Consider the following 57,671-nt stretch of genomic DNA (forward strand, 5'->3'; position numbering starts at 1 on the left):
AAAAGGAGTTTTTTTTCATACTCACCGCTTAAGCTAATCTGAACACACTTGCATAGCAAGTGGTTTTCTAAATACAAAAAAGATTGTTACAAACATATTTGTTTTGTAACAATCTTTAAAACTTCTATTCGTATAGTAAATCCTTTATATCATCGTCATCCATGTTGTCTTTATTATACCATTTAGATCCAGTATCTGTATCAGAAACTGTTTCTCCCTTATATGCTTTATATGCAAGAGCAACAGCATCATAACCAATTTGGTATGGATCTTGTGTAACTGATCCTAAGAACCAACCATTTCTAACAGCTGTAATTTGACCTTTACCTGAATCAAATCCAACGGCAACTATATCTTTATATTTTCCAGTTTCTTTATCGAAATCTTTACCATCATTAGACGCAGCTAATATACCATCAACTCCACCTTGATTAGAACCATATACTGCAATTAAATTATTTGTTGATAATACAGATTGAGCTGCATTTTGAACATCTGTAGCAGAAGTTGTTGGGGGAACATTTACAACGATTTTAACTATTTCATCTCCTGTAGCTGCTACATTATATGTTTCATGTCCTGAAACACTTACATTTCCTTCTCCTACTATCTCTTCACATTTAGCTTTCATTTCATCTATAAATCCTTGAGTTCTATCAATTAATGATGCACTTGTAGCATCTTGAGAAACTACCCCTATGGCAACCGGATTATCCTTAGTTGCAGCCTTTATCTTACCTAGTATATCTTCATCTTCAATTAACTTTTGAGCTGGAATTTGTGCTGCCTTATAGTTATCTGTTGATGCAGTAGCCGCAACTTGTCCATCTGGAGCTCCTGGAATACCTGAGTCAAATCCTATTACAGGAATACCTTGACTTTGAGCATCTGATAACTGTGATGATAATGATTTAGTATCAAGTGCTGCTATAGCTAAAGCTTGTGGTTTTTTTGCAAGTGCTGCATTAACCATATTTACTTGATCATTAATATCACTTTCAGATGCTGGACCTTCAAAAGTAATATCAACATTAAATTCCTTAGCTGCATCTTCTGCACCTTTTTTAACTACTTGCCAAAATTGATGTTGAAATCCCTTAGATATAACAGCTATATACGGTTTAGAACTTGTATCAGTTGTTTCTTCCGTTGTTGTATTATTAGTGTCTGACGTATCACTTGTGTCTTTTGAGTTTGATGAGCTACAACCAGCAATACTAGCTACTAAAGCAAGAGATGCCGCTAAGCAAACCATTTTTTTAATTTTTTTCATTGTAAAATCCCCCTTAAATTTTAATTTTATTACTAAGCAGTTTACTGCTCTAAAACTTTATTAACACTTTTACTAGCACTACTTTCAGTCTTATTATCTAATTTAATTTCATTTGATTTTTTATTTCTATAAATATCTAATAATACAGCGCAAATAACAACTATTCCTGTAAAAAATGTTTGCCATTGTCCTTGAAGATTCATTGACATTAATCCATTTTTTAATACACTCATAATATAAACACCTATCATAGTACCTACTACTGAACCAACTCCACCAGATAATGAAGTTCCTCCAATAACAACTCCTGCAATAGCTAATAATTCCAACCCATTTCCAGTACCTGGTATTATAGTTGTATACGCAGCTGCATAAACTATACCTGCAAGCCCAGCAAAAAATCCACTAATAACATAAACCATCATTTCCCATCTATCTACTCTTACACCTGAAAGCCTAACAGCCTCTTTATTACTTCCTATTGCAAAAGTATATCTACCTATACGAGTTTTATTTAAAATAACATATGCAAGCATAAAAAATATTAATAAGAATATTATTCCTGTTGGAAATCCATTTTCTGTCTTAAAAAATACAGATTTAAACCATCCAGCTTCTTCATAAGCTGTTGGAAAACGTTGTGTTTGAACTTTTGCAATAATTGCACCTAGACCTTGAGAAACTAACATTGTACCTAATGTTGCTATGAATGGAGGTAATTTTAACTTTGCTATTAAAATACCATTAATAAGACCAAATATTGTTGCGATAACTACTATTAATAATAAAGCTAGTCCAATTGGCCATCCCCATGAATTATGAGCAAGTCCACCAATAAGCGTAGCACACATCATTACTGTTCCTATTGAAAGATCAATCCCACCTGTAATTACTACAAAGGTAACACCAATTGCCATAAATCCAATATAATATGATGAATCTAGTATATTTATAAATGTAGCTTTACTAAAAAAGTTCTGTCCTAATAGTGAAAATGCTAATATTAATATTACTAATGCAGCTAACGAAAAAAACTTTTGTAATCCTTTTCCTTTGATATTTTCTTTTATCTTCCCCATTTAATATCCCTCCTACTTTCTATCTGTAGCATATTTCATAATTACTTCTTGATTAGCATCTTCAATATTAAGTATCTTTGTGAGTCTACCTTCACACATAACTACTACTCTATCACTCATACGTAATATTTCTGGCAACTCTGAAGATATCATTATTATCGATTTTCCTTCAGCAACAAGTTCATTCATTAAATTATAAATTTCACTTTTTGCACCAATATCAATTCCACGTGTTGGCTCATCGAATATTAATATATCAGCATTTCTAATTAGCCATTTCGCTATTACAACTTTTTGTTGATTTCCTCCCGATAAATTTTTAATTAATTGATTAATTGTTGGAGTTTTAACTTTAATTTTATCAACATATTTTAAGGTTTCTATTTCAACTTTTTTATCATCAATCAGTAGTCCTGATTGAAAATCTTCAAGGTGAGCTAAAACTGAATTTTCAGATACAGAAAGTCCAGTTGCTAAACCAAATCTTTTTCTATCCTCTGAAAGATATCCTATTCCTGCATTAACAGCATCACTAGTATTCTTAACATCAATCTTATTTCCCCTAACAAATATTTCTCCTGATATTTTAGGATCTGCTCCAAATAAAAGCCTAGCTGCTTCAGTTCTCCCTGCTCCCATTAATCCAGCAAAACCTAAAATCTCTCCTTTTTTAAGATCAAAGGATATATCCTTAACTACATGAGATTTAAGGTTTTTAACCTCTAATATTGTTTCTGCATCTTTTTTTACATTACTTTTTTCCTTTTTTTCTGTTGAAACATTTCTTCCTACCATAAGTTTAATTATTTCATTTAAATTTGTATCTTTAGTTTTTACTTCTTTTATAAATTCACCATCTCTCATTACAGTTATTCTATCTGTAATCTTAAATATTTCATCCATTCTATGAGATATATAAATCATCCCAACGCCCTTTGTTTTTAGTTCATTCATAATCCTAAATAACTCTTTTGTTTCTGATTCTGTTAATGCAGCTGTTGGTTCATCTAAAATAAGAATATTTGACTTAAATGAAATAGCTTTTGCAATTTCTATCATTTGTTGTTTTCCAACAGAAAGATTACCTACTATTTCTGTTGGTTTTATATTTAGTTTTAATTCCTTGAATAATTCAGCGGTCTTTTTATTTATAATTTTATCATTCAAAAAAAATCCATCTGATTCTCTTCCAATGAAGATGTTTTGTGCTGCTGTAAGATGATTCATTAAATTTAATTCTTGGTGAACAATAGCAATACCAGCTTCTTGAGCTTCCCTTGGATTCTTAAATACCACACTGTTGCCATTGTATGTAATCTCACCTTCATCTCTTTGATAAATTCCTGTAAGTATCTTCATCAAAGTAGATTTACCAGCTCCATTTTCTCCTGCTAAAGCATTAACTTCACCTTTTCTAAGGCTTAATGAACACCTCTTTAATGCATGCACCCCTGGAAATCTTTTATCAATTCCTTTCATTTCTAATACTACAGTTTCGTTCATGCAATCACTCCCTCCACCCATTTTTTATTTGTTTTTGTTGTTTTATTTTGTTTTTGTTTTTGTTTACGATTTCATTATACACAGATAATTTGGTTTATTCAAGTAATTCTTCCATATTCTTGATATATTTGGTTAATTATGTTAAACTTTAATAAAATCTACTTCATAAAGGAGATGTTATTTATGTTGAAAGGTATACCTCCAATTTTATCACCTGATTTATTAAAAATACTTATGGAAATGGGACACGGAGATAAGTTAGTTATAGCAGATGGTAATTTCCCATCTACTAGATGTGCTCAACGACTAATAAGACTTGATGGACATGCTGTACCAGAAATTTTAGAGGATATTTTAAAGTTATTTCCTTTGGATACTTACTCTAAAAAACCTGTTTCTCTAATGAGTATAGTCCCTGGTGATACTGTTGTTCCGACAATTTGGGAAACCTATGAAACTATTATCAAATCAAGCTTTAACACCTTTGATTCATTTGGTTTTCTTGAAAGATTTGATTTTTATGAAGAAGCGAAATCTTCATATGCAATTATAGCTACTTCTGAAAAATCTCTTTATGCTAACATAATTTTAACAAAGGGAGTTATTTAACTCTTATAAAATAAACATTTTAATAAAATCAACTTATTAAAGTCAAAAAAGTGACAATATAAAATTAGGATAATTTATATAATTATCCCCATTTTAAACTATCACTTTTTTACTTTAAATTTTAGCTTTCTAAAAACTTTTATTTTAAATTTTTACTAATATTTCATTTATATCTTCGCTAACCTTAATTCTTTCATTATAAACCCACTCAGCATCAAATTTTAAATTAAATATTTTAGAGAATGAATAGTACATATTAATTTTTTGATAATAAATTTCTAAGTCATCAAGATTTCCTGTAAAACAACTAGGTTTTGTTAATTCTTTAAGTTTAGCAATAAATACCTCATCAACATACTCTAAGAATTTATCCATTAATTCTTCATTTGAAACATCAAAAGGAACCTTTAGTAAATCCCACTGATCTTCTTCCTTTAATTTATATCTTTTTATTTTATCTAATATTAAAAGATATTCACTTATATCCATCTTTCTATAATAATCAATTTTTTCTTCTCTAGTTTTCCAAAGTACTAATTTTTCATTTAAAGGTAAACTCTTAATAGTAAGTATAGCTTCTGATGGACCTATAACTGCCTGCTTTATTACTTCATCTTTTTCTTCAAGCTTTCTACTTATTATATTATGTGTATCAGAAACTCCTGCAACATATCCAATATCATATATACCTTTTCTACCTGCTCTACCTGCAACTTGTTTAATTTCTTGAGATGTTAATTCCCTGACCTCTTCCCCATCAAACTTTCTTATGGACATGAATATTATTCTTCTAATTGGCAAATTAACTCCCATGCCTATTGCATCTGTTGTTACTAAAACCTTATTTTCTTTATTTATAAATTGTTCATATTGCATTTTTCTAACTTCCGGTGGTAAGTCACCATAAATAATACTTGTCTTAACATTATTATTAGAATAACTTTGAGCTATTTCCAACACTCTCTTTTTAGAGAAAACTACTATAGCATCGCCTTCTTGAACATCATTATAACTAAAGTTTTTAGTTTCAACTTCTAAAGGAATATTTCTATGATATTCTTTAATCTCATAGTCATCTTCGCAATCATCTAACATTTTAATTAATAATTCTTTAGCATTCATTGCTCCACAAATATGAATTTCATTACATCTAAGACCAAGTACAGCTCTACTCCAAGCAATACCTCTTTGATTATCATTAATCATTTGAATTTCATCAATAACTGCAATATCATAATTTTGCTTTAAGTTTACCTTTTCTATTGTACAAGATATATGCGTAGCATTTTCCTTAATAATCTCTTCTTCACCTGTCATTAAATCACAAACTACACCTTCATTATTTAGCTTTTCATAATTTTCTAATGCAAGTATTCTAAGTGGCGACAAATAAACTCCTTTTTTAGCAGTTTTAAGCCTTTCTACTGCATTATAAGTCTTACCTGTATTAGTATCACCTAAATGAATATAAATCTTTCTTTTCATTCTTCTAGTTATCATATATTCATCTTTAGGATTATCAGGAAATGCTTCTTCAAAAGCCTCTCCAATTAATTTAGGTATATGTTGCTTTGTAAGCACCGTCATAAAACCTGAATTTAAAAATGTATTATAATTCCCTCTAACTACTTCATAAAAATCAAAATCTGTGTTGTTTTTCTTATTATAATCTTCAAGCATTCTCTTAGAAACATCTTCTAATAGCTCCTCATATCTTTCACACACAAATTCATATTCCTTGAATCCCTCTTTCTCCATTTCCTTTAATAGTCTAATTTTTTTTCTTATTGATGTTTCCTGTTCTATAAGTGCCCCTACTTTTGAATGATGTACTATTTCTTCTATTTGATTTATTTGACTCTTCAGCTTTTTAAATTCTCTAAGTGCTGCATTCTTTTTCATATATTACCTCCCATTAGTTCACTATTGATTTTGCCCATTTTGATACTTTTTCCAAACACTCTTCTTTATTACTATTAATAGCTCAAAAAAATCTATTTCACCTATAAATTTATTATTTGGAATTTTTTCTTTTATATTATTGTAAAATTTCAAAGCACCTCCACCACCATGACATGCAAATAGAGCTATTTTTTTATTCTGTATTTTATATTTTTCTAAAAAAGTATTATATGCTGGTGCGTATGTTCCTACCCATATAGGAGTTCCAATAAAAATATTTTCATAACTATTTATATTTTTATCTATTTCTTCAAGTTGTGGTTTTACCTTAAATAAAACGTCTTTACCACCAAAAAAATACTTTCTAAATCCTTTATCATAGTATTTCTTTTTAGTCCTTACCTCTAATATGTCTGCATTTATAGTTTTTGCTATCGTATTAGCTATTAATCTTGTATTTCCTTCTAAGGAATAGAATATAACCAAATTTTTCATAAATTCTCCTCCAAATTTAATTGCACTTTAATTTATTTTCCTTATAATACTAATACATTTTAATCTTTTATACATTCTACTATAACCTTATTATAAGTCACTTTACATTATTACCCAAAGCTTTTATTACAGATATCTATTTAAAATTTTAATTATCAATTGTAACAAAATTGACAAATTACTATAGTATACTATTACTTGTAGATAGATAAAAAATAATTTTCCTCTTAAAATAAAAGTTCCGAGAATACTACCTTCCCCCGGTAATATTCTTGGAACTTTTATTTTTACTTATTAATTGAAATAATTAAATTTCTGCTTATAAAAAATAAGGTCGGCTTACACCAACCTTATTTAAATGTTTAGTTATCAATTTTAATTAAAAGCTTGTCTTTTTCTATTCTATGCTTTATTTTGACAACCACAAACTTGTATTTTTTCTTTTACAAACTTCTTAACTTCTTCAAGCCCAGCTTTATTGTACTTTTTAGGATCTATTTCATTAGGATTACTCTTTAAATATTCATTAACCCCATGTGTAAATGCTATTCTAAGTTCTGTAGCATAATTCACTTTACATATTCCTCTATTTATAGCTTCTTGTACCTTTGAATCTGGAATTCCTGATCCACCATGTAATACAAGTGGAACTGATACTACTTCTCTTATTTCTGATAATCTTTCTAAATCTAATTTAGGTTCTCCCTTATACATACCATGAGCTGTACCTATAGCTATAGCTAATGAGTCAACGCCTGTTCTTTCAACGAATTCTCTAGCTTCTTGTGGATCTGTATATGCATCTCCTTCTCCACCATCTAAATCATCTTCTTTTCCTCCAACTTTTCCAAGTTCAGCTTCAACTGCAACTCCTGAAGGTTTACACATATCTACCACTGCTTTAGATACAGCTATATTATCTTCAAAACTTTCATGAGAACCATCTATCATAATTGAAGTATATCCTGCTCTTAATGCTTGTGCTGCTAAATCAAAGCTTGACCCATGATCTAAATGCATAACTACTGGTACACTTGCTCTACTTGCTGCAACCTTTACATTTGCTAAGAAATAATCTAATCCTGCATATTTTACTGTAGATGGAGTAGTTTGCATTATTACAGGTGCATTCATTTCTTCTGCTGCACTTATAACTGCCATTACCATTTCCATGTTTTCAACATTAAAAGCACCTATTGCATAATGTCCTTCTTGAGCCTTTTTTAATATGTTTTTTGTTGTAATTAGTTCCATAATAATTCTCCTTTTCCCATTAAATTTATCTTAAATAAAAATGTTTTTTATTTATTTTTCATTTTACTAAAAGCCACACCATTAATTATTGCTGAATAAATTCCATATATAGCCACTATGATACTTAAAGTCATAAATATCATATTATAATTTTGTTGTATAGCATTTATAACTATAAGTATGCTTAAAAGTACATAAGCACACAATTTCATCATAGTTTTCTCTTTTGCCTTACTATTAATAATAATCTCTAATTTTGAAAGCTTTCTTTCCCTTTTAAAATCTTTTATAGATTTTAATTTTTTCAGAAATATTACTCTAAAATATAATTCTGCTATAACCGTAGCTGCAACACCAACTAAAAGTGTGCTTTGAAATGTTTTAAAATAATCTCCTAATAAAATTAGAGCTATTATGATAATAGAATACCTATAATAAATTACTCTAAATTTTTGTTCAACTTGTGGAGATATAATATATCCTTTTTTATCAAATGCGTTATAATAAACTGTATCTCCATACATATCTAGATAAATATTTTTGCCTGCTAAAGCTACAGTATTTTTATTCATTTACAACATCGCCTTCCCTAAACAATAAGTTTGATGAACTGAGTAATCATCATTAAGTACTACTAAATCACTATCATATCCAACACCTATTCTACCTTTACGATTATCAATCCCTAAACATTTTGCTGGATTAATAGTACATGCATTTATAGCATAATTAAACGGTACCATAGCTTTTTCAACTAATATTCTAAGACCTTCATTCATTCTTAATGTTGAACCTGCTAATCCTTTTGTGCTAACTAAATGAGCACTACCATCTTCATATATTTCAATTTCATTTCCACCAAAAATGAATCTTGAACCTGGTTCAAATCCTTTTGCCATTAATGCATCAGTAACCATAATTCCATAATCAGGTCCCTTAGCATTAAAGAAATTATATAATGCTGCTGGAGTAGAATGGTTACCATCACAAATAATTTCCCCATACATTCCATTAACTCTTAAACTAAACCCAACTAGTCCATTTTGTCTATGATTAAATGGAGTCATACCATTATAAACATGAGTTTGAGATCTAGCTCCATGAGCAAAGGCAAATACTGCTTCTTCATAAGTAGAAGCTGAATGTCCTATACTTACAACTATTCCATTATCATATAAATATTCTGTTAATTCATAATCTTCATCTGCTTCAGTTGCTAAAGTAACATATTTTATTAATCCTTTTGCAGCCTTTTGATAAGTTTGAAATTCTTTAACTGTAGGTTTTGCTATAAACTGTTTTGGTTGTGCACCTTTATATTCCATATCAAGATATGGTCCTTCAAAGTGTATCCCTAATATTTCTGCACCTTCATATCCATCTTCAACAACTTTTGCTACATTAGCTACAGCATTAGTTAAAACTTCCCTACTTTGAGTTATAGTTGTTGCTAATAATGCTGTAACACCTTCATTTGGTATTTTCTTAGTCCAATTTCTAAGGCCTTCTTCATTAGCATCATTTGTATCAAATCCATATGCACCATGGCAATGAATATCTATAAATCCAGGGACAATCTTCCTATTTCCATAATCATATGCCCCATCTTTTTCATTATATTTGTAGATATTTGTTATTTTATTATCATCAATTTCAATTTGAGCTGAAATAAACTGATCTGCAATCCAAACATTCTTGCTTTGTATTAACATATTATACCTCCTTTTTCAACATTATCTTTATTATACATAAGATTATTGTTACAATATTTGCACTTTTTAACATAGATATTATATCTTTTAGTACCTACATTGTATTTGTACGAGTCTTCATTATAATTAGAATTAGTAAAGCTTTTGATAGCTATAATAAATATGGAGGGTATGAATTTATGAATATTTTTAATATCAACGAAAGTCAAATGAAAGATACTAAATCAACATTTACTTTAAATGAAATCTTTCAACAACCTAAAACATGGATAAAAACTTTAGAACAAATTAAAGCTAATAAAAGTTCTATACAAGCATTTATAAATAATGTAATAACTAAAGAGGATTATGATGTAATATTAACTGGTGCAGGTACTAGTGAATTTGTTGGTAATGCATTATATTCTCATTTAAATACATTGCTTAATTATAAAGTTAAATCTTATGGTACAACTGATATAGTTGCAACACCTGAGAATTATTTATCTAGAACTAAACCAACATTACTTATAAGTTTTGGTCGCTCTGGTAATTCTCCTGAATCAATCGGAGCCGTTGAAGCTGCTAATGTTGTTTGTGATAATATTTATCATTTATTTGTTACTTGCAATAAAAATGGTGCTCTTTCAAAAATGGCTGAAGAGTTAGATAATTGTTATGCAATAAACCTTACTGATGAAACTCATGATCAATCATTTGCAATGACATCTAGTTTTAGTAATATGTACTTAGCTACATACCTTTGCTTTAATCTTGATAACTTAGATGAAAAATCAAAAGTAATCACTAATATTTGTTCATCTACTCAAAGATTCTTAGATGAAGGTTATGACGTTGTAAATAAAATAGTTAATGAATATAACTTTGAAAGAATTGTTTATTTAGGAAGTAATACTTTAAAAGGAATATCACAAGAATCTGCATTAAAAATGCTTGAATTAACAGCTGGAAAAACAGTTGCTGTATTTGATACTCCACTTGGATTTAGACATGGTCCAAAGTCAATTATAGATGATTCTACATTAACAGTAGTATATGTAAGTAATGATGAATTCACTTATAAATATGAATTAGATTTAATAAAAGAAATAAGTTCTCAAAGAAAAGGAAATAAGCTAGCTGTTGTATCAGATAAACATTCTGATGAATTATCATCTTTAGCTGATTACTACTATGCTTATAATACTGGTAATAATTCAAATAATGTTGAATTAGGTTTAGCTTATATTACATTTGCTCAAACTTTATCAACATTAAAATCTTTATCAATGGGAATAACACCTGATAATCCTTGTCCATCCGGAGAAGTTAACCGTGTTGTTAAAGGTGTTACATTATACAACTATACTCGTAAATAAATAACTAAAATAATTTTTCAGCTTACGGAAGAGAGGATAATAATATGATAGGAATAATAATTAGTGGACATGGAAATTTTGGTACTGGCTTACAAAGCTCTTTAAAATTAATTGCTGGTGGCCCTGCAAATGTTGAATATGTTGATTTTTTAGAAACAGATTCTACAGAAAGTTTAAAAGAAAAATATAAAATTGCATTAAATAATTTAAATGGTTGTAATGATATTTTAGCTCTTACAGACTTAGCTGGTGGTTCACCATTCAAAACTTTAGTTGAATTAAATACTGAAGTTGAGCAGTCAATTCAAGTAGTAGGTGGAACAAACTTACCTATGGCACTTGAAATAACTATGACTAAAGATATTATTGATGACTTATCATCTCTAGCAGATTCAGCTTTAGAGGTTGGTAAAAGCGGAGTTGTTAAATTTGAACTTATAGCACATGAAGAAATTGAATGTGAGGATGGTATTTAATTATGATTAATTGGGAAGTTATTATTTGGACATGCATTACAATAGGAGTTCTACTTGGAATAGCCGCATTAATTTTAACATTTATATCAGCAAGAAATATTAAAAAGAAAACTTCCGAACTTAAAACTCTACATTCTGATTTAAAACCTGGAATGAAAGTTATGTTCTGTGGTGCAGTTTACGGAAAAGTAATTAAAGTTAAAGATGATATCGTAGAAGTTGAAATTGCTAAAAATGTAATAGTTTCAGTATCTAGATATGCAATTCAAAGCGTAGCTTAATTTACAATATATAGAATTTATACAATGACAAAATATAAATGGCAAATTAAAGACATATATAAGCATCTATGCTCTATTTGCCATTTATATTTAATTTATTTATTAAACATTTATATATCCTTTTGATATAGCTTCTTTAAAATTTAAAATATTACTACATATTATTTATTAATTAAATACAGTTTGCGCATATTCGCTAGGACTTATTTCATAATGTTGAGTAAATGCTCTAGAAAAATAATGTATAGAACTAAATCCTAACATAAATGCAATTTCACTAATAGTATATTTATTTTCCTTTATCAATAATTTACTCTTTGCCAATTTTAAATCATTTATATACTTCTTTGGAGTTATGTTTAAATTATTTTTAAATAACATTTGTAGTGAAGATCTAGAAACAGCAAATTTACTACAAATATCTTCTATAGCAATTGGTTCACAAATAGTTTCATCTATATATGATAGTATGTCCTCTAATAACTCATCTTGAAAATGTTGATGAGATTCTTTAGGCAATTTATCATTTTCATGTCCTAAATAATCATATTGAAATAATCTAATAATTATTTCGTGAAAATTACTTAAAATTAAGTTTTGAGAATATGGTGCTGTTGAAGATAAATTTTTCGCAAAATTCCTTACTATCTTATAGAGTTCTTTTCTACAATGAAATACCCTATTACATATAGCACTATCATCATCACATTCCATATCAAATAATACTGTTAAATATGAACAAGATGAATCACTATTTACTGTTTGAGTATGGAATTGATTTTTTCCATAAATAATTAAATCATATGAATCTAATTTATAATTAACATCATCTATTGTTGTATCTAAACTTCCATTATCTACGAACGTTAATTCATACACATTATGTTTTTCTCCCTTAAATTTATAATTTGGACTTTTAATAGTATAATAATATGCCATTATTTCTGGAATGTTTATAGTTGGTAATATTCTATTATATACATATGGAGGATTTAAAAACTCCAGTTTAATATTATAGTTACGAGAAATTATTAAATTAAATGTAACTTCTTTAGTCATTGGAATTATATTGAAATACATATTAGGCTTTATTTCTAGATTTCTATGTACTCCAAATAGCTTGAAATCTCTATCACTATGCTCACTTATCAATATATAAGCCATTCCTTCTTCAATTTCAACATATACTGGCTCTGAAAATTTATATAGGCTTGAAATTACCCTATCACTAGTAATAACTTTTTTCCTTATGAGTTCTTCACTAGATATGTCTTTTGATTCTTCATAAACTCCCCCATATTTCCCAAATTCAGCGCTAGATGTTTTATCATACATAGCAAATTCCCCCTCTTAAATAACATTTTCTTAATATTTCATTAATATTAACTTGTCCTCATATACCATCTTATAAATATAAAATATTTTATATTCACATTTATATTTTAATCTATCTAAATCATTTGTCAAACATTCAATTTAATAACATTTTTTCAGTACAATTACATTTTTATATTATATTTTAATTTTAGTTACATATATAATTAATGTAGACCTAATTATTTTTAGTCTTCGTGTAAACGTTTTGTTAAAAAACATAAAACAAATGTTAAAAATTCTAAAGATTCTATATTATGTAATATCTATAATATTATTGTAGAGTCGATTACAAAAAACATAAAAACAACTTATAAGGAGGTGAATATTATGCCAAACATTGTTTTAACAAGAATAGATAACAGATTAATTCATGGACAAGTTGCTACTCAATGGTGTGGATCTATTGGTGCAAACTTAATCCTAGTTGCAAATGATGTTGTTGCTGGTGATAAACTTAGACAAGGTCTAATGGATATGGCTGCTCCAACTTATGCTTCTACTCGTTATTGGACAATCGAAAAAACTATCAACACTATTCACAAAGCTAGCGAAAGACAACTTATATTCATAGTATGTGAAACTCCTGCTGATGTTTTAAGACTTGTTGAAGGTGGTGTGCCAATAAAAAAGGTAAACATCGGAAATATGCATATGGCTCAAGGTAAGAGACAAGTTGCTGGATCTGTTGCTGTAGACGATAAAGACGTTGAAGCGTTCAGAAAACTAAAAGATTTAGGTGTGGAGCTTGAAATTAGAAGAGTTCCTACTGAAGGTACAGAAAATATTGATAAACTTTTCAAATAATTATAATCAATAATTACAATTAAATAATTACGAAAGGAGATTTGTGATATGGATTTTAATTTTATTCAAATTCTTTTGGTTGCAGTATTTGCATTTATCGCAGGTATAGACCAATTTAGTTTCTTGGAATCATTATATCAACCAATTGTATCTGGTGCTGTTATCGGTGCAATTCTTGGTGACTTACAAACTGGACTTATCGTTGGTGGTACTTATCAATTAATGACAATCGGAAACATGCCTGTAGGAGGAGCTCAACCTCCAAATGCTGTTATCGGTGGAATAATGGCAGTTGTATTCGCTGTTTCTTCTAACTTAGAACCAGCTGCTGCTGTTGGACTAGCTGTTCCATTCGCATTAATAGGACAATATTGTGTAACTTTATTATTTACAATTATGTCTCCATTAATGTCAAAGGCTGATAAATATGCTGAAGATGCTGATACAAAAGGTATCGAAGGCCTTAACTACATGGCAATGGGTCTTCTAGGATTATTCTTTGCAATAGTAGTTGTTATAGGATTAATCGGTGGTGCTGCTGCTGGTAATTGGTTATCAGAAATGTCAGAAAAATTTGCTTGGTTCATGAGTGGACTTTCTGCTGCTGGTGGAATGATGCGTTATGTTGGATTTGCAATACTTTTACGTATCATGTTATCAAACGATTTATGGGGTATTTACTTCGCAGGTTTTGCTCTAGCTACTATCATAGGAAAGATAGATGGTCTAAGTGGTTCAGCTCTATTAATAATCGCATTTATTGGATTTGCTGTTGCTATTTACGACTTCCAAACTAATGTAAAAATGAAGAGCAGTGCTGCGTATGCACCTGTAGGAGGAGGAGATGACGAAGATGGAATTTAATTCAACTCAATATAAAGATTTAACTCCAGCTAAACAACTTGATAAGAAAACTTTAAATCAAATGGTTTGGCGTTCATTATTCTTACAAGCTTCATTTAACTACGAAAGAATGCAAGCTGCAGGATGGTTATACGGTATATTACCAGGATTAAAGAAAATTCACACTAATAAAGAAGACCTTTCTAAGTCTATGCAACACAACTTAGAATTCTTCAATACTCACCCATTCCTTGTAACTTTCGTTATGGGTATAATTCTTTCTTTAGAGCAACAAAAGGCAGATACAAACACTATCAGAGCCGTTAGAGTTGCTGCAATGGGACCTTTAGGTGGTATCGGAGATGCGATCTTCTGGTTTACACTAGTTCCAATTACTGCTGGTATAACTGCTAATATGGCTATAAATGGTTCCTTAGCTGGACCAATATTATTCTTATTAATTTTCAATGCTGTTCAATTTGCTATAAGATATTGGTTAATGCACTGGTCTTATAGTTTAGGTTCTAAAGCAATTGATATATTAACTAAGAATGCTAAAGAATTTACTCGTGCTGCTTCTATGCTAGGTGTATTCATAGTTGGTGCTTTAACTTCTAACTATGGTGCAACTAAATTAGGAATCGTAATACCAAACGGTGAAGCTCCTATCGATATTCAAAATATATTAGATGGTGTTTTACCACAAATGATTCCTCTAGCATTAACATTATTACTATTCTTCTTACTTAAGAAGAAAGGTTGGAAGCCAGTTACTTGTATACTTCTTTTACTTGTAATAGGTATCGTTGGTGCATTAATTGGTCACTTATGTGGCTTCACAATGTGGGGATAATACAAATTAATTTAAGAGGCTGGATTCTTCCAGCTTCTTTTTTTATATATTAAAATATTTATTTATATTATTCCCTAAATTATTTATTTTATTCATTAATATGTTTTAAAATATAATTATTAATATGTTGATTTTTTCTAACTACAAATTCTTCTATCTCTATTAATATATTTTCTTTAATATATATTTTTTACTTACTCTCAAAATCAAATAATATTTTTACAATCTAAACTTTATTGAAACAAAAAATGTATATCTACATTTCCTTATATAATGTAGATATACATTTAATACTATAATATTCTAAGAGATTGCATAGATATAATCATCTATATATTCACCTATCTTATCCTTTAATAATTCATATGGATCTAGCTTTAATTTATTTTCTCTTACCTTTACATATTGACTATGCATATATTGACTAAGTAATGGTAATGGTATTTCTACATTTGATAAATTATCTAGTAATTTTTGTAAAGCAAATTCTACATCTTCATCCGGCATATAATATCTGCATCTATCTGATAAACTATATTTTCTTTCAAATTTTATCTTTTCTAATGAACCAATATAATGTTTTTTCCACTGATTAGGATTTTTCATCATTACAAAATCTAAAATTTCTCTAAATCTAGATGTTTCAAACTCTGGATGATACTGTACTAACTCTTCCTCTATACTATTCAATGCAAAAGCAGCTTCTCTAAAGCCAAATGTTAATGCAGGTCCAACCTTTAATATTATATATCCATCCTCGACCATTTTTCTTAAAGACTCTTTAGTTTGGTAATCAGTAGAATGTGCTTCAAAAACTAAATTATCATGATTTTTTATAGCTGCTGATAATTCTTTTGCACTTTCTCTATCATATGACCATACACTATCTGAACCAAATTCAACACCTGGTTGAACAACTACTGCTATTACATACTCTAAAGCTTCTGAAAGATTATAGCTCATAAAAATCTCTTTAAATGATCTTACTGTATTTTCAAAATTTGAAACACTTGTAACTTGTATATGATTCTCCTCTTCTTGAGCTCCTCCTGGAATTGGAACTTCACTTCCTACTACATATACAGGATGAATTGCTAAAGGATTTTCCTTTAATAATTCAGCATATGCCTCTTCTGCTACTTTACAAAGTCTAGCAGCTCTATCAGCTATGACATTATCTCCAAAATCTCCACTTTCTTTATCTCCAAGCAATTGCATACTTGTATCTATATGAATCTTAGTAAATCCTGCTAAAACGTATTGCCTTATTAATTCCATTGAATTTTCCATAGCTTTTTCTGGTTGTAGGTTTGTCCATGTTAATGGTCCAAGATGATCTCCACCTAATATTATTCTTTCTTTAGGAAAATTGTTTTTATCACAAAGCTCATATATAAAATCTTTATAATCTTTAGGCGTCATTCCTGTATATCCACCAAATTGATCTACTTGATTAGCTGTAGCTTCTACAAGTAAATACTTGTCTCCATCTCTTAATCTATCCATAGCAGCTTCTATTACATATTTGTTTGAAGTACAAACTGAAAAGATTCCACTATTTTTTCCTGCTTTATAGTCTTTTATTATTCTCATTAATTCATGCATTTAAATTCTCTCCTCTCATTCACTTTATTGAATAAAATACCCATATTTATATTTTATTATTATAGCTTGTTAAAGAGAATACCTTTTCGCTTTTCATAATATTTTGGCCCACTTATCATACATATTCTATAAATAAAAAGATACAAGTTATGTAACTTGTATCTTCTTATTTAAATATATCACATTATATGTTATATTTATACTGTAATACAAGTATTTTGAAAGTTAGGAGGTGGATTAATTATGAAAAGTCAACCATTATATATGAATATATATGATGATATTTTATTTAAAATAAAAAATGGAATCTTTTCAGAAAACTCTCCTCTACCATCTGAAAGAGAGTTAGGCCTTAACTATAATGTTAGTAGATCAACTGTAAGAAAAGCTCTTAATACTCTTCAAAACAATGGCTTTATCTATAAAATCCAAGGACAAGGAACATTTATTAAACCACAAGTATTTGAACAACCTTTGTATAACTTCTATTCATTTACAGATGAATTAAAAAAAGATGATATAACTATTAGAAATAGTATTCTCAGTTATGAACAATTTCAACTAGACTCTTCATTATCTTCTAAACTAAATAAACCCAAAGGAGAAATTTTTCATAAAATTGTAAGATTACGTTCCGCTAAAAATTATCCTTTAATGATAGAAATAACCTATCTACCTAAAAATAGATTTTTTAATATAAGTACAGATATTTTAGAAGAAAAATCTCTCTATTCATACTTATCTTCTAAATATTCTTTATCAGTAGATAAAGCTGCTGAAACATTTAGACCGATTATTCCTAATAGTGAAGAATGCTCTTTACTAAAAATATCTTCTAAAATCCCTTGTATATTACTTGAAAGATTTAGCTACGAAGAAAATGAACTTGTTGAATATACTCAATCTATAGTTAGAGGTGATAAGTACGTATTTAAAGTTAATTTATCAACTTATTAACAATTTTTCATACTAACTAAATAATAAAAACTTATGAATTAATTTTAATAATAAAGTACAAATAGCAAATTATATTAGACTAATCTATCACTTACTATTTGTACTTTTCAATTTAAGATTTCTATTTTGATACAGTTTCTTTTACTTAGCTATACCAATATATTTATTTTATTGTTCCATAAATATCTTTAAATCATTCTCAACATTAGTTATTCCAGCTATACCAAAGTTCTCAACTAAAACCTTAGCTACATTTGTTGAAAGGAATGCTGGAAGTGTTGGCCCTAAATGAATATTTTTTACTCCAAGATATAATAATGATAATAATACTATTACAGCTTTTTGTTCATACCAAGCGATATTAAATGCTATTGGTAATTCATTAATATCTTCTAGTTCAAATACTTCCTTTAATTTTAACGCTATTAATGCTAATGAGTATGAATCATTACATTGACCAGCATCTAAAACTCTTGGAATTCCATTTATATCTCCAAGATCTAATTTATTATATTTGTACTTAGCACATCCTGCTGTTAATATTATAGTATCTTTTGGAAGTGCTTTTGCAAAATCAGTATAGTAATTTCTTGATTTAGCTCTACCATCACATCCTGCCATAACAAAGAACTTCTTAATTGCTCCAGTTTTAACTGCTTCTACAACTTGATCAGCTAATGCTAATACTTGTGCATGTGCAAATCCACCAATAATTTCTCCACTTTCTATTTCAGTTGGAGCTTTGCACTTCTTAGCTTGTTCTATAATTACTGAGAAATCTTTTACTCCATTTTTATCAGCTTCAATATGAACACATCCTTCAAATCCAGCTGCACCAGTTGTATACATTCTTGATTTATAGCTTTCATTTTTTGGTGGTACTATACAGTTTGTAGTCATAAGGATTGGACCATTAAAGCTTTCAAATTCTTCTCTTTGCTTCCACCATGCATTACCATAGTTACCTACTAAATGCTTGTACTTCTTTAAGTTAGGATAATAGTGCGCTGGTAACATTTCAGAGTGAGTATACACATCAATTCCTGTTCCTTGTGTTTGAATTAATAATTGTTCAATATCCTTTAAGTCGTGTCCAGATACTAATATACCTGGATTTTTACCTACTCCTATATTAACTTTTGTTATTTCTGGATTTCCATAAGTAGTAGTATTAGCAGTATCTAATAATGCCATGCCATCAACCCCTACTTTACCAGTTTCTAAAGTTAATGTTATTAATTCATCTACATTTAATGAATCATCTAAAAGTTTAGCTAAAGTTTCTTGCATAAATGCATCTATCTCTTCATTATCATAGCCTAATGCATTAGCATGCTTTGAATATGCTGATAAACCTTTTAATCCATATGTTATTAATTCTCTTAAAGATCTTATATCCTCATCCTTAGTTGCAAGAACACCAACTTCATCTGAATTTGATTTCTCTTTTAATATTAAATTTAAAGATTTAGCTTCCTTACTTCCAGCTACAGCATTTTTAATTTTTTCTAACAAGCCTGCTTTTTTATGCATATCTTCATTAGAATTTGCATTCCATAAAGCTGCTTCTGATAGATTTTCCTTATTGCCTAATTTATCTATTAATTCTTCTTTGATTCTTAAAGTTTCCTTTACTCGACTATAAAAAACTTCATTATCAAAATTTGCATTTGTAATAGTTGTAAAAAGATTTAAAGTAATAAAGTGATTTAACTCTTTTTCTATCTTCTTACCTTCTCTTCTTAATCTTGTAGTTACTTCTGATAATCCTTTAGTTACATATATTAATAAATCTTGCATGTTAGCAAGCTCTGGGCTTTTTCCACACACACCAAATTTAGTACATCCTGTGCATCCTGCTGTTTCTTGACATTGAAAGCAAAACATTTTATTTTCCATTATTAAAATCTCCTTCTTAAAATACTTATTTAATATTTACTAACTCTATGTGACTATTTTATCTTCTTATAAAAAAAGAATCTGTAACATATGTTACAAACTCTTTTTTAATTAAATAATTCTTCTTCTAAACTTTCAATATCAATTACACTTATACTTCTTCTACTAAAATTAATATATCCATTATCTCTTAAATAAATTAATTCTCTTGATAAGGATGGTCTTGGAATTCCTAAACTAGCCGCAATTTCTTCCTTAGTGTTTTTTAAAATTATGTTTTTATTTTTTTGCTCTCTAACTTCATCTAGTATAAAATTAATTACTCTCTGCCTTATACTTTTAAAAGATATACTTTTAATTTTAGAATTTAGTATAAAAACTTTATCGCTTAATAAAGATATAAAATTTTCTAATATTTTTTCTTCCGTAGAACATAATTTTAATACATCTTCCTTATCGATAAAAAATATACTACTTTCACTTAAAGACATAACCGTAGCTGGATATGTTTTTGCTTTTGAAAATACTAAAGCTTCTCCAAAAACATCACCTGTACTTAATCTTTTTAATACAATATATTTTCCATTTGAATATAACCTCTGTATCTCTACACTACCATCTAATACTAACGATAATGTTGTACATACATCATCTTCATTAGCTATTATTTCATTTTTACTATATCTTTTTATTGAATATTTTATTTTATTAATAACATTTTCTATTTTTTCAGCACTAAGGCCTTTAAAAAGTTCATTTTTTTGTAATTGATTAATTATAATTTCCATATTCTAAGCCCTTTTTATTAATTAATATTAAAACACTTTAACATTAATATTTAGTATTACCTAAAATTCTCTATGTACTATACTTTTTATAAATATAAAGTATTAACTAATTGGTAAAATAATAATAAATTCACTTCCCTTATTCTTTTCACTTATTACACTTATTTCACCATTATGAAGATTAATTAAGTTTTTAGTTAAAGTTAAACCTAAGCCACTTCCTCCAAGTTCTTCTGATACTTCATTATAAACTTGTCCAAATCTATCAAAAATACCCTCACAATATTTTTCCTCTATTCCTATACCTGTATCCTTAACACTTATTTTAATACTATTTTCTAACTCAACAATACTAACTGTTATATTTCCCCCCGGCTCAGTAAACTTTATTGCATTTCCAATCAAATTAATAATGCATCTTTCTATATCTAATTTATCGCAACTTATAATTTTCTCTTCTATCTCTGGATCAATTACAAGTTCTAGCCCTTTTACTTCTGCAAGATTAACCATAGATAAAGTTACATCTTCAACCAACTCAACTATATCAACATCTTCCTTATCTAATCTATATGCACCTGAATCAATTTTTGATGTGTCTATTATATTATTTATTAAATTTAAGAGCCTCTTTGAATTTCCCTTTAAAGTCTCCATATAATCTTCCATCTTTTCATAGGTTATATTCTTTCTAGATTTATTTAAGGAACTTATTAATTGCTGAACAGATAAAATCACATTTAGTGGTGTTCTAAGTTCATGTGATAAATTAACAAAATAATTATTTTTATATTTTTCTGCTTCTATGAGCTTTTGATATAACTTTTTGTTTTCTTCTAATTTTTCTTCTAATTCTTGAGTTCTTTGGATAACTAATGCATCTAATATTTTAACTTGATTATATACAATATATATTATTAATAAAATTATAGTTATATATATTGTGTATGCTAACGGAGTTTTCCACGGATAATTTTTAACTTTAATATTTATTTCTGATATATCTGACCAAGCGCCATTATAATTTCTTCCTACTATTAACATTTTATATTTTCCAGATGAAAGACTTGCATATCTTGCATAATTTTCATTACCTGCAAATGTCCATTCCGAATCCATGCCCTCAAGCTTATATGCATATTGCATTTGATTTATATTTTTATACTCTGGAATAAAAAACTTCACATATAGTTCTCTTGAATCATAGTTCAATACTATATTATCTTTTTCTTTTATTTCTACTCCACCACTAGTTTTAATTGTATCTATTATTACATTGCTAGCAGCAACCTTATTTTCCATATTTTCTGGATTAAATTTAGTTAATCCATTTACTCCGCCAAAATATATATCTCCATCTTTACCCATATGATAAGAAAATCCATTAAATTCATTTGTAGCAAGTCCATCTTCCTCATAATATCTTATAAATTTATCATCATCTTGATCATACATAGAAACACCATAGTTAGTACTACACCATATATTATCATCACTATCTACAATTACACCATAAATATAGTCATTAGATAGTCCATCAGTATATGTGTATGATTTAAACTTTCCAGTATTCACATCTAATTTGTTTAATCCATTTTGAGTCCCTAACCATATATTTCCCTTACTATCTTCAGAAATAGCTCTTACCGTATTTGAACTTATAGCATTAACATCCTCTTCATCTGCTAAGTAATTTATCATTTCACCTGTTTCAGGATTATATTTAACTAACCCTCCATCATTACCAAGAGCAAACCACATTATTCCCTTAGAATCTTCATGAATATCTGAAAACGTCTTTTGATATATGTTATTTTCTTCAAATAGACTATTATATGATGTAAATGTTCCTTTTCTATCAAAAGTACATAACCCACCTCTAGTACCGATCCAAAGTATACCATTTTTATCAATAAATAATGTTCTAATTTCATTATTTACTATACTATTTTCATCGCTAGATGTTTTATATACAGTAAATTTATCTGTATTTTTATCATATTTGTTTAATCCATTATCGGTAGCTATCCAAATTTCATTATCTATTCCAATAATATCTTTAATTCTATTACTACTTAATGAATTTTTATTATTTGTATCATTATAATACCTTGTAATAATATCATTTTTTTCATCTATTCTATTTATTCCAGAATTAAATGTTCCAACCCATATATGACCCTCATTATCTTCATATATTCCACAAACACTACTATTACTTATAGAATTTTCATTAAAAGGATTATTTCTATAGATTGTAAATTTATTATTATTGGAAAATCTACTTATTCCATTAAATGTTCCTACCCAAATTGTACCTAGTCTATCTTCAAATAAACTAACAATATTATCATCTGTAATGCTATATTTATTTGTATCACTTTTATATGTATAAAACTTTTCACTTTCTTCATTGAAGTATGCTAGTCCTTGATCAGTGGCTAACCAAAGTTTACCCTCACTATCCTTTAATATGTATCTAATCAAATTACTCGGTATTGAATTTTTATCATTTGAATCATGTTCATACTTTTTAATACTATAGTCCTCTAAGTTAATTACATTTAATCCACTATTTTTAGTTCCTAACCACACTTTATTCCCACTACTATATACACTAAAAATATTATTTTCACTAATAGAATTTTCATCTTTTTCATCATAAAAAAAGCTCTTTACCTCATCTGCATTTTCATCATACATAAACAAGCCTTCTCTAGTTGAAATCCATATACGATTCCTATAATCTTCAGTAATTCCTTGAACTCCTCTATCTTTTATATAAGGCTCCAAAACTTTATCAAATTTATCATTTTCGCTATCATATAAATTAATACCTTCAATTGTCCCTACCCAAAGTCTACCTTTATGGTCTATAAGTAATTCATCTACAACATTATTAGAGCTTGCCTTATCTTCATCAGAGTTTAAGTATCTAGTTATTTCACCTGTGATTAAATTTATTTTATTTAATCCATCATCTGTACCAACCCATAAATTTTTATAGTTATCTTCAACTATGGAACTAATACTGTTATTACTAATACTATTCTTATCATTTTTTATATTTTTATATACCTTAAATTCATTTCCATTATATCTATTTAATCCATCATTAGTTCCAATCCACATATATCCAAAACTATCCTGATATATATATTCTGCTAATGATTGAGATAATCCATCTTCTATATTTATATTTTGAAAATTAATATTGTTGTTTTCCATTGCATATATTCTTTTATAATATATACAACTTACTATTGCTATAACCAGTATAGTTACCCTTATTATTTTTTTCATATTGCTCTCAAATTTCAACCTCATTCTACTCCCCCCCTTAAATAAATAGTTAACTATCTAATTGGCAAAATTATAATAAACTCACTGCCTTTACCCTTTTCACTTATAACACTTATATCTCCATTATGTAAATTAATTAAATTTTTAGTTAAAGTTAATCCTAAGCCACTTCCTCCAAACTCTTCTGATACATCATTATAAGCTTGTCCGAACCTATCAAAAATGCTTTCCCAATATTTTTCTTCTATCCCTACTCCCGTATCCTTAACAATTATTTTTACATGACTTTCTAAAGGAATAATTCTAACGGTTATATTCCCTCCTGGTTTTGTAAATTTTATTGCATTTCCAATTAAATTAATAATACATCTTTCTATCTCTAACTTATCGCAAGTTATTATCATTTCTTCTATTTCAGGATCAATTATAAGTTCTAATTTATTAAGCTCTGCAAGCTCTACCATAGATAAAGCTGCATTCTCTACTAAGCTGACTATATCAACTTCCTCTTTATCAAGCCTATAAGATCCAGAATCAATTTTTGATGTATCTATTATGTTATTTATTAAATTTAAAAGTCTCTTTGAATTTCCTTTTAACGTCTCCATATAAGACTGCATTTTTTCAGGTTCTATATTTTTTCCTGAACTATTTAAAGATGTTATTAACTGTTGAACAGATAAAATTACATTTAATGGTGTTCTAAGTTCGTGTGATAGATTAATAAAATAATTATTTTTATACTTTTCTGTTTCTATAAGCTTTTGATATAGCTTCTTATTTTTATCTAAGTTTTTCTCCAATTCATTAGTTCTCTGAATAACTAATGAATCTAGTATTTTTACTTGATTCCATATATAAAATACAAGTACAACTATTATTAATATATAAGTAAAATATGCAATTGGCGTTTTCCAGGGAGAATTTTTAACTTTTATATTTATTTCTGTAATTTCTGACCATGTTCCATTATTATTTCTTCCCTTAATTAGCATTTTATATTTACCAGGTTCTAAACTTGCATACCGCACATAATTTTGATTTCCCAAAAACACCCATTCATCATTTATACCTTCCATTTTATATGCATATTGAATCTCATTTATACTTTTATAATCTTGAATAAAGAATTTTACAAATAACTCTCTTGAATCATATTCCAAAGTTATGTTATCATCTATATCAATTTTCACTCCACCACTTGTATTAATACTATCTATAACTACGTTTGATATAGATGTAGTATTTTCTATTTTTAAAGGATTAAACTTTGTTAGTCCATAAACTCCACCAAAATACATTTCCCCATTTTTATTTTTATAATAAGAAAATCCATTAAATTCATTTGTTGCAAATCCATCAGTAATATAATATCTTTTAAAGTTATTTTGTTTTGAATCATACATTGACATTCCATAATTTGTACTAGCCCAAATATTATTATTATCATCAACTAATACGCCATAAATAAAATCATTTGATAAACCATCACTTGTTATATATACTGTAAATTCTTCTTTTATTTTATCAAACTTATTTAAACCGCTTTGAGTTCCAACCCAAATATATCCATTCTTATCTTCAGCTATACTTCTTATAACATTTGAACTTAATGAATTTTTATTATTCGGTTCCGATTTAAACTTTTTCATTTCGCCTGTTTCTCTATTATACTTTACAAGCCCAGTATTACTCCCTATACCAAACCACATTATACCGTCACTATCTTCAAAAATATCATAAACTACTTTTTCATAAATTTCATTTTCCTCAAAAATGGAATCATATCTTGTAAATGTACCGTTTCTATCAAAAGTACAAATTCCGCCCCTAGTCCCTATCCATAGTAATCCATTTTTATCAATATATAAACTTCTAACACTATTATCACTTAAACTATTTTTATCACTTGAACTCTTATAAACTGTAAATTCCCCTGTGATTTTATCATATTTGTTTAACCCATTATCAGTAGCTATCCAAATTTCATTATCTATACCTGTTATTTCTCTAATATTATCATTACTTATAGAATTATTAAATTCACTATAAGTATGTCTTTTAATAATATTATTTTTTTGATCTATCTCATTTATTCCGGAACCAAAAGTCCCTACCCATATTACTCCATCTCCATCTTCATAAATCCCACACACACTATCATTACTTATTGAATTATCATTTAATAAATCATTTCTATAAGTTTCAAAATTATTATCACTCTTAAATATATTTGCCCCATTATATGTAGCAACCCACATTACTCCTGAATTATCCTCATATAATTCAATTATATGACTATCACTTATACTATACTTACTAATACTTTTTTTATAAGTAGTAAATGTGCCATCCTCATTCATTGCCGCTAATCCATCATTAGTAGCTACCCATAAAATATCATTTCTATCTTTAATAATATCCATTACACAATTAGTTGGAAGTGAATTTGCATTTTCAGGATCATGCATATACCTTTCTATACTATAATCATTAGTATTTAATTTATTTAATCCACCCTCTAAAGTTCCAATCCATAATTCATTATCACTATAATATATATTCCAAATAAAATTATCACTTATAGAATTAATATCATTGCTATCATAAAAGAATTTCGTTACTTCTCCAGTAACTTCATCATACATATTTAATCCATTCTTAGTAGCAATCCATAATCTACCTTTAGAATCTTCTTGGACATCTTGTATTTGTTCATTAGATAATTTTCCTTCTAAAACACGTATAAATTTATCTTCCTCATAATCATACATATTTAATCCCTTATCTGTGCATATCCATACTCTTTCTTTGGAATCTATAACTATTCTATGTATATAATTTGATGAAATACTCCCTGCTGTATCTGAATTTAAATACCTAGTTATCTTTCCTGTATTTAAATCCATCCTATTTAATCCATTATATGTTCCTATCCATAAATTTCCATTTACATCTTCTACTACCTCTGAAATACTATTATTTGAAATACTATTTTCATCATCCTTATTATTTCTATATACTACAAATTCGCTACCATTATATCTATTTAAACCATCTCCAGTTCCAAGCCATATATATCCTCGACTATCTTGATATATTGTTTCTACTAGCGATTGAGATAATCCGTCATCTATAGTTATACTTTGAAAATTAATCCCATTATTTTTCAAAGCATAGGTATCATAACTAAATATAGTTATTAATATAAATATTATTGTTGTATTTATCATTAAAATTTTTTTCATTTTCTACCATATCCCCATTTTTTATACTCATACATTATATCAAATTTTACATAATAATTATATATTTCTACTTTTTTTTGCATAAAACATATTTATATACGATTTATTTTAAGTATTTTTATAACTAATTAAAGATATACTAAAATATAAAGTTGAAATTATTATAAATATTGGAGGATATCAAATGAATAGTAAACATATAGATTTGTTTAATACTTTAATTGAAGCTTACTATAATGGTAACTTTGATGAAACACTTAATAAAATAATCACATGCCATGAAAAATCCCCACAAGAAACTTTTGCTATAATTACTTCTTTATGTGGCGTTAATATTGAATTTGATAACAATTATGTTTATAACTTAAAAAAAGCAATTACTAATTATAATGTTAATAAAAAAATAGTTGAAAAATTAGAATGCTCTTCTGCTAATTGCCAAGCAGATAAACAAAGCATGTACACTTGCCAAAAGGCATGTCCGTTTAATGCAATAAAATTTGATGCTAAAAATAATACAACTTTTATCGATAATGATGCTTGTATAGACTGTGGACTTTGTGTTGATTCTTGTAAAAATGGTCGTATACTAGATAAAGTCGAATTTATTCCTATTATGGATCTCATAAAGAATAACAAAACTGTTATAGCTGCAGTTGCTCCTGCAATTATGGGACAGTTCGGTGATGATGTAACTATGGATCAATTAAGAGCAGCTTTTATAAAGATTGGCTTTACAGATATGATTGAAGTGGCCTTTGCCGCTGATATGCTAACAGTTAAAGAAGCAGTAGAATTTAATAAACATGTAAAATCTCCAAATGATTTAATGATAACTTCTTGTTGTTGCCCAATGTGGGTTGGTATGCTAAAAAAAGTCTATAAAGAACTTCTACCTAACCTATCACCTTCAGTATCCCCAATGATTGCTGCTGGTAGGGTAATTAAAGAAATTAACAAAGATGCTAATGTAGTATTTATTGGTCCTTGTATTGCTAAAAAGGCTGAAGCAAAAGATAAAGATATTGCAGGTGCAATAGATTTTGTATTAACCTTTGAAGAAGTCAATGATATTTTTAAAGCCTTCGGATTCCACCCTAGAGATTTAGAAGGAATCCCTACAATTGAATATACATCTAAAGGCGGAAGATTATATGCTCGTACTGGTGGAGTATCACTTGCTGTTAAAGAAGCTGTAGAAGAACTTTATCCTTCTAATTTAAAGAACTTTAAGGCTGTTCAGGTAGAAGGAGTTAAACAATGTAAGGAAATTCTTAATTTAGCTTTAAAAGGTGAGGCTAACGCTAGTTTTATTGAAGGTATGGGATGCATTGGTGGTTGTGTTGGTGGTCCTAAAATTCTTGTTCCTCCATCTCAAGGAAAAACTGCTGTTGATAACTTTGCTTATGACTCTTCAATAAAAGTAGCTGTTCATAGCAATGTTTTGGATGATATTCTAGAAAAGTTAAATATCACTTCTTTAAAAGACTTTGAAGATCCAAGCAAAATATCTATTTTGGAAAGAGAATTTTAATAAACTTTAACTATTAATTTAAATATAAATTAAGAATTGCAAATATCAAATTTGATATTTGCAATTCTTTTATATGAAATAAATTTAATCAAATGATAGCTTTTATTATTCTATAATCAGTTATTTAAACAATTACTATACTTAAAGCATATATTATATTGATATCCAAAATAAATCCACTACAAAAGATTATGAGGTAAGAAATATGAGATTAAAATCACATGATTATTTTCCTTCTAAACCTAATGCAGAATATATTTACACTAATTCAAATAATACTGCTCTAAAATTTAGTAAGTATGAAGATTTTAATAGTGATTCAAAAATACAATTACGATATAAAAGTAATAAAAGTACTATAATAAACTTATATGAATACGACTCTTTCGGAGTTAAACAACTATTACTCAAAGAAAATTATACTACTAGAGAAAACTTTTTAAATTCAACGTTACCCTCAAATAATTATCTAATTAAGGAACCTATACTAGTAGGTACTACTTGGATATTACCTAATGGTAGTACACGAAGTATAACTTCCACTAATTCAGTAGTAAAAACACCTTATAAAATTTTTAAATCATCATTAGAAATTACAACAATATCTAAAAATAATTATATGAGCATAGATTATTACGTTGAAAATATTGGTTTAGTAAAGACTATATATTATAGTAAATCTTCAGGTGTACTATTTTCTACTTTAGACGATATTATAGAAAATACCCCCTATAGTCAAAATGTAAAATTATATTTTCCCGATAAAAATTTAGACTCAATTTGGTATACTAATAAAACTATTAACTTCTACACTAATGACATTACAATTATAAATTTTGAAAAAGAATTAAAAAATGCTCCTAATGGATTATTGCCAGTTATAAATTCTAATACCATTATTAATGATATTGATTTTGATGAATCTAAAAGTAGCATTAGTATAGATTTTTCTAAAGATATTTTAAAGGATACAAATTCGTTCTATAATACCCTGTCATTACAATCTATTTGTAATACAATTAAAGATTATTATAATTTAAAAGAAATAACTTTAACTATAAATAAAACTATACCACTTTATCCATTTTACAAAAACTCATCTCTCACTACTTTAAATAATATATTAAATAATAATCACCCCCTTCATGAATGGCGTATAAGTCAGTGCAAATTTCCTTTAACTTATATTATAAAAGACAATGACACACTAATTAAAATAGCAAGGGATTTCGATACAAACTTTGACAAGTTAGCAAAGTTAAATGATATAAAAAATCCTAATATAATTAATAAAGGTGATATAATTCAAATTTGCTCTTGTGGTATATATAAAATTAAACCACAAGATACTATAGATGAAATATGTAACAAATTTCATTTAACTTATGATGAAATACTGAAGTTTAATAAAGTTAATAATTTATCTAACTTATTACCTGGGCAAACCTTAAAGCTTTATTAATTTTTTAGTATTTATAAAAACAGCAAAGGACATTAAAAAATTATCCTTTGCTGTTTTCAATTTAATTAAGCTTCTTTGTCTTCAAATTGACTATTATATAAATTTGCATAGAAACCATTTCTAGCTAATAATTCTTCATGCTTTCCTTGTTCTACTATATCTCCATCCTTCATAACAAGAATAAGATCTGCATCTCTAATTGTAGATAATCTATGAGCAATTATAAAACTTGTTCTTCCATGCATTAAGTTATCCATAGCTTTTTGTATTAATACTTCAGTTCTTGTATCAACAGAGCTTGTTGCTTCATCAAGTATTAATATCTTAGGATCGGCAAGTATTGCACGAGCTATAGTTAATAATTGCTTTTGACCTTGTGATACATTACTTGCTTCTTCATTAAGTTCCATATCATATCCATGTGGTAATGTCTTAATAAAGCTATGAACATGAGCAGCTTTAGCCGCAGCTTTAACTTCTTCATCAGTAGCATCTAATCTACCATAACGTAAGTTATCCATAATAGTTCCATTAAATAACCATGTATCTTGAAGAACCATTCCAAACATCTTTCTTAAATCATTTCTTCTAAAGTCTTTAATATTGTGTCCATCTATTAATATAGCTCCATCATTAACATCATAGAATCTCATTAAAAGCTTAACCATAGTTGTCTTACCCGCACCTGTTGGTCCAACTATCGCAACTCTTTGTCCTGACTTAATATGAGCCGTAAAATCATTGATAATAGTCTTTTCTGGATTATATCCAAAATGAACATCCTCAAAATCTACTTTTCCAATTATCTCTTCAGTACTTACTGGATTTTCAACATCTAATTCTTCTTCTTCTTCATCTAAAAATTCGAATACTCTTTCTGCTGCAGCTGCAGTTGATTGAAGAACATTTGCTATTTGAGCTGTTTGACTAATTGGTTGCATAAATGATCTTATATATTGAACAAATGCTAATATATCACCAACTTCAATAACATTTTTAATAGTAAGCCATCCACCAAGTATTGATACTATTACATATCCTAAATTACCAACAAAAGTCATTATAGGCATCATCATACCTGATAAAAATTGTGATTTCCATGCACTATTATAAAGAGTGTCATTAAGTTCAGTAAATTTTTTAACTTCTCTTTCTTCTGCATTAAAAGCTTTCATTACATTATGACCAGAATAAACTTCTTCAACCTGACCATTAACATACCCTAAATATTCTTGTTGAGTTTTAAAGTATTTTTGAGATTTTTTAACAACAAGTGTAATTAATGCAGCTGATATTGGAATTATAACTAATGAAGCTATTGTCATTATCCAATTTATTGAGAACATCATTATAAGTACACCAATAAGTGTAGTTGCTGCTGTTAACATTTGTGATAAACTTTGATTTAAAGTTTGGCTAACAGTATCAACATCGTTTGTAACTCTTGATAACACTTCACCATGTGTTCTAGTATCAAAATACTTAAGTGGCATCCTATTAATTTTCTCTGATATTTCTTTTCTCATATTATAAGATACTTTTTGTGCAACACCTGACATTACCCAACCTTGTATTAATGAGAAAACTACACTAACTAAATATAATCCTACTAAGAATAAAATTATTTCACCTATACGAGTAAAATTAATTCCTTCAGCATTGGTAGTTGTAACCTTTTTAACTAGTCCATTAAATATTTCTGTAGTTGCATTTCCTAATATTTTTGGACCTACAATTGAAAATGCAGCAGAACCAATAGCAAATATTATAACAATTATTATTGATAAGCTATAAGGCTTCAAATAATTTGCAAGAGTTTTCATAGTCTTTTTAAAATCTTTAGCCTTTTCGCCGCCTCTTCCCATTCCGCCCATAGGACCTCCACCCATTGGGCCTCTCATTTTATGCTTACTCATTTGAAAGCTCCTCCTTTGAAAGTTGTGATAGAGCTATTTGTTGATAAACTTCACAGTTTTCCATAAGCTCTTTATGAGTTCCTTTACCTACAACCTTACCTTCATCAAGAACTATAATTTGATTTGCATTCATTATAGTACTTATTCTTTGAGCAACAATTAAAAGTGTACTTTCTTTTAATTCAGCATTTATTGCTTTTCTAAGCTTAGCATCTGTTTTAAAGTCTAATGCAGAGAAACTATCATCAAACACAAATATCTCTGGATTTTTAGCCATAGCACGTGCAATTGCTAATCTTTGCTTTTGACCACCAGAAACATTTGTTCCACCTTGTGCAATTTCTGACTTAAATCCTTCTTCCTTGCTGTTTATAAATTCGCTTGCTTGAGCAATTTCAGAAGCTTTTATCATATCTTCATCAGTTATATATTCCCCACCATATTTTAAATTGCTTTCAATTGTTCCTGAGAATAAAAGTCCCTTTTGAGGAATAAACCCTATTTTTTCTCTTAAATCATGTTGAGATACATTTTTTATATTTACACCATCAATTAATATTTCACCTTCTGTTGCATCATAAAAACGAGGAATTAAATTAATTAATGTTGATTTACCGCTACCTGTACTACCTATAAATGCTGTAGTTTCTCCTGGAAGAGCTTTAAAACTTACATTACTAATTACATCTTCATCAGCACCTGGATATCTAAATGAAACATTTTTAAATTCAATAGTTCCTTTTTCATCGTGATTAAACATTTGTAATTTTTCTGCATCTTTAATAGCTACATCAACACTTAAAACTTCAGATACACGTTGAGCAGAAACCATTGCCCTTGGTAATATAACTGAAACCATAGATATCATTAAGAAGGCCATAATTATTTGCATAGTATATTGCATAAATGCCATCATCGTACCAACTTGCATAACACCTTCATCAATTCTGTGAGCTCCAACCCATACAATTAATAATGTTATTGCATTCATAATAAACATCATTAATGGCATCATTGTTGTCATTATTCTATTAACAAAAAGATTTGTTCTTGTTAAATTTTTATTTGCAATTTCGAACTTGTCTTCTTCATACTTTTGAGTGCTAAAAGCACGAATAACAAGCATACCAGTTAAACTTTCTCTTGTAACAAGATTTAATCTATCAACAAGTTTTTGCACACTTTTGAATTTTGGCATAGCAAAACTAAATAATACAATTACTAAAAGTAATATTGATATTACTGCAACTCCAATTACCCATCCCATTGATGCTCCAGTATTAATAACTTTAATAACTCCTCCAACACCTAATATTGGTGCATAGAATACAATCCTTAATCCCATTACAACAAGCATAATAATTTGTTGTATATCATTTGTTGTTCTAGTTATAAGAGATGCTGTTGAAAATTTATCAAATTCTGTGTTTGAAAAACTGACAACCTTATTAAATACATCTTTTCTTAAATTTCTACCTAATGCAGCACCAACTCTAGATGCTATAAAACTTACAACTACTGTGGCAAGCATACTTATTAAAGCTATACCAACCATTTTAACTCCAGCTATAACTACGTAATTAGATTGAAGTCTATTAGTATCTATTCCTATATTTTTATATTGTAGTTTCACATAAGATGTAGCTGACTGAGTTATCATGCTATCTGGCATAGCTTCTAATTTTTCATCTACACCTGATAATATTTGATCTATTTGTTCTTGAGGCATCATTTTTAATACTTCAAAAGGATCCATATTGGATAAATCTACTCCATCTGGTACTTGTACCATTTGTGACATCATATCGCCATTATTAGAAATCCCATTTAATCCTTGTGTTTCTAACATATATACTATAAGCATTGGTTTGCTAAATATATTATTTAATTCTTCTATTTTTTTATCATTTGTACTATCCAACTTATAAATATTTTCATTTTCTAAGCTTGGATATTTCTTTAAGTATTTACTATATTCTTCACTACTTAGCGTATCTTTACTAAGTAATGTATAGTTCTCATCAATAAACTCCTTATCCTTATCACTCATAAAGATAAATAATTTATCAAGCTCAGAAGCTTGAATTACTTTAGGAACAGCATTTTCTACTCCCCCTTGTTGAATTCCGACATTAACTATATCAGACATATAATCTGGCAATGATAAATCACATATAGCTTGAACAAACAAAAGCAATATCGCAACTATCATATAACCAATGAAGGGTTTTAGATGTTTTAATAATTTAAGCATACGCTCTCCTCTCCTTATTTAAATATTATTAAATTCTAATTTTATAATAATTATATTTTTATAACTATTATCTGTCAATAAAGATTTGTAATATTTTTATAATTATTATGTTTTTATAACTGTTATGTTTTTATAATTATAATGTTGTAAAGTTTTTTTTTTTGAATTATAATGATGTTAAATATAAGTGTAAGGAGCTATATTATGAAAGATTTACAATTAAATAATATATCTGATAACTTGTATATATTATTATTATCTCTTAATAGACAAATTTTTAATCCTAATGATTTAACAAAAAAATTTAATATCCCACATTCTCATATAAAAGTATTATTTTATTTAATTCATAATAGTCCTACCTCTATTTCTAAAATGGCAAAAGATTTATCTATATCAAAGCCAAATATGACTCCAGTCTTAGATAAACTTGTAAATGATGGACTTGTAAATAGATATTATGATCCAAATGATAGAAGAGTCATTAGAATTGAAACGACACCTAAAGCCTGTGAATTCTTAAAATCATGTGAAACACATGTTAAATCTATAGCTACAGAGAAACTTTTAACTTTAAATGAAGAAGATTTAAATGATTTGTCAAATTCATTAGAGACTATAATTTCAATAATACGTAAATTTTAATTAGTGGTGACAACTATTAGGTAACAAGTTATTTAGAAAAATTACAAATTCTTCTTATAAAAAAAATAAAATAGGCTGTGCATTCTAATTGCACAGCCTATTTTATATAAATTCTATAATGTTATATAAATATAAACTTTAATACAAATACTACTCCAACTATTACAGTTGCAAGACTTATTTCTTTCCACTTACCAGCAAATAATTTTATTAGTATATAAGATACAACTCCAAACACTATACCATCTGATATAGAATATGAAAATGGCATCATTATTATTGTTAAAAATGCTGGAATTGCTTCTGTATAATCTGTTAAATCAATTTCTTTTATAGTTTCTATCATAAATAATCCCACTATAACTAATACAGATGCAGTTACTGCCGGAGTTATTATTCCAAATAATGGAGATAAGAATAATGCTAAAAAGAACATTACTGCTGTAGAAACAGAAGTTAATCCTGTTCTTCCACCTTCTGCTACACCTGCTGCACTTTCAACAAATGTACTAACTGTACTTGTTCCAAGGCAAGCTCCTAATGTTGTTCCTATAGCATCAGCAAAAAGTGCTTTTTTAATATTCGGTACCTTTCCATCTTTATCTAACATATTTGCCTTCGTTGCAACCCCAACTAAAGTTCCTATAGTATCAAACATATCCATAAATAATAATGTAAATAATACTATAACCATATCTATTGAAAATATATTATGCCACTCAAATTGCATAAATGTTGATTTAATTGATGGTGGCATACTAACTATTTTTTCTGGTAAATCTATAATTCCCATAGGTATACCGATTATAGCTGTAATTATCATTCCTAAGAATAATGCACCTTTAACATTTCTTGCAACTAATATTCCTGTTATAACTATTCCTATAATAGCTAAAAGTCCTGGACCCTTTATTATTTCTCCTAATGCAACTATAGTTCCCCCATCAGCTGGATGAACTACTACACCTGCTGCTTCTAATCCTAATAATGCTATAAATAATCCTATCCCAACTGAAATTGCTTTTTTTATATTAACAGGAATTGAATCTACTATAGCTTCTCTTACGTTAAATATTGTTAATAATATAAATATTATACCTTCTAATAATACTGCTGTTAAAGCAAACTGATAAGAATAACCCATAGATAAGACTACTGTATATGCAAAAAAAGCATTTAATCCCATCCCTGGCGCTTGTGCAAATGGTAATTTAGCATAAAGTCCCATAATTAATGTAGAAATTACTGCTGATAACGCTGTAGCTGTAAATACAGCCCCAGAATCCATTCCTGCCGCCGAAAGAATTGTTGGATTAACAATCAATATGTATGCCATTGTCATAAATGTAGTAATTCCAGCTACGATTTCTCTCTTAACATTCGTACCATTTTCAGTAAGCTTAAAAAATTTATCCATATACTTCACCTTTTTCTCTTTCGTTTTTTAGATACTTTTATATAATAACAGAAATATTTAAAATTCCAATACCTTTTACGAACTTTTTTTCACTTTTTTAAATTTTCATTCAGATATTAAGATAACATATGTATTTTTTATTTTCCTATTAAATACTTTTAATCTTAAATTTATCATTTTATTTAAAATGCTATTTACTTTTATCATAAAAATAGTATAATACTATTATAATTGAAAATTATTATCATTCGATTTTAGGAGGACAAGTATGAAATCAAAATTATCCAAACTTCTTTTATTAGTATTAACAACTTCCTTGCTATTTATAGGCTGTACCAATACTAATAATTCAACAAATTCTCAATCTGATAATGAATTAAATATAGTTACTTCGTTTTACCCAATGTATATATCAACTTTAAACATAGTTAAAGATATTCCAAATGTTAATGTTACAAATATGACTAAAGCTCAAACTGGTTGTCTCCATGATTATCAACTTACCCCTCAAGATTTAAAGACTTTAGAAACTGCTGATATTCTTGTTATTAATGGTGCAGGAATGGAATCATTTTTAGATAGTATTATTTCACAATATCCTAACTTACAAATCGTCAATGCCAGTGAAGGTCTTGAATTGTTAGAAGAAAGTGACGATGATCATGACCACCATTCAGAAACTGATGAAGAACACGATGATCATGACCACGATCATGAATACAATGCTCATCTTTGGGTTAGTATAGATGGTAACATAGCACAAGTTGAAAATATAGCTTCACAATTATCAAAGATTAATCCTGAAAATGCTTCACAATATTTTGCTAATTCTAATGAATATGTTGCTAAACTTGAAGATTTAAGTACTGAAATGCATACTGAATTAGATAACTTACCAAATAGAAACATAATCACTTTTCATGAAGCATTTCCTTACTTTGCTAAGGAATTTAATTTAAACATAGCTGGCGTTATTGAAATAGAACCAGATTCAGAGCCTTCCGCTAAAGATGTTGAAGAAATTATTCAAATTATAAAGGATAAAAATATAACTTCATTATTTACAGAACCACAATATTCTTCAAAAATAGCAAACACTATTGCTAATGAAACTGGTACTACTGTATATGAATTGGATCCAATAGTAACTGGTGATGCTACTCCAGATGCTTACGACGATTATATTAATAAAATGAAAGAAAATCTTAATGTTTTAAAAGAGGCGTTAAAATAATGATAAAAAAAGCTAATTTTAATAAAAATAATAAGTGCAACAATTTTTGTTGCACTAAAATTGAAAACTTTTCTGTTACTTTAGGTAATAATGAAATTCTTAAAGATGTAAATCTTCATATTCATTGTGGAGAACTTACATCTATTATCGGTCCAAATGGAGCAGGTAAAAGTACTCTACTTAAAGCTCTACTTGGCGAAGTAAAACATCAAGGAGATTTAACTTTTATAGGCGAAAATAATAATAAATTTAATCAACCTATAATTGGATATGTTCCTCAATATTTAACTTTCGACAAGAATACTCCTATTAGCGTTCTTGATTTATTTGTTTGTTGCAAATCTAAAACACCTTCATGGATTAGACCGAAAAAGAAAATACGTGAAGAGGTTCTAGAAAATTTGAAAAGAGTAAAAATTCCGCATTTAATAGATAGACAACTAGGAGCTTTATCAGGTGGAGAACTCCAAAGAGTTTTATTAGCTTTGGCTCTTGATCCTATGCCCAATATACTTTTATTAGATGAACCTGTATCTGGTGTTGATCAAAATGGATTAGAATTGTTCTATGAAATACTAATGGATATCAAAAAGAATTATGATTTATCAATAATTTTAGTTTCTCATGATTTAGATTTAGTTTATAAGTACTCTGATAGAGTTGCGCTTGTTAATGGTACTATTGTTTGTTCTGGAACTCCACAACAAGTATTCAATAATCCTGAAACCAAAAAAATATTTGGACTATCATTTGGTAATTCAAAAGATGAATCATCTAAAACAGGGGGACTTTAAAAAATGTTTGATATTATTTATAATTTTATAGATTTAATTTTACCATTTCAGTGGCTATCTCATAACTTTATGAAAAATGCTTTATTAGCTATTTTAATAGTTACTCCACTATTTGGTATACTTTCTACAATGGTTGTTAGTAACAAAATGTCCTTCTTTGCTGACTCATTGGGACATGGAGCTTTTACTGGAATAGCTCTTGGAATACTTTTAGGTGGAATTGATCCTATGTGGGGAGCCACTTTATTTTCAATTTGTTTTGCTATAGCTATAACAATTATAAAAAATAAAGGAACTTCATCTACAGATACAATAATAGGAGTATTTTCTTCTAGTGCAATAGCTCTTGGATTAGTGCTTATGAGCTTCTCTAGTAGCCTAAGTAAATTTTCATCATATCTAGTTGGAGACTTACTTAGCATAAGTAAAGGTGAAATTGTGTTATTGTTATTTGTTTTTATTATAGTTATAGTTCTTTGGACTTTAATTTTTAATAAACTTCTTATAACAAGTTTAAATACTTCATTAGCCAATAGTCGTGGTATAAATACATTATTAATAGAAATTATATTTACTTGTACTTTAGCCGTTATTGTTACTTTAACAGTTAGATGGGTTGGACTATTAATTATTAACTCTCTTTTAGTTCTTCCAGCAGCTGCGGCACGTAATATATCTAAAAACGTAAGACAATATCATTTATTTTCTGTTTTAATTGCTGTCTTTTCAGGTATAACAGGACTTATTGTTTCTTATTATTTAAATACAGTGACTGGTGCTACTATAGTACTTATTTCATCACTTATATTCTTTATTACTTTAATATTAAGACGTAAATTTGTATAATATTATTATAAACATCTTAGTGGAGGTAATATCACTTTGAGTAATGAAACTAATTTTAATGAAATTCTTAAATCAAATGGCTTAAAAATTACAAAACATAGAACTTCCGTACTTAAAATTATAAGTAGAAGTGATAAACCTATTACAGCTGAAGAAATATATTTAAATTTAAAAGATGACAATATTTCTATTAACTTGTCATCAATTTATAAGATATTAGATTCACTATGTAATAAGAATATTATATCAAAATGTGTATTAGGTGTAGATAATAAAACTTCCTATGAAATGACCTCTTCAGAACATAAACATCATCTAATTTGTAAAAACTGTAAGGGAGTATTTTATATAGGTAATTGTCCAATATGCGAATACGAAAAATCATTACATGAAAATATGGATTTTGATGTTACTGAACACAGACTTGAAATATACGGTTATTGCAAAAATTGCAAAATGAAAAGGCTATAGATATTGCTCTATAGCCTTTTTACTTATAAATAACACAATAACTTTTACACACAAAAAAATATTTTTTAACTTTAAAAAAATTCACATTTCGCATTTTAATATTTATTTCTTAAATCTTAATTAATAACTTCTAATTTATATATAGTTTTATGTTTATACATTTCACCAGCTTTTAATAGTACACTAGGGAAATTATTATGATTTATACTATCTGGGAAATATTGTGTTTCTAAACATAATCCTTGTCTTGCATTATATTTAACTCCACCTTTTCCTATTTCATTTTCATTTAAAAAGTTCCCTGTATAAAATTGAACACCTGGTTTCGTAGTATAAACTTCTAGCTTCCTACCGCTATTATCACTAATAACTTCAGCAGCTATTTTTATTTCTCCTGTATAATCATCTAAAATCCAGTTGTGATCATATCCATTAGCAAATATAAGTTGATCATATTCAGCATTTATATCTTTCCCAACTTCTTTAAATTCAGTAAAATCTAATGGTGTTTTAACTATACTTCTTATTACTCCTGTTGGTATACTTTCTTCATTTGCTTCCGTTATATTTTTAGCATAAATTTTAACTTTATGTTTCAAAATATTACCTGATGCATGTCCATCTAAATTGAAATATGAGTGGTTTGTTAAATTTACAACTGTATCTTTATCAGATTTTGCATAATACTCTACAAGTAATTCGTTATCTTCATTTAATTTATAATTAACAATAACATTTAAATTTCCTGGATAATTCTCTTCTAAATCCTCACTAAAATAAGAAAGTTTTAAATATTGTCCATTATTATCTTCTACTATCTCTGAATCCCATACAACTTTAGAAAAGTTTTTATTCCCTCCATGAAGGTGATTTTTCCCATTATTTATAACCAAATCATATTTTACTCCATCTATCTCCATAGAACCCTTAGCTATTCTATTAGCACATCTTCCTACTAATGCTCCTAAATAAGCTGTTGTAGTTTTATAGTCATCAAAGTTTTCATACCCTAAAACTATATCATCTATCTTTCCATTTTTATCTGGCATTAATATAGATAAAATAATTCCTCCATAATTAGTTACTCTAACAGTAACATTATTATTGTTGCTTAAAGTATATAAATATACTTCTTTTCCTTCTATGTTATCTATATTTCTTTCTCTTAAAATGCCCATTTATACCTCCCCTTCATCTTTTTGTAATTTTTAATCCACCTTTATTATACCAATACTCACCCTAATTGTAAACATTATCACTTGCCTATATTAGATTTTCTCCTTGCAATAATGTATCTAAATTCAACATAATATTGTTAATATTATCTACTATTTCTTCATTGCAAGTGCTCAAACTTTTTAAAAGTCTTTCTATGTCATCATCTATTTTTTCAGGAAGCTTTTCGCATGTCTTTTTTGCAATATTAATAAGTCTTTTTTCTCCTGGATGTGGTAATTCATTAATAGCAAAAATAATATCGAAATAACTATCTAAAAAAGCTGAAACTCTATTGTTTAAATTTACAATATCATTTCTTTTTATAGCTTTTTCTATCTGATTGTAATATGATGAAAGATTTTTCTTCAATATAGGATAATTCATTGATATTATATTTTTCTTTAACTGTAATGGGTATTCTATGGTATATTTTTTTTGAAAACTTTCAAACTCACCATCTTTATCATATATAATCATCGCATTTATAACATTATGCCAAAAACATGTACTATATCCTATAGTTGCTTCATTTTTCTCTAATAAACTTACTAATTTTTCTTTCAACCATTTAAAATCAAAATAAGCTATATCCACTTGTATTGATGAATTTCTCATTATAAATTCATCACTAGTCCCCCAAAAATTATTATCAATTTCCATTATATCTGAAAATTTTTTTATTATACTTTTTCTTTCATTTGCAGGTATTTCTTTTAATGTAATAATATCTATATCTATATCCGAGTAATTATCTTTTCTTCCAGTAGCACCAGACCCTGCTAAAACTATAGCAGTTATATCTTCAAGCTTCTTAAATTCATTTACTATTTGATATACTATCATATTCATTCCCATAACATCAATCCCACCCCTCTATTTATTTATACTTATTATAACTAAATATTATTAATCCACACTTATAGTTTTATCCATATAAATACATCTCACTTATCCATATTCCCAGAATTAATAATATATGCTATAACCTACTTCATTAAAACCTTATTTTAAAATATTTTCATTTTTAATAAAAATAAAGAGTTAAAAGTCATAAATAAACTCTCTAAATGAGACTCTATAAAAAACTTTTAACTCTTCTATCTTTTAAGATTCTATTTTTATTGATTATGCTCTCCATTAGGTTTTTCAGTTTCAACTTCTAAATCGCTATCTGTTTCACTATCTTCTCCAGTATCTACATCATAACCTTCATCAGATCCATCAGTTGGATTACCACCTGAACTTCCATGACTTCCTTCTTCATTATTTATACCATTATTATAATCTGAATCTATTCCTTCATCTTCATTTTCATCCGGACTACCATCTAAATCTAAATTATAATCAATGTCTACGTTATTTAATGGCACTTCAAATTCCTCTATAGATGGAATTATTCCATATATTCTTTCATACTCTAATTGTCTTGCTTCATAATCTGCAACAACAGAGTATAATGAATAATAATCAAACTCATCTTCATTTGGTAATTTATCCTCAAAAATAAAATCATGTAGTACTTGTGCATTTTGTTCTCTATCTATTATGAATACAGAACCAATATTTTTATAATCCATAGTATATGACAAATTAGTTTGTGGTATTTGTAATTGCTCAGTTTCTAATGTTGGAAATTTAAATATAGTGTATGCTAAATTTAACGCTTCCATTGGCGTTATATTAGTACTAATATAATCTAACATCTTATTCATTATTCCAAGATACTTACTCGGTTTAGTTTCTTTAAGCTTTTCTGCTACTTTAAATAAAACTTCTCTTTGCCTTTCCGTTCTTTCATATTCATCTCCAACATTATATCTTATTCTTGCATAAGACAATGCTTGCTTTCCATTCAATACCTGTAAACCAGCTTCTGTCACAGGACAATCATTTCCTCCTGTTGATTCCCCTATGTATTTATTCAATTCTTCAATTTGATAATCCTTTACATCAATCTCAAGACCACCTATTTGATCAATTATGGCTTCAAATCCCCAAAAATTTATTATTGCGAACTTATCTAAATATATATCATAGGTTTCACTTATTGTTTCAATTAATAATTCCTTTCCGCCAATAGCCATTGCAGCATTTAATTTTGCTTCTCCATAACCTGGTATATCTACTAATGTATCTCTAAAAAGAGAAGTTAATTTAATCTTTTTACTATTACTATCAAGCGTTGCAATTATTATAGAATCAGCTCTTGCATCTTCATCTAGTTCTCGTGCATCTGTACCAATTAACAAAATATTAGTTATTCCATCAACTACATCATATTCTACCTCTTTTTCTGTATTGTCTACTTGTGTAGTCTTTACAGGCGGTGTATATTCTGCATAAGTCTTATTTTTTATATAATTATAATAAAATGTACATGTTCCTGATATCATAACAATTAAACTTATTATAATTGATAATATAATTTTCTTTCTAAGTGACATTTTTTTTATCCAATTACCCATATGCTTCACCTTTTGTTTTAAAGTTTTCACCATATCCCCCCTTATCTTTACATTTTCAATCGTAATAATTTTACCATATTTTATATTAAAAAAACACATATTACTATTATTATTAACAATAATTCATATATTTTTCACTTTTCACTATAGTATTACTTTTATTAATTTTTCACATACTAAATTAAATTATAATAAAGGAGGAATATCTTAGTGAAGAAAGTAACTATTCTTATATTTCTTATTTCACTACTATTATTAAATGATTTTATATCTCCATTAGCCTTTTCCGCCTCACAATATTATCCTTGTTCTTGTGGAGATTCTAATGATCCAGCTTGTCAACTCGAACATAAAAGACATAATAAAGATAACAACTTTTGGAATGATGAAAATATAAGCTTATTAAGTAATTCTCAAAAAGAACAACTTTATAAACTTCAAGATAAAATTAGTAACGGAAATACCTTAACTAATGATGAAAAATCAGAAATGCTAAGCCTAAAAGATTATGTAATTAAGATAAAATTAGGGGATGATGACTATATAAAATTTAAAGAACTTTTAGAGAAAAGGCAAAGCGGGATAGAACTTAGTAAAAGTGAAAATAAAAAATTAGAATCCTACTTTAAAAAAATAAGATAATATAAAAAGACTATAAGAGAAACTCTTATAGTCTAAAAAACAAAATTACTTTCTGTTGTTTTGTGCTTTTCTTGCTCTTCTGCATTCAACGCATCTTACTGGTTCGTTATCGAATCCTTTTTCTTTGTAGAATGCTTGCTCACCTTCTGTGAATATAAATTCTTTACCGCAATCTCTGCATACAATAGTCTTATCTGCCATTATAAATTCCTCCATTTTCTTAAGATTTATCATGGTTAATAACATATCTCATAAAATCGGAGAAATTTATTAATCTATTTTAAATCTTCTTTTTAGTAGCGTCATATACTACTATTTCATTATATCATACAAAAAAAATATTACAACACTTTTATTATTTTTCTTGTATAAATTTATTATTTTTTTCAATTTTATGTTATTTTTTAATTATATATAAAATTTTACTTTACCTCCTCGCCATCAATAAATACCTTTTCCCATTGGTCAACATAACTACTACTACACCATTCTGCCATTATTATCTCTGCATCTTCATTTATATCTATTATTTCTAATGGCGATGCTATTATAGTTCCATTTTCAATTTTATAAATAGCTATATAATCCTCAAATTGTATTAATGCTATTTTCCCTTCTGGTGAAGTAAAAGCATCTTTAAAATATCCTAATTCACTTTTTAATGATTTCAATGAAACATTTAAATAATTATAGTTTATCAACTTTTTATTTGGAAATAATGAAAGTTTAAAATCTTTCCCCTTATTTTCATTAATTTTAGGTGTAATTTGGGATATAAGAACCCATTTACCATTACTTCTTTCCATTGTTATATTACTATAATTAACATTATTAATATTTAGTTCATTCTTCTCCTCATCATCTAAATTATCAACAGCCTCACTAAAATCAATTGAATATTTTTCCTTTCCTTCTTCACCAAATATATCATTTATCTCAATACCTATTTCACTATTAATATTATCTACTGGAATTATTTGATACATCGGGTAATTTCCATCAAAATAATTTCCACTATATTTTTCTATGGCTATATAATCATTACCTATAAATTTAATACTTTTAAATTTATTTTGATTTATTGACGTGTTTACTTCTTCCACTCGCTTCTCTGGATAGTTTGATTCAACATGTGCCACTTGAAATTGCTCTATATACTTATCATTAACATAACTTGTATTAACCCTCATCTTAAATATTCCAGTCATCCTTGGAAATATTATATCATCTTTTATGTATATATTTTTAATCTCTGAATCCTCATGTGATATCCATATAGTTTTATAAATATCATTACTATAGGTTCCATCTTCATTTAATTTTCTTGGAATTTTTATACCAAGCATAACTCCTTCCTTATCTTCATGCAGCACACCATCTTCATCATTTCCAGTATCGTTATTCAATTTTTTTATATCAACAGAATCGCTTATTTTATTTAACTTAAATAAAATTGATTTGTATAATAAAATCATTTCATTATTGCTATCTATAAAAAACTCAGATATTATTTGATTATTATCTACTATAGATATAACATCCTTCGTTTCACCTTCCTTTAAATAACTATCCATAGTTAAATTATATTCTTCTGCCAAAATATAATCTTTATTCACTACTTTTAATCTATAACTAATATTCTTCTTTTCTTGATTTAATATATTTATCTTATCATTAGTAAATATAAATTCCTTGCCTATATATCTACCTTCCTCTTCTTTGTACTGATCAAAACGTTCATCTAAGTACTGATATTCTATAACTTTCCACGTCCCAGTAAATTCATAATAGTTTTCTACTTCACTTTTACTATCACAAGAAATTAAAGTAATAATAACTATAAAAATAGTACATAATAAAACCTTCTTCATATTTTATTCCTCATTTCTATATAAAGGAATCTCTACAATTACAGTAGTGCCTATATTTAATTCACTCTCTATATTTATCTGTCCACCATGCAATTTTATTATTTCATCACTTATAGATAATCCTATTCCATTTTTTGATTTACTATCTTTACCCTTATAAAATTTTTCTTTAACTCTTGGTAAATCATCATGACTTATTCCAATTCCGTTATCACTAACAGAAAACTTCAACTTATCATTTTCTATTACCACATTTAATTTTATAGTATTTGATTGTTCTGTAAATTTAAAGGCATTGTCTATAATATTAATTAACACTTGCTTTATTCTTTTTTCATCAAAAATCCATGTTCCTATATTATCTTGAATATAAACTTCAAAATTTTTCCCTTCTCTAGTAGCACGTGGTTTCATATAGTTCTCTATATACTCAATGAAATTTTTTACATCATGTTCCTTGCATATTAATGAAGTTACCCCATTTATAATTTTTGAAAAATCTAACAACTCTTCTACCATCTCTGTTAATCTATCACTTTCTCTTTCTATTATATCTAAGCCTAATTTTATTGTTTCTACATCATCATAATCATAACTTAACGTTATAGCCCATCCCTTAATAGCTGTTAATGGTGTTCTTAATTCATGAGATACTGAGGATATAAACTCATTCTTTACTCTTTCTCTATTTAGTACTTCTGAAGCCATGTAATTTAACGTACTAGAAAGCTGTGAAATTTCAATATTATCATTTATATCACTTCTAATATTAAGATTTCCTTCAGCCATTTCTTTAGCAATACAAGTAACCTTTTTTATAGGTTTTATAATATCCTTAGCAATAATTAAACTCATAACTATACCTATTATAATTACACCTATAGAAATACTTAAAAAGAAAATAGTGAAATACTTTATAGTTTTTAAAACTTCATTTAATGGGTATATTAATCTTAATATACCTATTATTTTTTGTGACTCTAACTTAGATGATATAGCTTTAGAAACTATCATTATTTTTTCATTGTTATTTCCTCTACTCCCAGTCCATACTCCTGTTTCACCTTTTATAGCCTTTGCTATATCTGGTGTATTTAATATCTTTTCATCCCTAATCCCAAATGAATCCATCAATAGCTGTCCATTTTCATCTAATATTTCAACTTGATTTTTACTATTATCCCAAAATGCATCTATATTATCGTAAACATTCTCTATCAATTCCTTAGAAGAGAAATATCTATTATAAAAATTTATAGATGAATCTATTCCATTTTCCAATGTTTTAGCAGTATTTTTATAATAATATGCCTTTAAACATATTATTGTTGATATATCTAAAATAAATATTGTTGAAATAATTACTATAAGAAAATTTCGTAAAATTCTATTCCTTATGCTCTTCATCATTTACTCCACTCCATCGATATCCAACTCCCCATACTGTTTCTATAAATTTTTCATTTAAATTTTTATTTTCTATTTTACTTCGTAATCTTCTAATATTAACATCTATTATTTTAGAGTCTCCAAAGTAATTTTCTCCCCAAACTAAATCAAGCAACTCATCTCTACTAAAAGCTTTATTAGGATTTTCTAAAAATAATTTTATTAATGAATACTCCTTAGGGGTTAATTCTATCTCTTCATTATTTTTCATCACCTTTTTGCCATATAGGTCTACTTTAAAAACTCCTTCTATTAACTCTTTTTTATCATTATCAATTCCTAATCTTCTTAGGACTGCCTTTACTCTAAGCAATAATTCCATAGGATTAAATGGTTTTACCATATAATCATCTGCACCATTTTCCAACCCCATTATCTTATCCATATCTTGTCCTTTTGCAGTAAGCATTATTATACCTATTTTTTTAAATCTCTCTCTTAGCTTAGCACAAACTTCAAATCCATTAATTCCTGGTAACATCACATCTAATATTACTATAGATGGATTTTCTCTATTTACTATATGTAAAGCTTCCTCTCCACTCTCTGCCTCTAATACATAAAATCCATTTCTTTTTAAGTTTATTTTTAAAAAACCTCTTATACTTAATTCATCTTCAACTATCAATATCTTATTCATTGTTTTACCTTAACCTCTTATTTTTATACTTATAGTTTGTGAGTTTAATATAAATTTACACATAATTATATTAATATCTTAAGCTTATATAAAAAATAAAAGAGTTATAACAAACTCTTTTATTTTAATGTCTTAAATTCATATCCTAAAGATTTTAAATAATCAATAGCTTCTTGTAAAGTTTTTGCAGTATTTTCTTTTCCTACTTTATCATGCATTAACACTACTAATGTATCATTGTTTCCTTCTAAATCGCTAACAGTTTGTTTTAATTCACCTATTAATTCTTCCTCTGATCTATTATTTTCTTCAGCATCACCATTAAGTGAATTCCAATCTACATATGTATACCCTTCTCTTTCTAAAACCTCATCTAAAGCCTTTGTATCCCAAGATGCATGTCCGCCAGGCATTCTTAAAACTCTTGTATTAAAATCCTCACCTAATACAGATTTTAATACAGCCTCTGATTTTTTAATATCATTCATAAAAGCTTGTGGATCTGCCACTCTATTTGGATATAATATGTCATACCTATGGCTGTATCCATGATTCCCTACCGCATTTCCTTCTCTTACTATTCTTTTTAGCATTTCTTTTTGCTCTTCACTCTTTTCAACTTCACTACCTAAAACGAAAAATGTTGCTTTAACATTATTTTTTTTAAGTACATCTAAAATTTGTGGAGTTATTGTTGCAGATGGCCCATCATCGAATGTTAAATAAGCTACTTTTTTATTATCTTCATTAATAAAATTCCATTTATTTATTTTATCCTCTATTATCTTTGAATCACTTGCATATATATCATTCTCTAAAGATATATATTCTGTTTCATCATCATCCTTAGTTTTATTAGTATCTTCATTTTTATCAACGCTATCATCATTATCTTTTTTCTCATCATTAGTATTTGAGCTATTATATCCTCCATCTGTAACATCTGCTCCTTGAGTGTTTTCAACTATTTCTATAACGGAACTATCATTTTTCTCCTTTTCATCTTGTCCATAAACTTGCAATACTGTTCCACATACTATACTAATAAAAAACAATGATACTATCATTATCTTTAATTTTATAGTACCTTTTTTACTTGTACCTATTTTTATGATTCCCATCAAACATTCCCCTTTTCAAATCATAATCTTTTTACATTTGTTATCTCTTCTACAAATTTAATTATAAATATATACTGTTATAATTGGATTACAAAATAGTTACAAAGTAAAAAAGACTATTGTGGATCCCCTAAATATATATACTATTTAAAATCTTTCAATTTTATAGTGTATATATATAGTCTTTTCCAATAGTCTTTTCTTTAAACCTTATATTTTTTTATATAAATGGATTATAAAAACGTCCTTTATTAGCTATATTAGCTAATATAGCTATTCCTAATATTATTGCAACTAATAATATTGCAATATAATCATTTCTCTTAAATGGCTTCGCATTATACCATGTACGCTTTTTATTATTACCAAAAGCTCTAAGTTCCATTGCGGTACTTATTGTTTCTATTCTTTCTAAACTTGAAAAAATAAGTGGCATTAAAATTGAAGCTGAATTTTTGATTCTCTTTGTTAACTTTTCCTTTTTAGACATATCTATTCCTCTTGCTTGTTGCGCAAATGATATATCTTGATAATCACGCTGAACATCTGGTATATATCTTAAAGCAATTGAAACAGAATATGCAATTTTATAGTTAACTCCAATTTTATTTAATGATGCTGCAAATTCACTTGGATTAGTTGCAACCATAAATAATAATGCCATTGGTATTATTGAGAAATATTTTAATGTTATGTTAAACTGATAAAATAGTTGTTCTAATGTTAGTGTATATGGTCCTGCAATTTTAAATAAATCAGTTCTACTTCCATATATTTGCACTCCCTCATAAGGTGAAAATATAAAAATAGCTATATTATTTAATAATAGGAACACCAATATAAAATACAGTACAAAAGAAATTTGTTTAAACTCTACTTTTGAAATCTTAAATACAATTATGCTTACAACAAACATTCCTAAAAGCACTCTTGTATCATATGTAATCATAGAAGCTAGTGCCCAAATAATTAATGCAATAAGCTTTGACGCACCTGTTAACTTATGAATAGGTGAGTCTATATTTGAATAACTTAACATTGTACTCATATGCCTCTAACCCTCCTATCATAATCAATAAATTTCTTAACAAAGTTTCTTGGGTTATTTAAGTTAGCCTTTATAGCTAATTCATATAAAGAAGTTTCCTTTAAATTAGCTTCTTCTATAACCTTATTATCTGTAAGTACATTTGCTGCAGTATCATCAGCTAATTTCAACCCATTAGATAATACAATCGCCCTATTTGTATATTCAAGCATTAAATGCATATCATGAGTTATCATAATAATAGTAACACCTTTTTTATTTAATTCTTTTAAGAATTCCATAATTTCAGTGTAATGTTTAAAATCTTGACCAGCAGTAGGTTCATCTAAAATAATTACTTCTGGATTTAATACTAAGATAGATGCAATAGTTACACGCTTCTTTTGTCCAAAGCTTAATGCTGAAATTGGCCAATTACGGAATTCATACAGTCCACAAATTTTTAATGTTTCAAAAACTCTTTCTTTTACTTCTTCTTCATTAACACCTCTGACTCTTAATCCTAAGGCAACCTCTTCAAATATCATAGTTTTTGATATCATTTGATTTGGATTTTGCATTACCATTCCTATTTTTTCTGCACGTTCTTTGATAGTATCATCAATTAAATCCCTACCATCAAATAAAATTTTCCCACTGGTTGGTTTATAAAAACCGCAAATCAATTTTGATATAGTAGATTTTCCTGCGCCATTTCTTCCTACTACACTAACCATTTCTCCCTTATTTACCTTAAAAGAGACTCCATGTAGTATTTCTTTTCCTTTATCATATCCAAACTTTACATCTCTCATTTCAAGAATAGTTTCATTTTTTATTTCTTCAGTATCCTCTGAAGTTTCTTCATACCATTCCTTTAATTTTTCTTTACAAGAATCTATTTTTAAATTATCTATATGTTCAGGATTAATTTCTGAAGTAATTTCACAACCTGCATATTTTAAAGCAGTAATATATAATGGCTCCCTTATTCCTATTTCATTTAATAAATTAGAACTTAACAGTTCTGCTGGAGTAATATCTGCAGCAATTGAACCATTATTAACTACTATTATTCTATCTACAGGACAATGAAGTACATCCTCTAATCTATGCTCTATTATTAATATGGTCTTATTAGTTTTCTTTTGAATTTTATCAATTAATTCAATTGCACTTTTCCCTGTTGCAGGGTCTAAACTTGCAAGTGGTTCATCAAATAGAAGTATATCTACATCTGAAACCATAACCCCTGCTAATGTTACACGTTGTTTTTGCCCTCCTGATAAACTGTATGGAGCCGAATCTAAATGAGTATCTATACCAACAATTTCTGAAACAACTTTAACTTTTTCTTTCATCTCTTCTTGAGATACACAATCATTTTCTAATTTAAATGCTATATCTTCAGCAACAGTTAATCCAATGAATTGTCCATCTGGATCTTGAAGTACAGTACCAACTGAATTTGATAGTTCAAATATACTAGATTTTTTAGTTTCTTTTCCTTTAATCTTTAAACTCCCTGTTATTTCACCCTCATGTGAAAATGGTACAAGTCCGTTTATACAATTTGAAAGAGTGCTTTTCCCTGATCCTGATGGCCCAACAACAAGCACTTTTTCTCCCTCATATATAGTTAAATTTATATTATTTAATGTTGGCTTTGCTTGAGCTCTGTATTGAAATGTAAAATTTTCGAACTCAATTACAGGTTTTTTCATTGCAAATCTCCCTCGTCTTCTATATAAATCATAATAATAAGATAATATTCTTTACACTTAAATTCACAAATTAATTTAATCTTGTATACAATTAATTTAGAATCTTACTTAAAGATAATACTATATTTTTTACAATATGTATATTATCAAAGAATTTTTCATTTAATAAAATGTACCTAATTCAAATTTATCTATAAAAAATCGCTTTAAAGGTTAAAAATACCAGAGGCATAAAGACTCCGGTATTTAAATTAATTCTTATTCTCTATCTAAGCTTCCTTTTTTTACTCTAGTCTTAGCATAAGTATATAGTAGTATAGTTCCTAATACTCCAACTGTAATTGCATTAGAAATTCCAGCAACTGCACCTTGAACATAAACCTTATTAGCTGGTTCTGCATATATAACTATATCTAATGTTGGTGCTACTAAAAGCCATGCAATTGCATTTGCAATTACTTGATATATATTAAAAAGAATCATTTCTTTCTTTCCAAATTCACCTTCATTAACCTTTAGTCTTTTAGCTGCTAACCCTATAACAAGTCCAACAGTAGCTGAAGCTATAATCCAACTAAACCATGGATTTCCCCAAAAAACTAAATCTTTTAAAGTATGTCCAACAAATCCAATTGAAATACCTGCTATTGGTCCATAAATAATAGCCATTAACGCTAAAAATGCATAACATGTTTCTATATTTGTATTTGGTATCCCTGTTGGAATTGAACCAAAACGTCCTAATATCATAAATACAGCTGCCCCAATACCTATAGCAACAATTGTCTTAATAGATAACTTGTTTCCCATCTTACTACCTCCTTTATTAATACACTTTATTTATATAATATTATCTTTATAATAATTATTATCTAATTTTATTCATAAACTATTCTTGGAGCTTTTCTTATAGAAATTCTCCAGTTAGTTCCTGTTTGAATGTTATATGCTTTTGAGAACGAACCTTGATTAATAGCAACAGCTAAATTATCTAGTGAGTTAACATAAACTAGAGTTTCACCTACATGAACATCAGCAAATGATTTAGCATAAATCATTATATTTCTATAAACTTCTCTAGTGTCATTCTTTATTGAAACTTCTACTCTATCACCATAATTTATTCCTAAACTTGTAAATAACTCTCTACCAATATTTGTCCAAAGACTTCCGAATCTTACATCTAAAACATCTATAGTTCCTGTTACCATATCATTTTCTTTTCTTGATTCTACTACTGGTAATTCCACAACTTCTTCAACTGCTATTTCTGGACCAACTTGTTCAAAAGTTATAACACCTGAAGCAAGTCTTGCACCTGTATATGCATATATATCTCTACCATGGAAAGTATAAGATGCACCTGAATTAGGTAATCTATTTATAGTTTCATCTATCTCTCTAGCTTCTACTATTCCACACATACGTTTAATATGAGTAAGTGTTCCATTATCCGGAGTTATTATGTATTGTCCCTTTGCTGTTTTAACTGCAATACTCTTTCTATGAGATCCTACTCCTGGATCAACTACTGATACAAATACAGTGTCTTTTGGCCAGTAAACTACAGTTTGGATTAATCTATATGAAGCCTCCCAAATATTATATTGTGGTATTTCATGAGTTAAATCAAATAATTGTAATGTATTGTCTACTGAATAAGCAACACCATACATTGCACTTACTGCTCCATCCGCTATACCAAAATCTGATTGAAATACTAAAGCATTTTTCATAAAATAAGCCTCCTAAAAATTATGTCGTATTCAGATTATAAATTACGAATATTATTTTAGTCAATACTCTTTTCATTCGCTATTTGTCGAATTTTATCTTATTTTATTTTTTAGCAGCACCTTAAAATTATACTTTTTTATTATTTTATAGTCAATGTTTTTATAGCTTTATATAGACAAAAACTATTGGAAAATCAGTCTGTTTTTATAAAATAAATTATGGCGAAAAGCATCATTTCTTTTTTTACTTACGTACTTTATCATTATACTTATTTTCTAATTATTTTTAACATAATCCAATATAAGAAAAAAAGTTGTCCATCATCTTCAGGACAACTTTTCATTTCAACTTATATACTATTGTAAAATATGAGTTCCTTCACCAATATTACTTGTGTAGAATGAAGGTTTAATTCCTGTGACATTTTCATATGCTATAGATACCTTTTCTTTAAACTCATCTACTTTTTTATTATCTACTAAAGCAATAGCACATCCACCAAATCCAGCTCCTGTCATTCTAGCTCCAATACATCCTTCGATTTTTAAAGCCTCATGAACAAGAGTATCAAGATGAAGTCCTGTAACTTCATAATCATTTTCAAGAGATAAATGAGATGCTGTCATTAATGCACCAAAAGCTTTAATGTCATTAGCTTTTAACATTTCCATACTCTTTTTAACTCTTTCATTCTCAGTAACAACATGTATCGCTCTTTTCTTTATAGTTTCATCTGTAATAAAACTTTCTATATCATTTAAAGTAGCCGCACAAAGATTTGGTAGCTTTTCTTCTTTATTTGAATTTATTATTTCAAGAGCTTTTTCACATTCTGCTCTTCTTTCATTATACTTAGAATCAGCAAGTTCTCTTCTCTTATTAGTACTCATAATAACTAAACTATAATCACCTAAGTTTAATGGTGCATATTCATAGTAAAGCGATGCGCAATCTAAAAGAATAGCACTGTCCTTTTTACCTACTGAAACTGCAAATTGATCCATTATTCCACAGTTAACTCCAACAAATTCATTTTCAACCTTTTGACAAATCTTAGCTACTTCAACTCTATCAATTTGCTCTGGATTTTCTAAATAAAGAATAATATATGCCATTAATACTTCAAGTGCTGCTGATGATGAAAGTCCAGCTCCATCAGGAATATTACTATATAACACTAAATCCATCCCTGGTACATTATGTCCTAAATCTTTAAGTGCTTTTATAACTCCCTTTGGATAATTACCCCAATCATCTTCTTTCTTATAAGCTAATTCTTCATCTAAATTTATTACAACTTCTCCTGCAACATTTTTAGATCTCATTCTAATTTTATTATCATCTCTTAATGCTATAGCTGCATATATTCCAACAGTTAATGCTCCTGGAAAAACAAATCCTCCATTATAATCAATATGCTCTCCTATTAAATTAACTCTTCCTGGTGAAAGAAAAGTTTTTATTTCCCTATTATCTTCACCATATTCTTTTGCAAATAATACCTTCATTTCATCTCTGTTCATAAATTTTACACCCTTCCTCTTTATAATAATCTATAAAAATAAATATAATTTAATTTTTTTATTATCTTTTAATACCACTTAATTCATAAAGAACATAAACATTATAAAATTTATTTGCTCTTCCTATAAATTTAACAAATATATTACAGTACAGAATTTAAGAATTTCTCTAAGCCTGCTTGTCCTTTTTCATTTCTTTTAAATACACCAGCATTTTCAAGAACCTTTGAGAATATTATTCCTACTTCCTTTTTAACTAACTCTTTTGCCTCATCATACGTTGACATATTATTTTCACTTAACATTTTTTCTATCCATGGCATATGTTTATTAATTTCTTCATTATTTTCAGCTTCTTCTTTACTATAACTCATATCTCCACAAAGTATCTTAGCTATTGTATCTAATTCTTTTTCAAGTCTTCCTGGTAATACTGCCAGCCCCATAACTTCAATTAATCCAATATTTTCCTTCTTTATGTGATGAAGTTCTTTATGTGGATGGAATATTCCATCTGGGTGTTCTTCTGAAGTTCTATTATTTCTTAAAACAATATCTAATTCAAAATCCGCTCCCTTTCTTCTTGCAATTGGAGTTACTGTATTATGTGGAGTATCTCCTGTAAATGCCAATATTTCATTTTCTACATCGGAATAATTTTTCCAAGCTTCAAACACTTCCATTGCAGCATCTATAACCTGATTTTTATCAGTTCCTTTTATTCTCACTACTGACATTGGCCATTTAACTGTTCCAATTTCAAGTTCTTTATATTTAGAACTCTCATAATACTTTTCAATTTCAGCCTTTTCCATTGGGAATTCATGTCTTCCACCTTGATAATGATCATGAGTTAATATTGATCCACCTACTATTGGTAAATCTGCATTTGATCCAATAAAATAATGTGGTAATATTTCTGTAAATTCAACAAGCCTTTCTATTGATTTTCTTGTAAGTCTCATTGGTTCATGTTCACCGCTAAACACAATACAATGCTCGTTATAATACACATATGGGGAATATTGCATAAACCATTCCTTATTAGTAAGTTCCATTGGAATTACTCTATGATTTTGTCTTGCTGGATGATTTAATCTTCCTGCATATCCCACATTCTCTTTACATAATAAACACTTTGGATATGTCGCTTGCTTCATCAACTTAGCTTTTGCTATTTCCTTAGGATCCTTTTCTGGCTTAGATAAATTAACTGTAATCTCTAAATCTCCATATTCAGTCGTTGCTGGCCACCAAAGATTTTTAGCTATTCTTTCAGTCATTATATAATTTGAAGCCTTACTCAACTCATAATACCAATCTGTTGCTTTTTCAATAGATTCATTTTTTGCTTTATCATAAAAAGTATTTATAACTTCACTTTGTCTTGGCATTAAAAGTCCCATTATTTTAGCATCAAATAAATCTCTCAATGTAGTTGTATTTTCTTCAATTAATCCAACCTCTGCTGCATAATCTAATATATTATTTAATATATCTACTGGAGTTTCTTCTTCACTTTCTAATACTTCTCCTTCAAATGGCCCTTCCAGTTTTAAAACATCAATTAATGCATTCCTTGTAGGAATAATATCATACTTTGAAATCATCCCCTTTTTTAATGCAAATTTTAATAATCTCTCAATCTCATAACTAACATTACTCATAATTCACTCACCCATCTATTTAAAAATTATTATTTTACATTACTACCATTAAATAATTCTTGTATAACTAATGTTGCAGCCCCTATTACTGCAGCATCTTTCCCTAAAGCACTTTTTATTATTCTTACATTCTCTGCTGGCAACTTAAGTCCACGTTTTTTCACTATTTCTTCTAAAGTTTGCAATGTATATGGTGTATTTTCAAATATTTCACCAACTACTACAATTGCAGTTGGATTTAAAATATTAATTAAACTTGTTACTGCTGTACCTATATATCTTGCAGATTCTTTTAAAATATATATAGATAGCTCATCTCCTAAAACAGATGCCTTGCATATATCAGTTATAGATATTTCATTAATATCCTTTACCATCTCTATAAGTATTGAACT

The 57,671-nt window shown here is 27.8% G+C and carries 48 protein-coding genes (1 of these 48 running past the window's edge); 16 read left to right on the top strand and 32 right to left on the bottom strand.

The features are described 5' to 3' along the window. Positions 1-124 precede the first annotated feature (124 nt). Genes LPC13_RS08410 through LPC13_RS08420 form a run of 3 tightly spaced genes read right to left on the bottom strand, consistent with a single transcriptional unit; the run spans position 125 to position 3,855 of the window. Positions 125-1,273, bottom strand: a complete 1,149-nt coding sequence (locus LPC13_RS08410; protein WP_005210796.1) for an ABC transporter substrate-binding protein — start codon at positions 1,271-1,273, stop codon at positions 125-127. Between the two features lie 41 nt (positions 1,274-1,314). After that, positions 1,315-2,352, bottom strand: a complete 1,038-nt coding sequence (locus LPC13_RS08415; protein WP_005210798.1) for an ABC transporter permease — start codon at positions 2,350-2,352, stop codon at positions 1,315-1,317. Positions 2,353-2,364: 12 nt separating this feature from the next. Then, positions 2,365-3,855, bottom strand: coding sequence for a sugar ABC transporter ATP-binding protein (locus tag LPC13_RS08420; protein ID WP_040418646.1), 1,491 nt, complete (start codon positions 3,853-3,855; stop codon positions 2,365-2,367). A 183-nt stretch (positions 3,856-4,038) separates the two neighbouring features. Here LPC13_RS08420 and LPC13_RS08425 point away from each other — a divergent pair, with 183 nt between their 5' ends. Next, positions 4,039-4,464, top strand: a complete 426-nt coding sequence (locus tag LPC13_RS08425) for an RbsD/FucU family protein (protein ID WP_005210801.1) — start codon at positions 4,039-4,041, stop codon at positions 4,462-4,464. Positions 4,465-4,608: 144 nt separating this feature from the next. Here LPC13_RS08425 and LPC13_RS08430 read toward each other — a convergent pair whose 3' ends face one another. From LPC13_RS08430 to nagA, 5 genes are all read right to left on the bottom strand, one after another. After that, the gene (locus tag LPC13_RS08430; protein WP_195244093.1) at positions 4,609-6,366 is read right to left on the bottom strand and encodes a helicase-related protein; all 1,758 of its coding nucleotides are present in this window, start codon (positions 6,364-6,366) and stop codon (positions 4,609-4,611) included. A gap of 21 nt (positions 6,367-6,387) precedes the next feature. Further along, positions 6,388-6,861, bottom strand: a complete 474-nt coding sequence (locus LPC13_RS08435) for a flavodoxin family protein (protein WP_005210806.1) — start codon at positions 6,859-6,861, stop codon at positions 6,388-6,390. Positions 6,862-7,263: 402 nt separating this feature from the next. Continuing rightward, entirely contained in the window at positions 7,264-8,115 is an 852-nt protein-coding gene (gene fba, locus LPC13_RS08440) for a class II fructose-1,6-bisphosphate aldolase (protein WP_005210809.1), read from the bottom strand. Between the two features lie 47 nt (positions 8,116-8,162). After that, positions 8,163-8,687: a hypothetical protein gene (locus tag LPC13_RS08445; protein ID WP_234088747.1), complete on the bottom strand. Its 525-nt coding sequence runs from the start codon at positions 8,685-8,687 to the stop codon at positions 8,163-8,165. Then, positions 8,688-9,827: an N-acetylglucosamine-6-phosphate deacetylase gene (nagA, locus tag LPC13_RS08450; protein WP_195244090.1), complete on the bottom strand. Its 1,140-nt coding sequence runs from the start codon at positions 9,825-9,827 to the stop codon at positions 8,688-8,690. It lies immediately after the preceding gene. A gap of 179 nt (positions 9,828-10,006) precedes the next feature. Here nagA and LPC13_RS08455 point away from each other — a divergent pair, with 179 nt between their 5' ends. From LPC13_RS08455 to yajC, 3 genes are read left to right on the top strand one after another with little or no spacing between them, the layout of a single operon-like run. Continuing rightward, the gene (locus tag LPC13_RS08455) at positions 10,007-11,185 is read left to right on the top strand and encodes an SIS domain-containing protein (protein WP_234088748.1); all 1,179 of its coding nucleotides are present in this window, start codon (positions 10,007-10,009) and stop codon (positions 11,183-11,185) included. 44 nt (positions 11,186-11,229) lie between these two features. Then, positions 11,230-11,661: a PTS galactosamine/N-acetylgalactosamine transporter subunit IIA gene (agaF, locus tag LPC13_RS08460; RefSeq protein WP_005210818.1), complete on the top strand. Its 432-nt coding sequence runs from the start codon at positions 11,230-11,232 to the stop codon at positions 11,659-11,661. A gap of 2 nt (positions 11,662-11,663) precedes the next feature. Next, on the top strand, positions 11,664-11,942 hold the full coding sequence (yajC, locus tag LPC13_RS08465; protein WP_005210820.1) for a preprotein translocase subunit YajC: 279 nt from the start codon (positions 11,664-11,666) through the stop codon (positions 11,940-11,942). Positions 11,943-12,110: 168 nt separating this feature from the next. Here yajC and LPC13_RS08470 read toward each other — a convergent pair whose 3' ends face one another. Beyond that, positions 12,111-13,277, bottom strand: a complete 1,167-nt coding sequence (locus LPC13_RS08470; RefSeq protein WP_005210822.1) for a helix-turn-helix transcriptional regulator — start codon at positions 13,275-13,277, stop codon at positions 12,111-12,113. A 369-nt stretch (positions 13,278-13,646) separates the two neighbouring features. Between LPC13_RS08470 and agaV the strand changes: the two genes are divergently transcribed. The 3 genes from agaV to LPC13_RS08485 are packed head-to-tail and all read left to right on the top strand — an operon-like array spanning position 13,647 to position 15,819. Then, entirely contained in the window at positions 13,647-14,123 is a 477-nt protein-coding gene (gene agaV, locus LPC13_RS08475) for a PTS N-acetylgalactosamine transporter subunit IIB (RefSeq protein ID WP_005210824.1), read from the top strand. 48 nt (positions 14,124-14,171) lie between these two features. Then, positions 14,172-14,987, top strand: coding sequence for a PTS mannose/fructose/sorbose/N-acetylgalactosamine transporter subunit IIC (locus tag LPC13_RS08480; RefSeq protein ID WP_005210827.1), 816 nt, complete (start codon positions 14,172-14,174; stop codon positions 14,985-14,987). Beyond that, a complete protein-coding gene (locus LPC13_RS08485; protein ID WP_005210830.1) occupies positions 14,977-15,819 on the top strand; it encodes a PTS system mannose/fructose/sorbose family transporter subunit IID in 843 nt (280 codons plus the stop codon). The genes LPC13_RS08480 and LPC13_RS08485 overlap by 11 nt, the downstream gene beginning before the upstream one ends. 303 nt (positions 15,820-16,122) lie before the next feature. On the opposite strand, the gene LPC13_RS08490 is transcribed toward LPC13_RS08485, so the two are convergent. Next, positions 16,123-17,424: a class II D-tagatose-bisphosphate aldolase, non-catalytic subunit gene (locus LPC13_RS08490; RefSeq protein WP_005210832.1), complete on the bottom strand. Its 1,302-nt coding sequence runs from the start codon at positions 17,422-17,424 to the stop codon at positions 16,123-16,125. 243 nt (positions 17,425-17,667) lie between these two features. Between LPC13_RS08490 and LPC13_RS08495 the strand changes: the two genes are divergently transcribed. Further along, complete coding sequence (locus LPC13_RS08495; protein WP_195244087.1) at positions 17,668-18,381, top strand: GntR family transcriptional regulator; 714 nt, start codon at positions 17,668-17,670, stop codon at positions 18,379-18,381. 168 nt (positions 18,382-18,549) lie between these two features. Here LPC13_RS08495 and hcp read toward each other — a convergent pair whose 3' ends face one another. The 4 genes from hcp to LPC13_RS08515 form a co-directional block, all read right to left on the bottom strand. Continuing rightward, entirely contained in the window at positions 18,550-20,280 is a 1,731-nt protein-coding gene (hcp, locus tag LPC13_RS08500; protein WP_195244086.1) for a hydroxylamine reductase, read from the bottom strand. Positions 20,281-20,387: 107 nt separating this feature from the next. Further along, positions 20,388-21,068 (bottom strand): Crp/Fnr family transcriptional regulator, encoded by a 681-nt coding sequence (locus tag LPC13_RS08505; RefSeq protein WP_005210842.1) that lies wholly within the window; start codon positions 21,066-21,068, stop codon positions 20,388-20,390. Positions 21,069-21,170: 102 nt separating this feature from the next. Then, positions 21,171-24,395: a ligand-binding sensor domain-containing protein gene (locus LPC13_RS08510; protein WP_005210844.1), complete on the bottom strand. Its 3,225-nt coding sequence runs from the start codon at positions 24,393-24,395 to the stop codon at positions 21,171-21,173. A 29-nt stretch (positions 24,396-24,424) separates the two neighbouring features. Next, entirely contained in the window at positions 24,425-27,619 is a 3,195-nt protein-coding gene (locus LPC13_RS08515; RefSeq protein ID WP_195244084.1) for a ligand-binding sensor domain-containing protein, read from the bottom strand. Positions 27,620-27,803: 184 nt separating this feature from the next. Here LPC13_RS08515 and LPC13_RS08520 point away from each other — a divergent pair, with 184 nt between their 5' ends. Together LPC13_RS08520 and LPC13_RS08525 are read left to right on the top strand one after the other, a co-directional pair. Next, entirely contained in the window at positions 27,804-29,153 is a 1,350-nt protein-coding gene (locus tag LPC13_RS08520; RefSeq protein ID WP_005210847.1) for a [Fe-Fe] hydrogenase large subunit C-terminal domain-containing protein, read from the top strand. Positions 29,154-29,358: 205 nt separating this feature from the next. Further along, positions 29,359-30,615 (top strand): LysM peptidoglycan-binding domain-containing protein, encoded by a 1,257-nt coding sequence (locus LPC13_RS08525; protein ID WP_005210849.1) that lies wholly within the window; start codon positions 29,359-29,361, stop codon positions 30,613-30,615. A 65-nt stretch (positions 30,616-30,680) separates the two neighbouring features. Here LPC13_RS08525 and LPC13_RS08530 read toward each other — a convergent pair whose 3' ends face one another. Further along, entirely contained in the window at positions 30,681-32,531 is a 1,851-nt protein-coding gene (locus tag LPC13_RS08530; RefSeq protein WP_195244082.1) for an ABC transporter ATP-binding protein, read from the bottom strand. Beyond that, positions 32,524-34,785 carry an ABC transporter ATP-binding protein gene (locus LPC13_RS08535; RefSeq protein ID WP_005210853.1) on the bottom strand — a complete coding sequence of 754 codons (2,262 nt, stop codon included), beginning with the start codon at positions 34,783-34,785 and terminating at the stop codon, positions 32,524-32,526. The genes LPC13_RS08530 and LPC13_RS08535 overlap by 8 nt, the downstream gene beginning before the upstream one ends. Positions 34,786-34,989: 204 nt before the next feature. On the opposite strand from LPC13_RS08535, the gene LPC13_RS08540 reads away from it, so the two are divergent. Continuing rightward, positions 34,990-35,430 (top strand): MarR family winged helix-turn-helix transcriptional regulator, encoded by a 441-nt coding sequence (locus LPC13_RS08540; RefSeq protein ID WP_234088749.1) that lies wholly within the window; start codon positions 34,990-34,992, stop codon positions 35,428-35,430. A gap of 121 nt (positions 35,431-35,551) precedes the next feature. On the opposite strand, the gene LPC13_RS08545 is transcribed toward LPC13_RS08540, so the two are convergent. Continuing rightward, a complete protein-coding gene (locus LPC13_RS08545) occupies positions 35,552-36,847 on the bottom strand; it encodes an NCS2 family permease (protein ID WP_005210857.1) in 1,296 nt (431 codons plus the stop codon). Positions 36,848-37,115: 268 nt separating this feature from the next. Here LPC13_RS08545 and LPC13_RS08550 point away from each other — a divergent pair, with 268 nt between their 5' ends. Genes LPC13_RS08550 through LPC13_RS08565 form a run of 4 tightly spaced genes read left to right on the top strand, consistent with a single transcriptional unit; the run spans position 37,116 to position 40,192 of the window. Then, complete coding sequence (locus LPC13_RS08550; protein WP_005210860.1) at positions 37,116-38,081, top strand: metal ABC transporter substrate-binding protein; 966 nt, start codon at positions 37,116-37,118, stop codon at positions 38,079-38,081. After that, on the top strand, positions 38,081-38,875 hold the full coding sequence (locus LPC13_RS08555) for a metal ABC transporter ATP-binding protein (RefSeq protein ID WP_195244081.1): 795 nt from the start codon (positions 38,081-38,083) through the stop codon (positions 38,873-38,875). Before LPC13_RS08550 ends, LPC13_RS08555 begins: the two co-directional genes overlap by 1 nt. 3 nt (positions 38,876-38,878) lie before the next feature. Next, positions 38,879-39,721 (top strand): metal ABC transporter permease, encoded by an 843-nt coding sequence (locus LPC13_RS08560; RefSeq protein ID WP_005210864.1) that lies wholly within the window; start codon positions 38,879-38,881, stop codon positions 39,719-39,721. A gap of 36 nt (positions 39,722-39,757) precedes the next feature. Next, positions 39,758-40,192 carry a Fur family transcriptional regulator gene (locus LPC13_RS08565; protein WP_005210866.1) on the top strand — a complete coding sequence of 145 codons (435 nt, stop codon included), beginning with the start codon at positions 39,758-39,760 and terminating at the stop codon, positions 40,190-40,192. A 116-nt stretch (positions 40,193-40,308) separates the two neighbouring features. On the opposite strand, the gene LPC13_RS08570 is transcribed toward LPC13_RS08565, so the two are convergent. From LPC13_RS08570 to LPC13_RS08580, 3 genes are all read right to left on the bottom strand, one after another. Next, positions 40,309-41,370, bottom strand: coding sequence for an aldose epimerase family protein (locus LPC13_RS08570; protein WP_005210868.1), 1,062 nt, complete (start codon positions 41,368-41,370; stop codon positions 40,309-40,311). An 85-nt stretch (positions 41,371-41,455) separates the two neighbouring features. Further along, positions 41,456-42,265 (bottom strand): DUF4037 domain-containing protein, encoded by an 810-nt coding sequence (locus LPC13_RS08575; protein WP_005210869.1) that lies wholly within the window; start codon positions 42,263-42,265, stop codon positions 41,456-41,458. A 263-nt stretch (positions 42,266-42,528) separates the two neighbouring features. Continuing rightward, a complete protein-coding gene (locus LPC13_RS08580) occupies positions 42,529-43,905 on the bottom strand; it encodes an LCP family protein (RefSeq protein WP_051040654.1) in 1,377 nt (458 codons plus the stop codon). A gap of 180 nt (positions 43,906-44,085) precedes the next feature. Here LPC13_RS08580 and LPC13_RS08585 point away from each other — a divergent pair, with 180 nt between their 5' ends. Then, positions 44,086-44,517 carry a hypothetical protein gene (locus LPC13_RS08585; RefSeq protein WP_005210871.1) on the top strand — a complete coding sequence of 144 codons (432 nt, stop codon included), beginning with the start codon at positions 44,086-44,088 and terminating at the stop codon, positions 44,515-44,517. Between the two features lie 45 nt (positions 44,518-44,562). Here LPC13_RS08585 and LPC13_RS08590 read toward each other — a convergent pair whose 3' ends face one another. The 12 genes from LPC13_RS08590 to LPC13_RS08645 form a co-directional block, all read right to left on the bottom strand. After that, positions 44,563-44,718 carry a zinc-ribbon domain-containing protein gene (locus LPC13_RS08590; RefSeq protein WP_195244079.1) on the bottom strand — a complete coding sequence of 52 codons (156 nt, stop codon included), beginning with the start codon at positions 44,716-44,718 and terminating at the stop codon, positions 44,563-44,565. Positions 44,719-44,939: 221 nt separating this feature from the next. After that, a complete protein-coding gene (locus LPC13_RS08595; RefSeq protein ID WP_234088750.1) occupies positions 44,940-46,388 on the bottom strand; it encodes a hypothetical protein in 1,449 nt (482 codons plus the stop codon). Positions 46,389-46,391: 3 nt separating this feature from the next. Then, positions 46,392-47,798: a sensor histidine kinase gene (locus tag LPC13_RS08600; RefSeq protein ID WP_005210878.1), complete on the bottom strand. Its 1,407-nt coding sequence runs from the start codon at positions 47,796-47,798 to the stop codon at positions 46,392-46,394. After that, on the bottom strand, positions 47,776-48,477 hold the full coding sequence (locus tag LPC13_RS08605; RefSeq protein WP_005210880.1) for a response regulator transcription factor: 702 nt from the start codon (positions 48,475-48,477) through the stop codon (positions 47,776-47,778). The genes LPC13_RS08600 and LPC13_RS08605 overlap by 23 nt, the downstream gene beginning before the upstream one ends. Before the next feature lie 119 nt (positions 48,478-48,596). Continuing rightward, positions 48,597-49,598, bottom strand: coding sequence for a polysaccharide deacetylase family protein (locus LPC13_RS08610; protein WP_234088751.1), 1,002 nt, complete (start codon positions 49,596-49,598; stop codon positions 48,597-48,599). Positions 49,599-49,818: 220 nt separating this feature from the next. Further along, entirely contained in the window at positions 49,819-50,646 is an 828-nt protein-coding gene (locus tag LPC13_RS08615) for an energy-coupling factor transporter transmembrane component T family protein (RefSeq protein WP_234088752.1), read from the bottom strand. Then, positions 50,643-52,349 carry an ABC transporter ATP-binding protein gene (locus LPC13_RS08620; RefSeq protein ID WP_005210886.1) on the bottom strand — a complete coding sequence of 569 codons (1,707 nt, stop codon included), beginning with the start codon at positions 52,347-52,349 and terminating at the stop codon, positions 50,643-50,645. The genes LPC13_RS08615 and LPC13_RS08620 overlap by 4 nt, the downstream gene beginning before the upstream one ends. Before the next feature lie 258 nt (positions 52,350-52,607). Further along, complete coding sequence (locus tag LPC13_RS08625) at positions 52,608-53,159, bottom strand: ECF-type riboflavin transporter substrate-binding protein (protein WP_195244073.1); 552 nt, start codon at positions 53,157-53,159, stop codon at positions 52,608-52,610. 68 nt (positions 53,160-53,227) lie between these two features. Continuing rightward, complete coding sequence (locus tag LPC13_RS08630) at positions 53,228-54,085, bottom strand: SAM hydrolase/SAM-dependent halogenase family protein (RefSeq protein ID WP_005210890.1); 858 nt, start codon at positions 54,083-54,085, stop codon at positions 53,228-53,230. Between the two features lie 357 nt (positions 54,086-54,442). Further along, positions 54,443-55,609 (bottom strand): galactokinase, encoded by a 1,167-nt coding sequence (locus LPC13_RS08635; protein ID WP_005210892.1) that lies wholly within the window; start codon positions 55,607-55,609, stop codon positions 54,443-54,445. A gap of 143 nt (positions 55,610-55,752) precedes the next feature. Next, the gene (galT, locus tag LPC13_RS08640) at positions 55,753-57,276 is read right to left on the bottom strand and encodes a UDP-glucose--hexose-1-phosphate uridylyltransferase (protein ID WP_005210893.1); all 1,524 of its coding nucleotides are present in this window, start codon (positions 57,274-57,276) and stop codon (positions 55,753-55,755) included. A gap of 29 nt (positions 57,277-57,305) precedes the next feature. Next, on the bottom strand, positions 57,306-57,671 hold the final stretch of the coding sequence (locus LPC13_RS08645; RefSeq protein WP_005210895.1) for an ROK family transcriptional regulator. It continues 855 nt past the right edge of the window; 366 of the gene's 1,221 nt are visible here — the last part of the coding sequence; the start codon falls outside the window, past its right edge; it ends in the stop codon at positions 57,306-57,308.

The sequence above is a fragment of the Clostridium celatum genome (genome assembly GCF_021412605.1).
In the GTDB taxonomy this organism is placed as follows: domain Bacteria; phylum Bacillota; class Clostridia; order Clostridiales; family Clostridiaceae; genus Clostridium; species Clostridium celatum.

Bases quoted from the DNA above. Each gene is read 5' to 3' on its own strand.
- LPC13_RS08410 (WP_005210796.1), bottom strand. From the start codon at position 1,273: ATGAAAAAAATTAAAAAAATGGTTTGCTTAGCGGCATCTCTTGCTTTA.
- LPC13_RS08630 (WP_005210890.1), bottom strand. From the start codon at position 54,085: ATGAAAAATGCTTTAGTATTTCAATCAGATTTTGGTATAGCGGATGGA.
- LPC13_RS08635 (WP_005210892.1), bottom strand. From the start codon at position 55,609: ATGAACAGAGATGAAATGAAGGTATTATTTGCAAAAGAATATGGTGAA.
- LPC13_RS08445 (WP_234088747.1), bottom strand. From the start codon at position 8,687: ATGAATAAAAATACTGTAGCTTTAGCAGGCAAAAATATTTATCTAGAT.
- LPC13_RS08625 (WP_195244073.1), bottom strand. From the start codon at position 53,159: ATGGGAAACAAGTTATCTATTAAGACAATTGTTGCTATAGGTATTGGG.
- LPC13_RS08615 (WP_234088752.1), bottom strand. From the start codon at position 50,646: ATGAGTACAATGTTAAGTTATTCAAATATAGACTCACCTATTCATAAG.
- LPC13_RS08480 (WP_005210827.1), top strand. From the start codon at position 14,172: ATGGATTTTAATTTTATTCAAATTCTTTTGGTTGCAGTATTTGCATTT.
- LPC13_RS08510 (WP_005210844.1), bottom strand. From the start codon at position 24,395: ATGAGGTTGAAATTTGAGAGCAATATGAAAAAAATAATAAGGGTAACT.
- LPC13_RS08530 (WP_195244082.1), bottom strand. From the start codon at position 32,531: ATGAGTAAGCATAAAATGAGAGGCCCAATGGGTGGAGGTCCTATGGGC.
- LPC13_RS08550 (WP_005210860.1), top strand. From the start codon at position 37,116: ATGAAATCAAAATTATCCAAACTTCTTTTATTAGTATTAACAACTTCC.
- LPC13_RS08600 (WP_005210878.1), bottom strand. From the start codon at position 47,798: ATGATGAAGAGCATAAGGAATAGAATTTTACGAAATTTTCTTATAGTA.
- LPC13_RS08535 (WP_005210853.1), bottom strand. From the start codon at position 34,785: ATGCTTAAATTATTAAAACATCTAAAACCCTTCATTGGTTATATGATA.
- LPC13_RS08520 (WP_005210847.1), top strand. From the start codon at position 27,804: ATGAATAGTAAACATATAGATTTGTTTAATACTTTAATTGAAGCTTAC.
- LPC13_RS08495 (WP_195244087.1), top strand. From the start codon at position 17,668: ATGAAAAGTCAACCATTATATATGAATATATATGATGATATTTTATTT.
- LPC13_RS08415 (WP_005210798.1), bottom strand. From the start codon at position 2,352: ATGGGGAAGATAAAAGAAAATATCAAAGGAAAAGGATTACAAAAGTTT.
- LPC13_RS08420 (WP_040418646.1), bottom strand. From the start codon at position 3,855: ATGAACGAAACTGTAGTATTAGAAATGAAAGGAATTGATAAAAGATTT.
- LPC13_RS08620 (WP_005210886.1), bottom strand. From the start codon at position 52,349: ATGAAAAAACCTGTAATTGAGTTCGAAAATTTTACATTTCAATACAGA.
- LPC13_RS08515 (WP_195244084.1), bottom strand. From the start codon at position 27,619: ATGAAAAAAATTTTAATGATAAATACAACAATAATATTTATATTAATA.
- LPC13_RS08485 (WP_005210830.1), top strand. From the start codon at position 14,977: ATGGAATTTAATTCAACTCAATATAAAGATTTAACTCCAGCTAAACAA.
- hcp (WP_195244086.1), bottom strand. From the start codon at position 20,280: ATGGAAAATAAAATGTTTTGCTTTCAATGTCAAGAAACAGCAGGATGC.
- yajC (WP_005210820.1), top strand. From the start codon at position 11,664: ATGATTAATTGGGAAGTTATTATTTGGACATGCATTACAATAGGAGTT.
- LPC13_RS08470 (WP_005210822.1), bottom strand. From the start codon at position 13,277: ATGTATGATAAAACATCTAGCGCTGAATTTGGGAAATATGGGGGAGTT.
- LPC13_RS08425 (WP_005210801.1), top strand. From the start codon at position 4,039: ATGTTGAAAGGTATACCTCCAATTTTATCACCTGATTTATTAAAAATA.
- LPC13_RS08555 (WP_195244081.1), top strand. From the start codon at position 38,081: ATGATAAAAAAAGCTAATTTTAATAAAAATAATAAGTGCAACAATTTT.
- LPC13_RS08605 (WP_005210880.1), bottom strand. From the start codon at position 48,477: ATGAATAAGATATTGATAGTTGAAGATGAATTAAGTATAAGAGGTTTT.
- LPC13_RS08435 (WP_005210806.1), bottom strand. From the start codon at position 6,861: ATGAAAAATTTGGTTATATTCTATTCCTTAGAAGGAAATACAAGATTA.
- LPC13_RS08525 (WP_005210849.1), top strand. From the start codon at position 29,359: ATGAGATTAAAATCACATGATTATTTTCCTTCTAAACCTAATGCAGAA.
- LPC13_RS08590 (WP_195244079.1), bottom strand. From the start codon at position 44,718: ATGGCAGATAAGACTATTGTATGCAGAGATTGCGGTAAAGAATTTATA.
- LPC13_RS08455 (WP_234088748.1), top strand. From the start codon at position 10,007: ATGAATATTTTTAATATCAACGAAAGTCAAATGAAAGATACTAAATCA.
- fba (WP_005210809.1), bottom strand. From the start codon at position 8,115: ATGGAACTAATTACAACAAAAAACATATTAAAAAAGGCTCAAGAAGGA.
- LPC13_RS08430 (WP_195244093.1), bottom strand. From the start codon at position 6,366: ATGAAAAAGAATGCAGCACTTAGAGAATTTAAAAAGCTGAAGAGTCAA.
- agaV (WP_005210824.1), top strand. From the start codon at position 13,647: ATGCCAAACATTGTTTTAACAAGAATAGATAACAGATTAATTCATGGA.
- agaF (WP_005210818.1), top strand. From the start codon at position 11,230: ATGATAGGAATAATAATTAGTGGACATGGAAATTTTGGTACTGGCTTA.
- LPC13_RS08560 (WP_005210864.1), top strand. From the start codon at position 38,879: ATGTTTGATATTATTTATAATTTTATAGATTTAATTTTACCATTTCAG.
- LPC13_RS08545 (WP_005210857.1), bottom strand. From the start codon at position 36,847: ATGGATAAATTTTTTAAGCTTACTGAAAATGGTACGAATGTTAAGAGA.
- LPC13_RS08575 (WP_005210869.1), bottom strand. From the start codon at position 42,265: ATGGGAATGAATATGATAGTATATCAAATAGTAAATGAATTTAAGAAG.
- galT (WP_005210893.1), bottom strand. From the start codon at position 57,276: ATGAGTAATGTTAGTTATGAGATTGAGAGATTATTAAAATTTGCATTA.
- LPC13_RS08595 (WP_234088750.1), bottom strand. From the start codon at position 46,388: ATGAAGAAGGTTTTATTATGTACTATTTTTATAGTTATTATTACTTTA.
- LPC13_RS08505 (WP_005210842.1), bottom strand. From the start codon at position 21,068: ATGGAAATTATAATTAATCAATTACAAAAAAATGAACTTTTTAAAGGC.
- LPC13_RS08540 (WP_234088749.1), top strand. From the start codon at position 34,990: ATGAAAGATTTACAATTAAATAATATATCTGATAACTTGTATATATTA.
- LPC13_RS08490 (WP_005210832.1), bottom strand. From the start codon at position 17,424: ATGCATGAATTAATGAGAATAATAAAAGACTATAAAGCAGGAAAAAAT.
- LPC13_RS08610 (WP_234088751.1), bottom strand. From the start codon at position 49,598: ATGGGAATCATAAAAATAGGTACAAGTAAAAAAGGTACTATAAAATTA.
- LPC13_RS08570 (WP_005210868.1), bottom strand. From the start codon at position 41,370: ATGGGCATTTTAAGAGAAAGAAATATAGATAACATAGAAGGAAAAGAA.
- nagA (WP_195244090.1), bottom strand. From the start codon at position 9,827: ATGTTAATACAAAGCAAGAATGTTTGGATTGCAGATCAGTTTATTTCA.